The sequence below is a fragment of the Furfurilactobacillus sp. WILCCON 0119 genome (assembly GCF_053471565.1).
Map to the genome: position 1 here is coordinate 346,030 of NZ_JBPCCV010000002.1, position 56,603 is coordinate 402,632.

At 47.8% G+C, this 56,603-nt stretch carries 59 protein-coding genes (2 of these 59 only partly in view); 21 read left to right on the plus strand and 38 right to left on the minus strand.

The genetic code is table 11. The features are described 5' to 3' along the window. From ACRYI5_RS05240 to ACRYI5_RS05270, 7 genes are all read right to left on the minus strand, one after another. Positions 1–591 carry the 5' portion of an amino acid ABC transporter permease gene (locus ACRYI5_RS05240; RefSeq protein ID WP_407878542.1) on the minus strand. It extends 48 nt beyond the left edge of the window, so 591 of the gene's 639 nt are visible here — the first part of the coding sequence; it begins with the start codon at positions 589–591; its stop codon lies beyond the left edge, outside the window. Continuing rightward, the gene (locus tag ACRYI5_RS05245; RefSeq protein WP_407878540.1) at positions 591–1,421 is read right to left on the minus strand and encodes a transporter substrate-binding domain-containing protein; all 831 of its coding nucleotides are present in this window, start codon (positions 1,419–1,421) and stop codon (positions 591–593) included. Before ACRYI5_RS05245 ends, ACRYI5_RS05240 begins: the two co-directional genes overlap by 1 nt. Positions 1,422–1,440: 19 nt before the next feature. Beyond that, positions 1,441–2,178, minus strand: coding sequence for an amino acid ABC transporter ATP-binding protein (locus ACRYI5_RS05250; RefSeq protein WP_448224513.1), 738 nt, complete (start codon positions 2,176–2,178; stop codon positions 1,441–1,443). Positions 2,179–2,351: 173 nt separating this feature from the next. Further along, positions 2,352–3,164, minus strand: coding sequence for a DUF6681 family protein (locus ACRYI5_RS05255; RefSeq protein ID WP_448224514.1), 813 nt, complete (start codon positions 3,162–3,164; stop codon positions 2,352–2,354). A 20-nt stretch (positions 3,165–3,184) separates the two neighbouring features. After that, positions 3,185–3,637, minus strand: coding sequence for a hypothetical protein (locus ACRYI5_RS05260; protein ID WP_448224515.1), 453 nt, complete (start codon positions 3,635–3,637; stop codon positions 3,185–3,187). 157 nt (positions 3,638–3,794) lie between these two features. Then, a complete protein-coding gene (locus ACRYI5_RS05265) occupies positions 3,795–4,229 on the minus strand; it encodes a Fur family transcriptional regulator (protein WP_407878535.1) in 435 nt (144 codons plus the stop codon). A gap of 161 nt (positions 4,230–4,390) precedes the next feature. Beyond that, positions 4,391–4,948: an AAA family ATPase gene (locus ACRYI5_RS05270; protein ID WP_407878533.1), complete on the minus strand. Its 558-nt coding sequence runs from the start codon at positions 4,946–4,948 to the stop codon at positions 4,391–4,393. A gap of 510 nt (positions 4,949–5,458) precedes the next feature. On the opposite strand from ACRYI5_RS05270, the gene ACRYI5_RS05275 reads away from it, so the two are divergent. Continuing rightward, positions 5,459–6,865, plus strand: coding sequence for an APC family permease (locus ACRYI5_RS05275; protein WP_407878531.1), 1,407 nt, complete (start codon positions 5,459–5,461; stop codon positions 6,863–6,865). Positions 6,866–6,957: 92 nt separating this feature from the next. Here ACRYI5_RS05275 and ACRYI5_RS05280 read toward each other — a convergent pair whose 3' ends face one another. Beyond that, positions 6,958–7,749 carry an ABC transporter permease gene (locus ACRYI5_RS05280; RefSeq protein ID WP_448224516.1) on the minus strand — a complete coding sequence of 264 codons (792 nt, stop codon included), beginning with the start codon at positions 7,747–7,749 and terminating at the stop codon, positions 6,958–6,960. Then, positions 7,742–8,398, minus strand: coding sequence for an ABC transporter ATP-binding protein (locus tag ACRYI5_RS05285; RefSeq protein WP_448224517.1), 657 nt, complete (start codon positions 8,396–8,398; stop codon positions 7,742–7,744). The genes ACRYI5_RS05280 and ACRYI5_RS05285 overlap by 8 nt, the downstream gene beginning before the upstream one ends. Positions 8,399–8,550: 152 nt before the next feature. Between ACRYI5_RS05285 and rlmD the strand changes: the two genes are divergently transcribed. Further along, entirely contained in the window at positions 8,551–10,002 is a 1,452-nt protein-coding gene (gene rlmD / locus ACRYI5_RS05290) for a 23S rRNA (uracil(1939)-C(5))-methyltransferase RlmD (protein ID WP_448224518.1), read from the plus strand. A 143-nt stretch (positions 10,003–10,145) separates the two neighbouring features. Here rlmD and ACRYI5_RS05295 read toward each other — a convergent pair whose 3' ends face one another. Both ACRYI5_RS05295 and ACRYI5_RS05300 read right to left on the minus strand, forming a co-directional pair. Further along, entirely contained in the window at positions 10,146–10,385 is a 240-nt protein-coding gene (locus ACRYI5_RS05295) for a hypothetical protein (protein ID WP_407878524.1), read from the minus strand. Positions 10,386–10,416: 31 nt separating this feature from the next. Next, positions 10,417–11,061, minus strand: a complete 645-nt coding sequence (locus ACRYI5_RS05300) for a DedA family protein (protein WP_407878522.1) — start codon at positions 11,059–11,061, stop codon at positions 10,417–10,419. A gap of 190 nt (positions 11,062–11,251) precedes the next feature. On the opposite strand from ACRYI5_RS05300, the gene ACRYI5_RS05305 reads away from it, so the two are divergent. Continuing rightward, complete coding sequence (locus ACRYI5_RS05305; RefSeq protein WP_407878520.1) at positions 11,252–11,977, plus strand: hypothetical protein; 726 nt, start codon at positions 11,252–11,254, stop codon at positions 11,975–11,977. Between the two features lie 58 nt (positions 11,978–12,035). On the opposite strand, the gene ACRYI5_RS05310 is transcribed toward ACRYI5_RS05305, so the two are convergent. Beyond that, positions 12,036–12,407: a DUF1304 domain-containing protein gene (locus tag ACRYI5_RS05310; protein WP_407878519.1), complete on the minus strand. Its 372-nt coding sequence runs from the start codon at positions 12,405–12,407 to the stop codon at positions 12,036–12,038. A gap of 158 nt (positions 12,408–12,565) precedes the next feature. Between ACRYI5_RS05310 and ACRYI5_RS05315 the strand changes: the two genes are divergently transcribed. The 3 genes from ACRYI5_RS05315 (at position 12,566) to ACRYI5_RS05325 (ending at position 15,182) form a co-directional block, all read left to right on the plus strand. Beyond that, on the plus strand, positions 12,566–13,045 hold the full coding sequence (locus tag ACRYI5_RS05315; RefSeq protein ID WP_448224519.1) for an ASCH domain-containing protein: 480 nt from the start codon (positions 12,566–12,568) through the stop codon (positions 13,043–13,045). A gap of 219 nt (positions 13,046–13,264) precedes the next feature. Continuing rightward, positions 13,265–14,458 carry a CynX/NimT family MFS transporter gene (locus ACRYI5_RS05320; protein ID WP_407878515.1) on the plus strand — a complete coding sequence of 398 codons (1,194 nt, stop codon included), beginning with the start codon at positions 13,265–13,267 and terminating at the stop codon, positions 14,456–14,458. Positions 14,459–14,609: 151 nt separating this feature from the next. Beyond that, positions 14,610–15,182 (plus strand): GNAT family N-acetyltransferase, encoded by a 573-nt coding sequence (locus ACRYI5_RS05325; protein ID WP_448224520.1) that lies wholly within the window; start codon positions 14,610–14,612, stop codon positions 15,180–15,182. A 94-nt stretch (positions 15,183–15,276) separates the two neighbouring features. Here ACRYI5_RS05325 and ACRYI5_RS05330 read toward each other — a convergent pair whose 3' ends face one another. After that, positions 15,277–15,624: a hypothetical protein gene (locus ACRYI5_RS05330; protein ID WP_448224521.1), complete on the minus strand. Its 348-nt coding sequence runs from the start codon at positions 15,622–15,624 to the stop codon at positions 15,277–15,279. A gap of 58 nt (positions 15,625–15,682) precedes the next feature. Continuing rightward, positions 15,683–15,976: an HU family DNA-binding protein gene (locus ACRYI5_RS05335; protein WP_448224522.1), complete on the minus strand. Its 294-nt coding sequence runs from the start codon at positions 15,974–15,976 to the stop codon at positions 15,683–15,685. 148 nt (positions 15,977–16,124) lie between these two features. Between ACRYI5_RS05335 and ACRYI5_RS05340 the strand changes: the two genes are divergently transcribed. Further along, entirely contained in the window at positions 16,125–17,750 is a 1,626-nt protein-coding gene (locus ACRYI5_RS05340; protein WP_448224523.1) for an Nramp family divalent metal transporter, read from the plus strand. 36 nt (positions 17,751–17,786) lie between these two features. Beyond that, the gene (locus tag ACRYI5_RS05345) at positions 17,787–18,230 is read left to right on the plus strand and encodes a universal stress protein (RefSeq protein WP_407878506.1); all 444 of its coding nucleotides are present in this window, start codon (positions 17,787–17,789) and stop codon (positions 18,228–18,230) included. A 74-nt stretch (positions 18,231–18,304) separates the two neighbouring features. On the opposite strand, the gene ACRYI5_RS05350 is transcribed toward ACRYI5_RS05345, so the two are convergent. Together ACRYI5_RS05350 and ACRYI5_RS05355 are read right to left on the minus strand one after the other, a co-directional pair. Continuing rightward, positions 18,305–19,117 (minus strand): CPBP family intramembrane glutamic endopeptidase, encoded by an 813-nt coding sequence (locus ACRYI5_RS05350; protein ID WP_448224524.1) that lies wholly within the window; start codon positions 19,115–19,117, stop codon positions 18,305–18,307. 11 nt (positions 19,118–19,128) lie between these two features. Continuing rightward, on the minus strand, positions 19,129–19,764 hold the full coding sequence (locus tag ACRYI5_RS05355) for a GyrI-like domain-containing protein (protein WP_448224525.1): 636 nt from the start codon (positions 19,762–19,764) through the stop codon (positions 19,129–19,131). Between the two features lie 88 nt (positions 19,765–19,852). On the opposite strand from ACRYI5_RS05355, the gene ACRYI5_RS05360 reads away from it, so the two are divergent. Both ACRYI5_RS05360 and ACRYI5_RS05365 read left to right on the plus strand, forming a co-directional pair. After that, entirely contained in the window at positions 19,853–20,482 is a 630-nt protein-coding gene (locus ACRYI5_RS05360; protein ID WP_448224526.1) for an NAD(P)-dependent oxidoreductase, read from the plus strand. Between the two features lie 65 nt (positions 20,483–20,547). After that, positions 20,548–21,249, plus strand: a complete 702-nt coding sequence (locus ACRYI5_RS05365; RefSeq protein ID WP_448224527.1) for a B3/B4 domain-containing protein — start codon at positions 20,548–20,550, stop codon at positions 21,247–21,249. A 174-nt stretch (positions 21,250–21,423) separates the two neighbouring features. Here the strand turns inward: ACRYI5_RS05365 and ACRYI5_RS05370 are convergent, their stop codons facing one another. After that, a complete protein-coding gene (locus ACRYI5_RS05370) occupies positions 21,424–22,200 on the minus strand; it encodes a tyrosine-protein phosphatase (RefSeq protein ID WP_448224558.1) in 777 nt (258 codons plus the stop codon). Positions 22,201–22,473: 273 nt separating this feature from the next. Here ACRYI5_RS05370 and rihC point away from each other — a divergent pair, with 273 nt between their 5' ends. The 4 genes from rihC (at position 22,474) to ACRYI5_RS05390 (ending at position 26,308) form a co-directional block, all read left to right on the plus strand. After that, positions 22,474–23,391, plus strand: a complete 918-nt coding sequence (gene rihC / locus ACRYI5_RS05375) for a ribonucleoside hydrolase RihC (RefSeq protein ID WP_407878494.1) — start codon at positions 22,474–22,476, stop codon at positions 23,389–23,391. 137 nt (positions 23,392–23,528) lie between these two features. Beyond that, positions 23,529–25,394 carry an FAD/NAD(P)-binding protein gene (locus ACRYI5_RS05380; RefSeq protein ID WP_448224528.1) on the plus strand — a complete coding sequence of 622 codons (1,866 nt, stop codon included), beginning with the start codon at positions 23,529–23,531 and terminating at the stop codon, positions 25,392–25,394. A 2-nt stretch (positions 25,395–25,396) separates the two neighbouring features. Further along, positions 25,397–26,041, plus strand: coding sequence for an NAD(P)H-hydrate epimerase (locus tag ACRYI5_RS05385; protein ID WP_448224529.1), 645 nt, complete (start codon positions 25,397–25,399; stop codon positions 26,039–26,041). 15 nt (positions 26,042–26,056) lie between these two features. After that, positions 26,057–26,308 carry a YdeI/OmpD-associated family protein gene (locus ACRYI5_RS05390; protein WP_448224530.1) on the plus strand — a complete coding sequence of 84 codons (252 nt, stop codon included), beginning with the start codon at positions 26,057–26,059 and terminating at the stop codon, positions 26,306–26,308. Positions 26,309–26,365: 57 nt separating this feature from the next. Here the strand turns inward: ACRYI5_RS05390 and ACRYI5_RS05395 are convergent, their stop codons facing one another. The 8 genes from ACRYI5_RS05395 to ACRYI5_RS05430 all read right to left on the minus strand — a co-directional run bounded on the left by ACRYI5_RS05395 (position 26,366) and on the right by ACRYI5_RS05430 (position 35,596). Continuing rightward, positions 26,366–26,728: a rhodanese-like domain-containing protein gene (locus tag ACRYI5_RS05395; protein WP_407881151.1), complete on the minus strand. Its 363-nt coding sequence runs from the start codon at positions 26,726–26,728 to the stop codon at positions 26,366–26,368. After that, the gene (locus tag ACRYI5_RS05400; protein WP_448224531.1) at positions 26,721–27,257 is read right to left on the minus strand and encodes a MarR family winged helix-turn-helix transcriptional regulator; all 537 of its coding nucleotides are present in this window, start codon (positions 27,255–27,257) and stop codon (positions 26,721–26,723) included. The genes ACRYI5_RS05395 and ACRYI5_RS05400 overlap by 8 nt, the downstream gene beginning before the upstream one ends. Before the next feature lie 172 nt (positions 27,258–27,429). Beyond that, on the minus strand, positions 27,430–28,821 hold the full coding sequence (asnS, locus tag ACRYI5_RS05405) for an asparagine--tRNA ligase (protein WP_448224532.1): 1,392 nt from the start codon (positions 28,819–28,821) through the stop codon (positions 27,430–27,432). A gap of 450 nt (positions 28,822–29,271) precedes the next feature. Then, positions 29,272–29,631: a MarR family winged helix-turn-helix transcriptional regulator gene (locus ACRYI5_RS05410; protein WP_448224533.1), complete on the minus strand. Its 360-nt coding sequence runs from the start codon at positions 29,629–29,631 to the stop codon at positions 29,272–29,274. Between the two features lie 337 nt (positions 29,632–29,968). After that, positions 29,969–31,864: a mucin-binding protein gene (locus ACRYI5_RS05415; protein ID WP_448224534.1), complete on the minus strand. Its 1,896-nt coding sequence runs from the start codon at positions 31,862–31,864 to the stop codon at positions 29,969–29,971. Then, positions 31,864–33,312 carry a hypothetical protein gene (locus tag ACRYI5_RS05420; protein WP_407881159.1) on the minus strand — a complete coding sequence of 483 codons (1,449 nt, stop codon included), beginning with the start codon at positions 33,310–33,312 and terminating at the stop codon, positions 31,864–31,866. Before ACRYI5_RS05420 ends, ACRYI5_RS05415 begins: the two co-directional genes overlap by 1 nt. 234 nt (positions 33,313–33,546) lie before the next feature. Beyond that, complete coding sequence (locus ACRYI5_RS05425) at positions 33,547–33,882, minus strand: hypothetical protein (protein ID WP_448224535.1); 336 nt, start codon at positions 33,880–33,882, stop codon at positions 33,547–33,549. Positions 33,883–34,168: 286 nt separating this feature from the next. Continuing rightward, complete coding sequence (locus ACRYI5_RS05430) at positions 34,169–35,596, minus strand: C69 family dipeptidase (RefSeq protein WP_448224536.1); 1,428 nt, start codon at positions 35,594–35,596, stop codon at positions 34,169–34,171. A gap of 154 nt (positions 35,597–35,750) precedes the next feature. Here ACRYI5_RS05430 and ACRYI5_RS05435 point away from each other — a divergent pair, with 154 nt between their 5' ends. Then, the gene (locus ACRYI5_RS05435; RefSeq protein ID WP_448224537.1) at positions 35,751–36,383 is read left to right on the plus strand and encodes an HAD family hydrolase; all 633 of its coding nucleotides are present in this window, start codon (positions 35,751–35,753) and stop codon (positions 36,381–36,383) included. A gap of 43 nt (positions 36,384–36,426) precedes the next feature. Further along, positions 36,427–37,275, plus strand: coding sequence for an alpha/beta fold hydrolase (locus ACRYI5_RS05440; protein WP_448224538.1), 849 nt, complete (start codon positions 36,427–36,429; stop codon positions 37,273–37,275). A gap of 74 nt (positions 37,276–37,349) precedes the next feature. Here ACRYI5_RS05440 and lrgB read toward each other — a convergent pair whose 3' ends face one another. The 4 genes from lrgB to ACRYI5_RS05460 all read right to left on the minus strand — a co-directional run bounded on the left by lrgB (position 37,350) and on the right by ACRYI5_RS05460 (position 41,569). Beyond that, positions 37,350–38,129, minus strand: a complete 780-nt coding sequence (lrgB, locus tag ACRYI5_RS05445) for an antiholin-like protein LrgB (protein WP_448224539.1) — start codon at positions 38,127–38,129, stop codon at positions 37,350–37,352. 15 nt (positions 38,130–38,144) lie between these two features. Further along, on the minus strand, positions 38,145–38,600 hold the full coding sequence (locus ACRYI5_RS05450; protein ID WP_407881168.1) for a CidA/LrgA family protein: 456 nt from the start codon (positions 38,598–38,600) through the stop codon (positions 38,145–38,147). A 499-nt stretch (positions 38,601–39,099) separates the two neighbouring features. After that, a complete protein-coding gene (locus ACRYI5_RS05455) occupies positions 39,100–39,831 on the minus strand; it encodes a LytTR family transcriptional regulator DNA-binding domain-containing protein (protein ID WP_448224540.1) in 732 nt (243 codons plus the stop codon). Next, positions 39,812–41,569: a LytS/YhcK type 5TM receptor domain-containing protein gene (locus tag ACRYI5_RS05460; RefSeq protein ID WP_448224559.1), complete on the minus strand. Its 1,758-nt coding sequence runs from the start codon at positions 41,567–41,569 to the stop codon at positions 39,812–39,814. The genes ACRYI5_RS05455 and ACRYI5_RS05460 overlap by 20 nt, the downstream gene beginning before the upstream one ends. A gap of 162 nt (positions 41,570–41,731) precedes the next feature. On the opposite strand from ACRYI5_RS05460, the gene ACRYI5_RS05465 reads away from it, so the two are divergent. Beyond that, the gene (locus tag ACRYI5_RS05465; RefSeq protein WP_407881170.1) at positions 41,732–42,100 is read left to right on the plus strand and encodes a hypothetical protein; all 369 of its coding nucleotides are present in this window, start codon (positions 41,732–41,734) and stop codon (positions 42,098–42,100) included. 61 nt (positions 42,101–42,161) lie between these two features. Here the strand turns inward: ACRYI5_RS05465 and ACRYI5_RS05470 are convergent, their stop codons facing one another. The 4 genes from ACRYI5_RS05470 to ACRYI5_RS05485 form a co-directional block, all read right to left on the minus strand. Then, positions 42,162–43,061, minus strand: coding sequence for an alpha/beta hydrolase (locus ACRYI5_RS05470; RefSeq protein WP_448224541.1), 900 nt, complete (start codon positions 43,059–43,061; stop codon positions 42,162–42,164). A 96-nt stretch (positions 43,062–43,157) separates the two neighbouring features. Continuing rightward, complete coding sequence (locus ACRYI5_RS05475; RefSeq protein ID WP_448224542.1) at positions 43,158–43,973, minus strand: ribonuclease H family protein; 816 nt, start codon at positions 43,971–43,973, stop codon at positions 43,158–43,160. A 12-nt stretch (positions 43,974–43,985) separates the two neighbouring features. Beyond that, the gene (gene mutY, locus ACRYI5_RS05480) at positions 43,986–45,113 is read right to left on the minus strand and encodes an A/G-specific adenine glycosylase (protein WP_448224543.1); all 1,128 of its coding nucleotides are present in this window, start codon (positions 45,111–45,113) and stop codon (positions 43,986–43,988) included. Between the two features lie 140 nt (positions 45,114–45,253). Further along, on the minus strand, positions 45,254–45,691 hold the full coding sequence (locus ACRYI5_RS05485) for a hypothetical protein (protein WP_448224544.1): 438 nt from the start codon (positions 45,689–45,691) through the stop codon (positions 45,254–45,256). 121 nt (positions 45,692–45,812) lie between these two features. Here ACRYI5_RS05485 and ACRYI5_RS05490 point away from each other — a divergent pair, with 121 nt between their 5' ends. Then, positions 45,813–46,376: a MarR family winged helix-turn-helix transcriptional regulator gene (locus tag ACRYI5_RS05490; protein ID WP_407881177.1), complete on the plus strand. Its 564-nt coding sequence runs from the start codon at positions 45,813–45,815 to the stop codon at positions 46,374–46,376. A gap of 94 nt (positions 46,377–46,470) precedes the next feature. On the opposite strand, the gene cysK is transcribed toward ACRYI5_RS05490, so the two are convergent. Both cysK and cysE read right to left on the minus strand, forming a co-directional pair. Further along, entirely contained in the window at positions 46,471–47,394 is a 924-nt protein-coding gene (gene cysK / locus ACRYI5_RS05495) for a cysteine synthase A (protein ID WP_407881179.1), read from the minus strand. Beyond that, a complete protein-coding gene (gene cysE, locus ACRYI5_RS05500) occupies positions 47,387–47,965 on the minus strand; it encodes a serine O-acetyltransferase (RefSeq protein ID WP_448224545.1) in 579 nt (192 codons plus the stop codon). Before cysE ends, cysK begins: the two co-directional genes overlap by 8 nt. Positions 47,966–48,369: 404 nt before the next feature. Between cysE and ACRYI5_RS05505 the strand changes: the two genes are divergently transcribed. Beyond that, positions 48,370–50,562 (plus strand): cation:proton antiporter, encoded by a 2,193-nt coding sequence (locus ACRYI5_RS05505; RefSeq protein WP_448224546.1) that lies wholly within the window; start codon positions 48,370–48,372, stop codon positions 50,560–50,562. A gap of 64 nt (positions 50,563–50,626) precedes the next feature. Here the strand turns inward: ACRYI5_RS05505 and ACRYI5_RS05510 are convergent, their stop codons facing one another. After that, positions 50,627–50,944, minus strand: a complete 318-nt coding sequence (locus tag ACRYI5_RS05510) for a DUF7671 family protein (RefSeq protein ID WP_448224547.1) — start codon at positions 50,942–50,944, stop codon at positions 50,627–50,629. A gap of 2,093 nt (positions 50,945–53,037) precedes the next feature. Here ACRYI5_RS05510 and ACRYI5_RS05515 point away from each other — a divergent pair. Further along, positions 53,038–53,184: a hypothetical protein gene (locus ACRYI5_RS05515; RefSeq protein WP_448224548.1), complete on the plus strand. Its 147-nt coding sequence runs from the start codon at positions 53,038–53,040 to the stop codon at positions 53,182–53,184. Positions 53,185–53,445: 261 nt separating this feature from the next. On the opposite strand, the gene ACRYI5_RS05520 is transcribed toward ACRYI5_RS05515, so the two are convergent. Further along, the gene (locus ACRYI5_RS05520) at positions 53,446–54,138 is read right to left on the minus strand and encodes a 2,3-diphosphoglycerate-dependent phosphoglycerate mutase (RefSeq protein WP_407881189.1); all 693 of its coding nucleotides are present in this window, start codon (positions 54,136–54,138) and stop codon (positions 53,446–53,448) included. Positions 54,139–54,212: 74 nt separating this feature from the next. Then, positions 54,213–55,295: an AI-2E family transporter gene (locus tag ACRYI5_RS05525; RefSeq protein ID WP_448224549.1), complete on the minus strand. Its 1,083-nt coding sequence runs from the start codon at positions 55,293–55,295 to the stop codon at positions 54,213–54,215. 240 nt (positions 55,296–55,535) lie between these two features. On the opposite strand from ACRYI5_RS05525, the gene ACRYI5_RS05530 reads away from it, so the two are divergent. Further along, a protein-coding gene (locus ACRYI5_RS05530) for a class I SAM-dependent methyltransferase (protein ID WP_407881193.1) crosses the window boundary here: on the plus strand, positions 55,536–56,603 show its 5' portion. 108 nt of this gene lie beyond the right edge of the window; the window shows 1,068 of its 1,176 coding nt (coding positions 1–1,068); the start codon lies at positions 55,536–55,538; its stop codon lies beyond the right edge, outside the window.

A 56,603-nucleotide genomic window follows, 5' to 3' on the forward strand; every position in this document is an offset into this window, starting at 1 on the left:
TGTGATGATCAGGTATAAAACCCCGACCACCATGTAACTGTTAATGGTATCAAACGTCGTGGACGCAATGTTGTTGGCCTGGTACATCAAATCAAAACCGGCCACAAAGGCAAGAACGGACGAATTTTTGACCAGGTTAACAAATTGGTTCCCTAATGGTGGAATCACGAGCCGAAATGCTTGTGGTAACACCACGTACTGCATGGCCTGCCAGAACGTCAGCCCGTTTGCACGGGCCCCTTCCATCTGACCACTATCCACGGATTGAATCCCGGCCCGAACCGTTTCAGCAATGAAGGCTGAGGTATAGATTGTTAGTCCGATCGTCCCGGCAGTAAACCCGTTAATTTTAACAATGTAAATTGGAATCACGAGGTAAAAGAAACTCGTGATGACCAACAACGGAATATTCCGGAAAATTTCAATGTAGATCCGGGCAATCGTCCGGGCCACCTTATTTTCCGTCACTTCCATAATGGCAAATAATGATCCGATTACCAGACTAAAGAACAAGGCCAAGACACTGGACAGTAACGTCCATCCCAAGCCGGTCAGCAGATCTTGCCAATGATTAGTTATGATGTTAATCATTATCGCTCCAGCTCCTTGTAATTAAATCCAGGGACGTTACCAAACCACTTATGGATCAAAGCGTTGTATTCGCCATCCGCTTCCATTTCCTTAATGGCCTTGTTTACCTCACGGGTAAACGGCTTTTGTCCTTTGTTAACAGCGATCCCATAGGGTTCCCGCGTAAACGTGCCCCCCACGACCTTGAAGTCTGGGTTTTGAACGGCCATCCCGTACAGGATCCCGTTATCAGTTGTCAACGCAACCCCTTGACCAGCCTTTAATGACGTCAGCGCCTGTGCGTAGTCCTGCAATTCCAACACCCGGGCCTTTGGGGCCACCTTTTTGATGTTTTGAACGGAATTGGCACCGACCACACCCAGCACCGTCGTCCCCGGTTTGTTCAGATCCTTGACGCTCTTGATGTTACTGTTCTTTGGCACTAGTAGTGATTGCCCGGCATCAAAGTATGAATTAGAAAAATCGACAACCTGTTCACGCTGCGGTGTAATCGTCATCGTCGCAATAATGGCATCGATATTCCCGTTTTTTAATAACGGAATCCGCGACTGTGATGTTACCTGAATGAACTTTGCCTGCCCTTTGTCACCTAAAATGTGCTTCGTGATGTGTTTCGCCATGTCCACATCGAACCCTTTGATCTGGTTGTCGTTCACATCCATTAACCCAAAGAGTTTTGTGTCCGCCTTAACGCCCCACGTAATTGTGTTTGCCTTACGATCGTTCTGTAAGATGTCTTGTTGAGCCACCGACTTACCACAGCCGCTTAAGCTGATTGTTAAGAGGCCCACCGCCGCCAACAGGGTCGCAAGTTTAAACCGTTTCTTCATGAAACTGCCTCCCCTAATGTTAGTGGTTGATGATCTTGCTCAGGAATTGACGCGCCCGTTCTTCCTTCGGGTGGTCAAAGAATTCTTGCGTATTATCGTCTTCCAAAATTTGACCGTCCGCCATGAAGATAACCCGGTTAGCCACTTCACGAGCAAAGCCCATTTCGTGCGTCACCACCATCATGGTCATGCTTGAATCATTGGCAATGGTCTTCATAACACCCAGCACATCATCAATCATTTCTGGGTCCAATGCGGACGTTGGTTCATCAAAAATCAGTGCCTTTGGTTGCATCGCTAACGAGCGGGCAATCGCAACACGCTGTGCTTGACCACCAGAAATTGCGGATGGCATGTTGTTAGCCTTACTTGCCAAGCCAACTTCATCCAGTAACTCCATGGCCATCTTTTTATTTGCAGCTTCATCCCGGTGTAACACGATCCGGGGGGCTAACATAATGTTTTCCAAAACCGTTTTGTTCTCGTACAAATTAAAGTGTTGGAACACCATCCCCACGTTTTTCCGAATTCGGTTCATATCCGTCTTCGGATCGGCCAAGTCTTGACCATTAACGATCAATTGACCGCTTTGAATCCGTTCTAATCCATTAATCGTCCGGGATAGCGTACTTTTACCTGACCCTGATGGTCCGATGAGCACAACCGTTTCCCCTGCTTCCACCGTTAAATTAATGTCTTTTAACGCATGGAAGTCGCCATAGTACTTCTGGACGTCGTGAAATTCAATCATTGACATACTCGGTTCCTCACCCTCAAATAATCTCGACCCACTCCGTTTTAAAAACGAGTTAATTCTTAAGGTCGTTTATTAAGTTTAGTCCAAACGAAGTGGGCGTGTCAAAGCTGACCAGCTCTGACACGCCCACGATTTTACTCAAATTGCTTTAATTTTGTGTCCTGACGATCATTTTAATGACGTTCATTAAAAGCGACGTCCACCTTGATGGTGTAAGGATACCGCTCCTCAATGACACTCGATCGACCAGCCGTTTTTGCTGGGCCACCCTGCAACACAGCGGTCGCAATAAATAACTGAAAACGTTGGTTGGCTTCCTTCACATCGGATAACCCTACCCGGGCGATTCGCCCAATTGGAAGGGCCGTCATCTGGTTCATGCCGGCATAAACGACGAAGTGGCTGTCGACTTGCCGGAGATCAAAGTAGGGTAACGGCACCCCGGCACCTACAGCAAAAACCGGTTCATGCGTTTCCCGAGCCTTTGCCAAAATTTCTTGGTCATCTTGCCCAGCATAATCTTGTGGTAACAAGTTAACCTCTTGTAATTGTGCGGCAATGGTCGCGAGATTTTTATGGCCCGTCCCGTTAATTTCAACCTTCGCGGGAACCACCTGTTTATGATCATACAGGCCGCTTGACGGGACAAACTGCCCCATGCGCTCGTTATCTGTCAGCTGATGTTCTTGTTCCTTCAACCGTTCATCACCCAACACCTTGGCAATTTTCTCCGATGGATCGAGGGCAAACCGCCGTTTTAGGAAGTAATAAAACACGTTGACCACAGAACAGTAAAGTAAGAATAAAAAGACTGCAATTAGCAGGATGCCCCGGAGGTAGCCGCCATTTTGAATAAACCGAATCCCGATGTACAGCAAATACCAATCGCCAACTAGGCCTAAAACAGTGTAAATGCGTCCCTTTAGCTTTGTATTGACGTTAAAGTAACCAAGAAAATGATTGGCCATGTCGAGTAGTGTTAGCATCTGTTCGCCTCCTAACGCGATTAATTTTGTGTGTTCGTTGTTGTGCCAGTGGTCGTATTATCAGTCGTTGTGCCCGTGGTGTTTGTGCCACCCGTTGTTGTCTTCGTGTTGCCCGTCACGTTCCCCGTCGATCCGGTACTTTCACTCGTTGAATTAGCAGTGCTGTCCGTTGATTCACTGGTCTTTGTTGCACTACTTTCCTTATTAGCCGTTGTACCCGTTGACTCACTGTCGGCACTCGCACTGCTAACCTTAGTTGAGTCATCACTCGATTTTGACGTGTCCTCGCTTTTACTTTGTGAGGACTTTGCCGTTGAATCCGTGGCCACGCTACTGCTGCTGACCTTTCGACTCACTGCGGAGCCCTCAGAGGTATTGGTCACTTTGTTGACCACGATGTTTGTTGCCGATAACGCTAGAATGATGGACACCACGGCAACCGGGGTGACAAACGGCGGAATTCGATGATCCATAAATTAACTCCCTTTTTCATTGACAATTATTAATGGCTTAACTACCTGGTGGTCGGTTTCGGTCACGACCCGTTCTCAAGCTCTCAGTATAAACAAATCCCGCCAACATAACTCGTTGACGGGACTAATTTTAGATGGAATTTAATAACTTTTCTTGCTACGCTTCGGCAGCAACGCAGTCCGCACATAGTCCGTACATTTCGAACCGGTGGCCCTCGATCTTAGCGCCGGGCAGCTGTTCTTCAAAGAAACTTTCTGGGCACATTTTCACTTCCGTCACCTTACCGCAGTTGCGGCAAATGAAGTGGTGGTGGTGCAGGTTACTAAAGTCACACTGAAACTTGACCCGTGCCTGATCGCCATCCATCTGCTGTTCAACTAGCCCAATGTCCGCAAATTCTTTGATGTTGCGGTAAATGGTCGCGTGACTCATCCCAGGATAATAATCCCGCATGTACGCGTCTAGTCGGGTAACATCTGTGTAGTGGTCCGGCTGTTTACATAAACATGACAATAAGGTCCGGCGTTGTTTCGTCACCTTTAGATGGTTCTGTTGTAACACCGCGACAGCCCGTTGCTCGTCAGTATCCATGAGCGGCCTCCTTTATCGTTTAAAAGCGTAATCATTACTATTAAGCAGTTTACCAGATGTTCTCATAAAACAACAGCGCAAACGCCCTTTCTGATCACAAAAAAAGATGGCCACCATCCCTCGGTTAGGTCAGCAGCCATCATTTTTAACGCTTATTTAGTTTAGCCAATAATGGTGCTTACCAGAGCATCGATCTTTTGCTTCGTTGATTCTAAATCATCATTCACGATCACGTGGGCAACATCGGCTAGTGCCGCTGGCAGTGTGAGGTCACGCCGGTACTCTGGACTGTCCAGTCGTTCCTGCAACATCACCGTATCGTCACCGCGCCGGGTCATTCGGTCAATCAGTTCTTCATCCTGACTGACCGTCAAAAAGATGATCACCACCTCGTCGCCCAGTTCTTCGGCATACGTGACCGCACCCTTCGTATCAAGCACAATGGTCAGGTAGGGGTTCTTTTCAAAGCCTGCCTCCAGGCCTTCTTCTGAAGAGCCATACCGGTAACCCGCGTATTCAACTTGTTCCAAGTAATGATTTTTATCAAACGATGCATTATCTTCAAAATAGTAATCAACGCCGTTAATCTCACCCTTTCGTGGTGGGCGCGTTGTATGGGTAATTACCTTCGGCATGTGATAATAATCCCGTAAGTAATCACTGACAGTGGTTTTGCCAGTGCCGGTCGCGCCGGTAATGACAAAGACACGTTTTTTCATGAGGATCCTCCGTTTCATTTCTCGCAGGCCTTAAGTTTACACCATCTTTGCCACGTTTAAAAATGGTAGACTGGTGAAACAATTTTCATTTTCCCAATAAGAACAATTTAGAAACGTTGCTTCACTTATAAAAACCACTTTTTAAAACTCCTGCTTGACGCCCCTGCCAAAACTCGTTATAGTAAATGGCAATGAAATGAGAAAAATTCTCATCTTTTAAGGAGAGTCGTCATGCAAACACATCAACATTCATTAACAACAAACGTTGCGTTTAGTCTGTTTGGTTAGTGTTTGCACCGCTAGTGGGGTGCAAGCACGGTAAACTTCCGGTTTGCATCCATTCGGCTGACGGCGTTTTCAACTGTCAATTTTTAGGCCCGTTTGGATGATTGTTAACCCTCGTCCAAACGGCCTTTTTGATGCGTTCACTACGTCATGAAATGAGCTGGCATTTTTGGCACAGGGTCAAAAATGCCTTTTTCTATGCCAACATTTCAGGAGTGACCAATTATGTCAATACTATCAAAAATGCGCCAACAAGAATCGCTCGACGATTATGTCGATGCTGACCAACGCCTTGTTAAATCCATGTCTGCAAAGGATCTTATCGCACTCGGCATCGGGGCCGTCATCGGAACCGGGATCTTTATTCTCCCCGGGACCGTTGCTGCCACTAAGTCAGGGCCGGCCATCATTTTATCGTTTATCATTGCAGCCATCGTGTGTGGCCTCGCCGCCATGTGTTATGCCGAATTTTCATCGGCACTGCCCATTGCTGGGTCCGCCTATTCCTACGGTAACGTCATCTATGGTCAGTTTATCGGCTGGTTACTTGGCTGGGCGCTGGTCTTAGAGTACATGCTTTCCGTGGCGGCCGTTTCTACCGGCTGGGCTGGCTACTTTAACGCCCTCCTTGCAGGATTCAACATCCACATGCCAAAGGCCCTTTCCGGTGCGTTTGATCCTGCCCACGGGACTTACATCAACCTTGTTGCCGTTCTCATCGTCCTGGCAGTTGCCTGGTTACTTAGTGGCGGTATGAAAACGTCCACCAAGGTGCAAAACATCATGGTGGTCGTCAAAATCGCCATCATCCTCATCTTCGTTGTGGTCGGTTTATTCTACGTTAAACCCGCTAACTGGCACCCATTCTTCCCCTACAAGGGTGGTGTTCTTGCTGGTGCCTCGGCCGTTTTCTTCGCCTTTCTCGGGTTTGACGTGGTGGCCGCTTCAGCCGCCGAGGTTAAAAATCCCAAACGGAACATGCCCATCGGAATCATCGGGACCCTTATCATTGCTTCCATTCTCTACGTCGCGGTTTCCGTTGTCCTCACAGGAATCGTTTCTTACAAGGAATTAAACGTTGCGGATCCAGTCGCATTCGCCCTACAACGGGTGGGGCAAAACTGGGGGGCTGCCTTAGTCTCACTGGGTGCTTTGGCCGGGATGTTTACCATGATGCTTGCCATGATCTATTCCTCCTCACGCCTGGTCTACTCCATTGGCCGTGACGGTCTTTTGCCCAAAAAACTTGGCACCGTTGATAAGGCCACCGGCACGCCACGGGCCAGCTTAACGGTCGTTACGATCATCATTGCCGTCATGGGTGGGTTAATCCCGCTGGACCAACTCACCAGTCTGGTTAACATCGGCACGCTGATTGCGTTCACCTTCGTTTCCTTCGGGGTCCTTCCCCTTCGCAAACGCCAGGACATTGACCATGATCTTGGCTTTAAGGTGCCGTGGTACCCCGTCCTTCCGATCTTATCCGGTGTGGCCTGCATGGTCCTCTTGTTCCGACTTCCTGGTGAAACATGGGTTGCCTCAGCCATCTGGTTTAGCTTCGGGATCTTGATTTACTTCACGTATGGCATTCGCCACAGCAAATTACTGAAGAAAACGGGCCACCGTGCCTAATAAACGCAATAACCTTTTCGTCTTTCTGCAAAAAACGGCTAACCTCCCAATGAACGGGAAGTTAGCCGTTTTTGCCGTCGTAATTTTTCGACTTATGCCTTATCAGCTTTGACAACCACGCTGGCCACCAGCTGTTGTTGATCATTGAAGAACCGCCGGTATGCCAGGTAGCACGCACTGACCGACCCAAGGCTCGTCGCAGATAACAGCATAAAGACCACCATGATTTGATACTTGATCGCATAAACGGGGTCGACACCGGCAAAAATCAGGCCGGACATCATCCCGGGCAAGCTCACGATCCCATACGTCTTTGACGCGTCAATTGTGGGCTGCATCCCCGTTTTGATACATTCACGGACAATTCCAATGGCCGAGTCATGCACACTCGCACCAAGCGCAAGCCGCTCCAACACCTGTTGTCGTTGATCCCGAAACAGACTCTCCATGTTCCGGTAGCATAAGCCGATGGCCACCATTGAATTACTGGCGATCATGCCAGAAATGGGAATCATCTGCGACGGAATAAACTTAATCGCACCAGATAGCACCAGCCCGCCTAACGTAATGGCTGTGCTTAACAGAATTGACCAAAATGACGACCAAAATATGTGCGGAATTCCCACACCACGTTTCATGGCGTTATAAGCAGCGTTAAAAATGATGATGAGAATCATCGCTAACGTCAACACCGCGTTGTTGACGGAAAAGATGTACTTCAGTAAGAACCCAACGATGGTCAACTGCACGATGGCTCGAACGACCCCGATCAACATGTCACGGTCGACCCCAAGCTTTTGCCGCCACCCAATGATCAGCGCAATTAGCACCAACGCGGCCGCAAATGCCAAACTGACGTTATTCACATTCACACTATTATTCATGAGCAGCCTCCGTTACGTGATGCCCTGCTTCGATCCGATAAAGTTCATCGGCCTGCGCAATCTCTGTTTCATCGTGGGTGATCCACGCCACGGTCCCACCGCGGCCACGATAATGCTCAATCAGTTGGTGGACGATGGCTTTGTTTTCAGCATCCAAGCCCGTCGTCACCTCGTCTAACAGTAAGACGTCCGGCACATAAACTAAGTTACGAATCAACGCGACCCGTTGCCGCTCCCCACCAGACAACTCCGTAATGTCATGAGTTAAATAGTCGAGCGGTAAATTGACCTGGTTTAAAAGTTCCTGCTGTCGGGCGACGTCCACGGATTCATTGCGAATTGTAAACGGAAAATCTAAGTTATCCGCCACCGTTTCCCCGAACAACGTTGGTTGTTGAAAACAGTAAGACACCCGGCGCCGGTATGCCATCGGGTCGTAGGACATCGCGTCGGCACCATCAAACATCATCGTACCGCTTGTTGGACTAATCATCCGCGCCAGTAGCTGCAAGATCGTACTCTTCCCCGACCCAGAGGGCCCCACAATCGTCATGTTTTGCCCCTTTTTAAGCGCTAGGTCGATCCCACTTACAATTTGGCGGCCATGAGCCTCATAGCCAACGTCGGTCATGCTCAATAAAGCTGTCATTATTCTCCCCCGTTTCATTTTCTTAATCATAAAGCAACCACGATAATTTGTCCCGTTTGCCTCATTGAATCTCCCCGGGAACAAGCTTCACCATGAAAAACATGCTATGATAGGCATTAATTATCCAGTTTAAGTCCATGAATGGAGTACTAATGAAACCAAGAAATAATGATTACTCTCGGCGACCAGGTCGTTTCGACCGGTCACGAAATGACAACCAACGTCGGCAAGCGGCGCCCGCCGTTGAAGTGACGGTTGGCCAGCGGTTTCCGTTGACCATCAAACGCCTCGGCATTAACGGTGAAGGGATCGGCTACTACAAACGCAAGATTACATTTGTCCCCGGTGCGCTTCCAGAAGAAGTTGTCGTCGTCGAAGTTACCCATGTCGCCAACCACTTCTTAAACGCTAAGTTACGTCAGGTGCGGACAGCCAGTCCCCACCGGGTTGCCCCCCTTGATGAACAGGCTGGCGTTGTTGGTGGGTTTGAGCTTGAACACCTTGCCTACCCTGAACAGCTTGCCTTTAAGCAGGACGTCATCGCCCAGTCACTAGAAAAGTTTCAACCCCGTGGCTGGGAAAACTACGACATCCGGCCAACCATTGGGATGGATACCCCTTATCACTACCGGAATAAAGCCCAGTTTCAGGTCCGGATGCGAGATGGCCACGTTATTGCCGGCCTGTACAAAGAGGGGTCTCACGATTTAGTGGATCTTCCTGCCGCAAGCACCCAAAACGAAGCCACGCTGACGGTTGTCCGTGCCCTCGCAAAGTTACTGGAAGACTTACAGATTCCCATCTATGATGAAGACCATAATTCCGGCATCGTCAAAACCCTTGTCGTGCGTTCTTCTGAGGCAACGGGTGAAGTTCAGGTCACGTTGGTTACCAACACACCAAAACTGCCCCACAAGCACCAATTGTTAATGGCCATTGAAGAACAGCTCCCCCAGGTCGTTTCCGTCATGCAAAACATTAACCCCGGGAAAACGTCCCTTGTGTGGGGTGACGAAACCATCAAACTTGCTGGTCAAGACTACATTACAGAAGAACTCCTCGGGAAAAAGTTTGAACTGTCCCCCCGTGCGTTCTTGCAACTCAATCCCAAGCAAACGGTCCGGCTGTATCAAGAAGCCATCAGCGCATTGGCCCTTGATCATGCCGATCGCCTGGTTGACGCTTATTCTGGCGTCGGGACCATCGGGATTGCCCTGGCAGACCGTGCCGGAGAAGTTCGCGGGATGGATAACATCGCCGAAGCCATTGATGACGCCAACCGTAACGTGGCCCTTAACAACGTGACAAACGCTGAATACTTTGTCGGAACGGCCGAAGGGTTGCTTCCACAATGGGTCAGTCAGGGCTGGCGACCGGATGCGTTGGTCGTTGACCCGCCACGTGCTGGACTGGCAGAAACAATGATCGACACCATTCTCCAGGTTCGCCCTGAACGGTTCGTTTACGTTTCATGTAACCCGTCAACACTGGCGCAAAACCTCGTTGATCTAAGCGACGCATACCGGGTTGATTACATTCAATCCATTGACATGTTCCCACAAACGGCGCGCGTTGAAGCCGTTGTAAAGCTCTCACTGCGGTAGCACCAAGAACCTTACGGCCGTGATCTTCTCATTCTCATTACCTAAATAAGCGTCATTAAAAACCGCCATCCCGGATTTGGGCTGGCGGTTTTTTGTTTAATCAATCTTTTTTTGCCTGCGCTAGCGCTACAAACCATGACGGACTAAATCACATCAATGTCGATTTGCATTGCAGTATTGGCGTCAGGGTTCAGTGTTTCCGTGTACGAGAGTTCAGCCCGATCCAATTCGTGAACAATTTCTTGTTCCACAAGACTTAAGGGCCGTTTGTCGTTCTTGAGCTGGTTCACCATGAGCGTAATTTTGCCATCTTCTGGCGCCGAAATCGTGTACGACACATCCTCTGTGTTTAAGATCTCGGTAATTAATTTCCGTTCTTCCATCAAACACACCTCCAGCACTTTAATGGGTTAATCATAGTTCTTCTTCATCTAATTGTGAACTAGAAGCTGGTTTGATCCGTTTAATGTAGTACCAGACCATCCCGGCAATAACGAGCACAGCTAAGCCGACCCCAACGACCGTGGAGAACGTGTCGACCACGGATGAGACCTGAGTCCACGCGTGACCAGCGGCACGGCCAAGTAAAATCAAAACAACGTTCCAGATCAGGGTTCCCAGTGCCGTTAACAGTAAAAAGGGTTGCCACCGCATCTTGGTCATTCCCGCTGGAATTGAGATCAAACTGCGGACCACCGGAATAAACCGGCCCAAAAAGACGGTCTTCTTACCGTGACGTTCAAATAAACGGGCGGCCTTATCAAGATCACTGCGTTTTAGCCGTAATACGTGCCCCAAGCGGCTCTTAACAAGCCGTTGGAGCCGGTCTTCATTTAGCCACCGGCCAATGCCATACAGAACTAAGCCACCAAGGACTGCGCCCGCCGTAGCCGCGAGTACGCTGCCCCAGATGCTCAGATCTGCCGCTAACGTCATGAAGCCAGCAAACGTTAAAATCACCTCTGAGGGAATCGGCGGGAAGACGTTTTCCAATGCGATCAAAAGCATGATGCCTACGTACCCATACTGGTTCATAAAATCAATCAACTGTTGTTCCATAAAGTGTCACCTTTCGTGATGGCAGAGTTGTGGAGCGAAAAAACGGCTCATTTTCGATGATCAGTGTAGTGTCATTATTCCTGATGCGGCTCAAATCGTCCATTATTTTACATTGTCCTGATAAATTCTTAAACAATCGCGGCAAGTCGCTTATACTAAGACTATTAACTTTGTGAAAGGCGGCCTCTCCGTGCACATCAAGGATGGAAAACAACGGTTCATTTGGCTCATCATTTCAATTCTCTTAAACTCTGCGTTCAACGCACTCACGGTCGCAACAAACATGGGGAGCGCCGTCTGGACGGCCTCCGCCGTCAACCTCGCCCACTGGGTCATGCACACCACGAACCCGGCTGTTGCCAGCCAGGCCTTGGGACTCGTCTTGACCATCTACGGCATTGTCGTCGCCTTTTTGGACCTGTTACTCATCGGCCGGTTTGACGGGCTCCGCCTCATTCGCAACATTTTGTTTGTGGTGCCATTTAGCTACCTCATTCAGTTTATTGTTCCCTTTTGGTCAAACGTGGTCGGCATCAAATATCTCCATGGTGATTTTGCACATCCATGGCAGCTGGCACTCCTCATGGTAATCAACATTATTGGCCTCTTCGGCGTTGGCGCCGCTGTCTCCTTATACCAGCGGGCCAACCTCATCATGCACCCCAACGATGACCTCTCCTACATCATTCGGTTTCGGTACCTGAAGGGGCTCGCCACCGCCTCACAAATGCTCAGTTACATTCCGCCCATTACGATTATGCTCATCTGTTTCTTCGTGAACGGGCATCAACTCTGGGCGGTCAACTTTGGAACCGTCTGGGCCTTTCTCACCCAGGGCTGGGTGCAGGGCTGGTCTGATCGTCACTTCATCCCCAGCCTCAAACATCACTTTGCAGTTAAACGTTCTGTTAAGTAATGACGCTTAAATAAAACCGGCTGCCACCCAACATGATTGGATGGCAGCCGGTTTATTTTTACAAGAATAGCAATAAGCACAGAACCGCAAAAACAGCAGGCAGTCCCTGAACGATGAAAATCCGCCGACTAACAGTGACCGCACCAACAATTGCTGCGACAACCACAAAGCCCGTGAATAACAATAAGACAGCCCGCATTTCCAGTGTGGGCAGTGCAATCAAGGACCACAAAATGCCGACCCCAATGAACCCGTTATAGATCCCCATGTTCTTAAAGATCGCCTTAACCCGTGGTTGAGCCAAAAAGGCCTCATCCCCGCCAAACGTTTGTTGCGCCATCCGGCTCGTTGAACCAAACATCTCCAAACACATGATGAATAAATGCTCTAAACCAACGACACCCGCTAGTGCCAACGTAAATACCAACATCCTCAATCGCTCCCTTTAATAAATTGTCTATAAGTGGGAGCGTACACGTTTTCACCATTGCTGTCCACTATCACGGTGATTGTTAGTCACTAAAGAAAGCGTTTTCGTCAATAAACCCGTATACTGAAACTATACTTGCTTAGCTTAGGAGGTTTGTCATGGCTTACACTGCAGAACAACTCTGGGATGAATTCATCGCAACACACCCAACGGCAGCCGAAATGCCGCACCAAGCATGGTCATTTGGTGGTGGATCGGAAGCTGCTGACATCGAGGCCATGCGCGTCACGGCCGGTCTCAAACAGGCCACAACCAATTTACTCGCCATGTACGATCATCAACACGCACCGGTCCCACATAACCAGGCGTACGAGATTTTGTATGATGGTTCCGTTCACGCCGTTGCAATTTTACAGTTTGTCGCTGTTCAGGTGCTCCCATTTAACACGATTACAACTGAACATGCCTACTTTGAGGGCGTGGGTGACCGCCAATTGGCCACGTGGCAAGCTGATAAAACGGCCTTGTTCACCGCGCAAGCAACGGCAATTGGGACAACGTTTACAGCAACGAGTCCCGTGGTTAGTTTAACGTTTCGGGTCGTTTACACCCCCACTCTGGGGATTAATCGGCATTAAATATTTTAAATTTTATTTAACTTCGTAAACTAATAAGGTTGCTGAACCAACAAATCGCGAGTAAACTAGGATAGTTATTTTTGTTTGCCGTAGTCACCGGACATAAAACAATTAATTTCTAGCCGCCAGTAAGTCACCCGCACCTGGGGCGCGTTAGACCGGAGCTTAAGCCAGCAAGTCAACAAATCAATTGTTTTATATATGGAGGTTTTTTGTTTTATGTCTGACAATGTCAAACAAGCCGTTAAACACAGCAGCTGGCTGCTGTTAGGCGTTATTTTACTAGGTTCAAGTTTACGAATGGTCATCACGGTCATTCCACCAATCTTGGCACCCATTCAGCACACACTGCATTTATCAAGTAGTTTAGCCGGAAGTCTCACAACCATTCCCCTGCTCTGTTTTGCGGCGCTTTCACCAATTGCGCCCAGAATCTCAGCCAAAGTCGGAACGGAAGTCGCCCTGCTCATTGCCCTCATCATTTTGGTCTTAGGAAACTGGCTGCGGGTATATTCTGCACTTGCCATGATTATCGGAACCCTGCTTGTTGGGGTTGGGGTCGCCTTTTTAAACGTTTTGCTTCCCGCATTAGTTGCCGAAAACTACCCAACAAAAATTGGTGAAATGACCAGTTTGTACTCATTTTCCATGACCTTTTTCTCCGCCATTTCTGCTGGGGTGTCTGCACCATTGGCTGGTAAAATCGGGTGGCAGTTTACGGTTCAAATCTTTTCACTGGTTGCCCTAGTCAACGTCATCACGTGGTTACCGAACCTTCGTTACAACCACAAGGCTCAACCGGTGGCCGAAACTTCTGCCGCAACGCCACACCAATCCGTTTGGAAACAACCAACAGCGTGGATGATGACCCTGTTCATGGGGCTTCAGTCCTTGGTGTTCTATACGTTGATCACGTGGTTACCAACCCTGATGGTTGACCGTGGTGTTTCTGCCAATACGGCCAGCTTGCTCCTGGGACTATATCAAATCGCTTCTCTGCCAGCGGCTTACGCAGTGCCCATTATTTCGGCACGGTCAAAGAACCAGTCCGCATTATTGTTGACCATCGGTGGATTCTTCATCGTTGGGATCGGTGGCCTTTTGCTTCCGTTCCACATGGTTTGGTACTTTGCCATTCTTTGTGTCATCTTAGGGACTGCCACGACCTCATTGTTTGCCCTTGCGATGACGTTATTAAACCTAAAGGCTCGCACACCACAAGAAACGGCCGATCTTTCCGGGATGGCACAATCATTAGGTTACTTGATTGCTGCCGTCGGGCCAATCGCTTACGGGACCCTTCACGTAATGCTCCATGGCTGGAACATCTTGATGGCTATCTTACTCGTTCTTGCACTGCTGACCGTGGCCACGGCCATGTACGTCAACAATCGTGAGGATGTTTTCCACTAAACCATCATTCAATTTAATCGTTCGCTGATGAGCGCCAGAAAATGTGAGTCTGCATTTTTCTGGCGCTTATTTACTGGTCAAACACCACGCTTCGTGGTTAAATGTTGGTAGCTAATAACTCCCCACTTGAGGACAACCATAAAAGGACATTATGAAAACTGAAACGCACCACTACTTCTCGTTACCTCCCGCGGACAAGCAGGCCATCGCAGATCTCAGTGCGATTTACTGGCCGAACATTACTGATGACCCCCACGCTGAGGAGAACTATCACGCTTATTACGAGCAACTGATGGTGACCACCATGCATGACGACGATGGCCAACTGGTTGGTTCATTAAAAATTCCGTCAACGGCAGTGATCATCAACGACCACCGCTATCAAATCAGCGGACTCTCTGAAGTGATGATTGCACCTAAATACCGCCGAAAGGGCTTTGGTGTCGCCCTCATCATGACGGCCTACGCCCTCATTCAGCATGATGATGCCGATTTTAGCATCTTTACCTGTGCGCCCGACCTCGTGCCGTTTTATGAACTTGGTGGTTGGCATCCCTCGCCAAAGACTGTGTTGATCGGCGGTTCGCCTGCCGAGACCATCAAGAGTGACGCCATTGGAACCATTGCCATGATGGACTACTTCACACCAACTGCGCTTGATCACCAAGAAGAAATTGCCCAGGCCACCATCAACCTTGGTGTTGGGCCAAAGATCATGTGGTAATCAACGGTTGAACCGCTGACATTCTATCTAAACTAAAATGACGTGGTGCCCAATGTTGGGTGCCACGTCGTTTTAGTTTATGTGTATTCTAGCCTCACTGGCGACGGCGGTGCCGCGCAATTCGCCCTTCCTCACGGTCCCGATTCCGTTGGTCAAGCTCTGTTTGATCCAACTGTCGTCGTTCGTCAGCAGCTAATTGTGTTAACGCTTGCTGAATGGCCGTTACCTGTTGTGTAGCTGCGTCTGGAACCGTTTGATCGCAGACCCAGGTCACTAATTCGTTGACCGCTGCCACCCGGGGGCTAATTTTTTCGTGGATCACGGCATCATAGTCCCGCTGTGACCGGACATGCTTTTTTAACCGGTTGGTTTCCGCCATGAGTGCCGTAACCGTCAGCCACAATCCGTTAACGAATTCTGTCAGTGCAGGTTCCGATAGCATTATTCACGTCCTCCATCATTGCTTTGTGGGTTCATTATGACAGGTGCCGCCGCAAAGCTCAACGGGTGCCTTTATTCAATGTCGCGCGTAATCCTGCGCCGCAACGATACTTTGCCAACCGGTGCGCGGGAATATGGACGGGCTGCCCACTAATATCACTAATGATCCGCGCCTTATTTGTGTGAACTGAAAACGTCCCGAAGTTTCGCAGCTCAACCTCATGCCCCACCGCTAATTCTTCACCAATTGCATCAAACAGTGCATTCATCACTAACAACGTTTCCCGTTGTGAACACGCGGTCTGTGCCGCAACGGCCTTCACCAAGTCCCTTTTCGTCACCTTATCTGTCATCGTTTCCCCCAAAAGCAGTTCACGTTTACCATCCTGAATAATTACGGCCATTCAAATAATGATTTTTATGATTATTTCAACAGTTTTTTAGCCGTCCCTTAAAAATAATATAGCGATTTTTAAAACAGTTGTCTACAAATCACAAAAAATGTTGTATGCTATTTGCGTACCAAAACTAAATGAGGGGGTCTTTGCTTTGGACACATCAAGCAAAAAACCAAAAAAAGAACGGCTGATTCATTACGCGAATGGTCGGTCGCTCGAAGAAATCAACGGCACCGTGAAAGTCCCAACGGGAAAGGGCTTTTGGCGGACACTTCTTGCGTATTCCGGACCCGGCGCACTGGTTGCAGTCGGCTACATGGACCCTGGTAACTGGTCCACATCCATCACCGGCGGACAAAATTTCCAGTATTTATTAATGTCCATCATCTTGATATCGAGTTTAATTGCGATGTTGTTACAAGCCATGGCGGCTAAACTGGGTATTGTGAGTCAAATGGATCTTGCCCAAATGATTCGGGCACGAACCAGTAAAGCACTGGGGATCGTGTTGTGGTTAATGACCGAACTTGCCATCATGGCCACGGACATTGCCGAAGTTATTGGAGCGGCAATTGCGCTTTACCTTCTGTTTCACATTCCACTCGTCATTTCAGTCTTCATCACCGTTTTTGATGTCCTGCTATTATTGCTGTTAACAAAAATCGGTTTTCGTAAAATTGAAGCCATTGTTGTCGCTTTAATTGTCGTTATTTTTGTTGTCTTTGCCTACCAAGTTGCATTGTCAGACCCCAACTGGGGCGCTGCCATTGTTGGCTTGATTCCTAGTGCAAAGACGATTGCCAAGGGACCCGTCATTGGTGGCATTTCACCACTGACCGGTTCCCTCGGGATCATCGGGGCCACCGTTATGCCCCACAATTTGTACCTTCACTCCGCAATTTCCCAGACGCGGCAAGTGGATCACAACGACGAACAACAAATCGCAGATACAGTGCGGTTCACCATGTGGGACTCCAACATTCAGTTAACGGTTGCCTTCTTCGTTAACGCACTGTTGTTGATTATGGGAGTCGCCGTTTTCAAGAGTGGCGCCGTTAAGGATCCATCGTTCTTCGGGTTGTACCAAGCGTTAAGTGATACGTCAACCATGAGTAACGGGGTACTTGCCAGCGTGGCACGCACCGGGGTGTTATCAACCCTGTTTGCGGTTGCACTTCTTGCCTCTGGTCAAAACTCAACGATTACCGGAACGTTAACCGGGCAGGTCATCATGGAGGGCTTCGTTCACATGAAGATGCCGCTATGGTTACGGCGTCTGGTAACGCGGCTGATCTCAGTTGTTCCAGTTTTGATCTGTGTTGGTCTGACAAGTCGTCAATCACCCGTTCAGCAACACGAAGCGTTAAATGATCTCATGAACAATTCTCAAGTCTTTCTGGCGTTCGCCCTTCCATTTTCAATGTTGCCACTATTGATGTTCACTAACAGTAAGATTGAAATGGGGAAACGGTTCACGAACCACTGGTACACCCAGATTGCCGGTTGGGTTGCCGTTCTGCTCCTGATTGGTTTAAACATCTACAACCTACCAGCGCAAATTCAGGCCTTCTTCCCCGCTAAGTCACAAGCAACGCTTTCTAACACCGTTTCCGACCTGTTGATTGTTGCCATCATCGCACTTTTGATTTGGATGGTCGCTGATCTATACCGTGGGAACAAACGGTATGCCGCTCAATTGGCTGAACAAGAACACGCAGAAGCAAAGTAGGAACTGTTTCAAATCTAACCCAGAGGAGAAAAGCACATGTCAGAAGATGTTGATCAAGTTTTCAAACGAATTTTAGTCGGGGTCGACGATTCGGCCGACGCTCAACTAGCCTTTAAGTACGCGGTTCGTCGGGCTGCTAAGGATGGCGCAACGTTAATCATTACGTCAATTCTTGAAAGCGACGACATGAACGTTTACCAAGCCCTCACCAAGGATTACGTTCATGGTGAGCGTGACGAACTCATCGGTCACTTAAAGGAATACGAAGCCATCGCAGCCGCGGGTGGTGTTCATAACATTGAAATGATCGTTGACGAGGGCGATCCTGGTGAAACGATCGTTGAGCGGGTCATTCCCGCAACCGCGGCCGATTTATTGATCATCGGTTCCCTGTCCAAAAAGGGCGTTCGGAAGTACTTTGGTTCCCAAGCGGCTTACATGGCAAAGTATTCACCAATTTCAGTAATGATCATTCGGTAATTTTAAAATCACCGTTAACTACAAAAAACGATTTACGAAAAATTTTCGTAAATCGTTTTTTTGATTGGTAAATTTTAGTTTGATTGCCACATCGGTGTTGCCTCATCAATTGCGGCCTGTTGTCGCCGCCGAATCAACCATAATCCCAACAGTAAGATTGGAACAAATTCAGTGGCTGCATCAGCCAGTTGTGTCCAAAAGCTCCCACCTGCCGCAGAACCACGCAGTGACATGTGTCCGCTAAACTCAACTAACATTGCTGGCATATCAAACGCTGCATGAATAATCATCGTCCATAATAATGAACCCGTTCGCAGAGTCACAGCACAAAAGTAAACTCCGATGCAAAATGCATAGACAATTTGTAACCACGTACTCGTGGTACTCTGACCAACATGATCAAAGAAGTGGCCTGCGTGTGAGAGGCCAAATAGCGCACTACTCGTTAACACGGCGGCCATGATGCGACGTTTTCCCGTAAAGGTTCGCAAAAGCATTCCCAAAATTACACCACGGAAAAGAATCTCTTCGTAGATTCCCACCATCACACACATCAAGACTGTTTCAACGACCGTTGATACTGCATAATGTTGCGTTATCGCCATCAGTGGGATCATGGGAATATATGAAACAATCACGATTATTCCAAGCCACCCGGCGCGCCAAAGCTGGCCGTTCGTTTTGGGCCGGAGTGGTAACGGCTCATGAAGACCATAATGATTCACCAGCCACAACACAAGTAGCGCAATCACTTCAGCGCCCATCATCCATAAATTCCGTGGGAGTACCCGCCCTAATACCTGACGACTACTCCATAGTGTCACCATCATCAACAGTGTTAGCCCTAGCGTCACCCCAACTGTTTGTGTTCCTGTCTGTCGCTTCATTTATTCAGCCCTCATGATTCTCGTTTAGCAATTTTAACCCGCAACAAGGTTTTTCGTTTCGCTTCTTCAACCCGGCGGAAGTCTGACAGATAGATTTCTTTATGGGCATATTCCGTGCGCACGTATCCTTCGTTTTTTAAGAAGTAATCCAAACGGTCAAAGTCTTCGGCTTCCGTATCAAACGAGCCAACGTGCAAAATCATCCCGACCAATCCCTCTGTGGTGGTCGTTAACTGTAATTGTTCCAGCAATGTTGCAGGAACCTTATCTTTCACCAGCTGACGGGCCTGTTCAAACACCGCAGACGTCACAAACGCTGGCTGCTTGATCATGATCGTGTAAACAAGTTGCTCTTTATCGATCGGCCCACCGGTAAAGTCATCCGGCATGGTCCAGTAGCCTTCTAATGGGTAAACGGTGTAGTCAATGGCATCAGGAAAATCGATGCCCTTTTTGGGCGCCATTTTAATTGCATAACTGATTGCAAACAGCGCGCCCACCCGTTCAGCAAATTCTGGACTGTTCGGGTTGCCCTGGCCACTGATCGTAATCATCGTTTGTGCCGGAACCGTGGTGATCGACGGGTGTTTCATCGTTGGATATAACGTCCGTTCATCTTTGCGCCACTCGTGCTTTTTGTTTGCCATTGATCTGCCTCCTGCGGTAATCTAACGGTGATTTACTTATTACGATTACTTACACGTTTAATCATACTACCTAAAGGAGTTTCCTCATATGAAAATTGGAATTATTGGTGCCACTGGCAAGCAAGGTAACTTACTCTTGCATGAAGCCGTTAACCGCCACATTGACGTCGTGGCCATCGTTCGTGACCACAGCAAGCTCACGCTTGATGTCCCTTACTTAGAACGGGACCTGATGGATCTTTCTACCGATGACATTGGCGACCTGGATGTGTTGGTCAGTGCCTTTGGCGCACCGGTTGGCAAAGCGGATGAGTATCCACTCGTCATGCAACACTTAATCGACATCACCACACACACCAGCATTCGTCTGATGGTTGTTGGTGGCGCCGGTAGCCTCTTCACTGATTCAAACAAAACAACGAGACGCTATGACGCAGCAGACTTCCCGGTCGTTGTTCGGCCCATCTCCGTTAGCATGGGGAGTGCCCTCACCCTCCTGCAAAAGAGCGATGATCTGCACTGGACCTACATTTCACCAGCCGACAACTTCAAGTTTGAAGGTAAAAAGACTGGGCGCTACAAACTAGGCGGTGATGTCATGGTCTTTGACACAAATGGCAAGAGTGAAATCAGTTACGCTGATTATGCTGCGGCCTTCATGGATGAACTGCAACAACCGCAGCACCTTAACGAACATATTTCTGTCGTAAGTGCGTGATTGTCGACAACATTGTCGTGAAAGTGGTGCATAATGAAAGCACTCAAACCCTTGGAGGCCTCATTATGACAAAATCATTCACCATCCGCGACGATTTTTGGACGCTGTTCCCTGACACCCTCATCGGTGTCGCTGTTTTACACGATGTCGATAATCATCAAACCGTGCCGGAACAGGTGTTAGCAGATGCCAATCTGGCCGCCACGGCATTTGTTCCAGAAACGCCAATTTCAGCCAACTCGGTCGTTTCCGATTGGCGGCATGCGTACCAACAGTTCAAGACGAAAAAAGGTGCCCGCTCATCCATCGAAAACCTGCTCAAACGTGCGCAGCAAGGTAAACCCGTGACCAGCATCAACGGTCTGGTTGACCTGTACAACGTCGTTTCACTACGGCACGCTTTGCCATGTGGTGGTGAAAACATTGATGCCATGGTTGGTGACCTTCGTTTGACCGTCGCTAACGGAGGCGAACCGTTCCTCCCACTTGGTGAGGATGACCCAGATCCAGCGTTACCCGGTGAAGTTGTTTACGAAGACGACGCTGGCATCGTTTGTCGCTGTTGGAACTGGCGTGATGGCCAACGCACCATGTTGACTGAAGAAACCACCAACGCTTTTCTGTGTCTGGAATGTGTCAATCCCGATCGCAAGGATGAATTGACCGCGGCACTGGCTGACATTGAAGAGCTGGTTCAAACATACCTTCACACAACGGCAACCACCACGTTGCTTGACCGTGATCACCCAACGGTAACGTTAAACTAAAGAGATAAAACAAGCGCCTAGCTTCTCATTTCGAGAGGCTGGGCGCTTGTTTTTACCTTTAAAACATTTTTTCCAAAAATTGATTTCTTACTTTATCTTTTGTGCATGTAAAGCAAAATTCCTCTTTTCAAGGATTTTGCTTTATTTATGAATTGAACTGAATGTCACTTTTCGCTACTTCAAATACAGTTCCTTCAGCGTTGCAATTTTTGCCGGCGTGAGGCCGATTTTGTCACTCAAGTAGGTCTGCATATCGCCAGCCTGTGTTTTAACTTCATCCATGGCGGCGGCAAAGTAATCCTCATTAACGACCCACAATGCGGTGACGTTATCCTTCACAGCCTGTGAGGCCCCGTCACCATCTAATTCCGTCATTTTGGCGTCAAAGATTGGTTTGGAGGTTTGGTTTGTCAGCATGTAATCTTGTAAAATGGTTTCCTCAGGAACGCCCAATGCGGACAACAGCATGATGGCGCCAAGGCCCGTCCGGTCTTTACCAGCGGTACAGTGGAACAGCACCACGCCCTGCTGATTAGCCAGCAAGTAATCAAAGAACATCCGGTACGCATTTTGTGAGTAATCATCCGCGATCATTTCGTGATACGTCTGGATCATCTGGCGATAACCGTAGCCCGGTTCACTTAGATCATCACGTAATTCTTTTCGTGTTGCTGAGCTTCTGGTATCATCCACCGCCAAAATTGGTGTGTGATAATCCTTTGCCCCTGCCGGAACCTGATCAGGTGCGCGCAACAATTCTTTGTTTGTCCGAAAATCGAGAATTGTGTGAACACCATAGTTCGTCAGCAATGCCCGGTCCGCACGGTCAAGCTGGTTTAATGATGCTGACCGAACCACCCGTTGCCAAACCGTTGTGTGACCGTCAATTGTTTGATAACCCCCAAGGTCCCGGAAGTTATGCCCGTGTTTAATATCTAAAACTCGTTCGATTGTTGTCGCCCCCCCTGAATTGTCTCGGTTTCAATCACTCTATTATACCGTTTTCGGACACCTGGCGAAAGTTTGAGCTCAGTAAGTTCGCAATCATTAATATTTGAAACTTAATCGACAGATTGAGGGTGAGTAGATGGCAATCATGAGAAAATGTTCATAATTGCAGAAAGCGTTTTCTTTTCTCGTGAATTTTTAGTATGATAGAAAGGAACCGTCGGTAGCGACTGTGAGCGTTACGCCACGGAAGAATTTACTGGAGGATAAACAATTATGACTTACAAAGTAATTATGGACACTGACCCAGGAATTGATGACGCGGCTGCTTTATCAATGGCCCTTAACGACCCACAAATCGACTTACAGTTGATTACTGCTGTGGCCGGAAACGTTACCGTGGACAAGACGACTAAAAACGCCCTGACCATCGATAACTTCTACGGCAAGCACGTGCCTGTTGCCGGTGGTGCAAAAGCACCACTGATCAAGGAATTTGAAGATGCTGCCCGGATTCACGGGGCTTCAGGGATGGCCGGTTACGACTTCCCAGAACCAACGGACAAGGCGTTAGACAAGTCTGCCGTTGAAGCATTGCACGATGCCATTATGGCAAGTGACGAAAAGGTCGTTTTGGTGCCAACTGGCTCATACACCAACATCGCCTTGCTGTTTGTTCAATACCCTGAAGTTAAGGAACGGATCGAACGCATCATTGCCATGGGTGGTTCACTTGGTCACGGTAACATGACTAGTGCCGCTGAATTCAACGTTTTCACCGACCCCCACGCTGCCAAGATCATGTACGAATCAGGTGTGCCGATCGTGATGGTCGGCCTTGACGTTACCATGAAGGCCTTGATTACCGACGAAACGTTGGCAACCATCGACACATTCGGCCGCGCCGGACACATGCTACACGAAATCATCAGTCATGATTTCGACCACAGCGACCAGGGGACTGCTGTTCACGATGCAAACACCATCTTCTACCTGCTACACCCAGAAGCATACGTTACCAAGGATTACTGGGTTGACGTAATTACAGATGGCCCAGCCAATGGTGAAACTGTGGCTGACATTCGTGGCGCTTACCATGACGGTAAGATTAACGCCAGCGTCTGTGTGGATGTTGACGCCGCTGCCTTTAACCAGTGGTTCATCGACGAAGTGAAGTCATTTAAGCAAGACTAACTACAAAGTTAACTAAAAGGTCATTGATGAACGCATCTTTTCATCGGTGGCCTTTTTGCTGATCTCAAATGCGAAACACATGCACAATTTTTCATGAAGAAATATACTGAACGTAATTAATCTTTTTGGAGGTCGTCATGGACATTACTGTAATCGGCGCCGGACCCCGGGGCCTTATCACCGCTGAACGACTCATCGAGTGGCAGCGCAAGACAAGTCAGAACCAGCTTTTAACCATCACCATGGTCGATCCATTCGGGATTGGTGGGCGCGTCTGGCCCGTTGACCAACCGCACGAACTTTTAATGAACACCAACCCTGATTTCATCACCCTCTTTACGGATGAAACCGTTAAAATGGCGGGTCCCGTTGCTCCTGGTCCGAACCTCTTTGAATGGGCTCATCACGAAGCCCCCGCATTTTTGTTTAGCCACCCGGTCGCTAATCGTGCTGCATTGTTAGCCGAAGCAGCGGCTCTGGTTCATAACGGATACGCGTCCCGGAGTTTGTTCGGTGCTTACCAACAATGGTTCTTTTTGACCCTCCAGGATCATTTACCAGACAATGTCACCCTGACCCTCCGCACGGAAACGGTCAATTCACTCCGCCATTTGGAACAAACGGATCGTTATCTGATCAAGACAACCACCAGTCACTTTCAGGCTGATGCTGTTATCATGGCTCTCGGTCACTCAGAAAATGACCTCACGCCAGAGCAAACTGGGCTTCTCAATTTTGCCGATGAGCATAACCTTCAGTACACCCCGCCAACCCAACCGCAAGAATATCGTTTTGACGACCTTGCCGCCGGTGAAACCATTATTTTACGTGGCCTTGGCCTGAACTTCTTTGATGCAACCACCATGCTTACGCAGGGCCGGGGTGGCTACTTCACATCTGAAGACGATCATCTAGTCTACCATCCGTCTGGGATCGAGCCCCACATTATCGCCGGCTCCCGGCGTGGTTACCCACTACGCGCCAAGGGGCATAACCAAAAGGCGGCCCGCGAACTAGATTCACCACACTTTTTCACCCCCACTTGGTTTGCCCAGTATCAAGCCGTTGGTTCACTAACCGGCACCAAGTTCATGGAACAGTTTCACCACGAAGCCGAGTACGTGTACTACAAGCGTCTCTTGGCGTTGAAGTATCCCCAGGTTGATGCCGGTGAATTTCTCCACGCGTTTGAAACGAGTCCCCAGCCTGAAGGCGTTGTTTATCGTTCACCCATTATTGAAAGTGATTATCTGAATTGGACCCAGCTACTAAATCCAACGGCTACCCCAGCATCAACGACGCCACAACCGCTACTTGATTATTTGCAAGCGGATGTCAAAGCGGCGCTTGCAGGCACCAAAACAGGGCCCTTGACGTCAGCACTGGAGCTATTTCGTGATCTCCGCGATGTTGTTCGCCGGATCGTGGACGGCCAACTGTTACGCACAGAAGACTTCCGTAACGTGTTCCTTGGTCAGTTTAATAACGAAAATTCATACCTTTCCGTTGGTCCGCCTGAACAACGCATCGCCGAACTCCGGGCCTTAATGGTGGCCGGGATCGTGACTGTTGTCGGTCCCAACATGCGGGTCGATTCGGACACAACCACCAACCAGTTTGTCACCTGGTCACCCCTGGCACCAACAGAACGTTACTTTGCCGACCACCTTGTTGAAGCGCGCCTTCCCGCCGTTTCTGCCAGTCATAGCTGCGATCCGCTTACACAATCATTATTACGGAGTGGTCTGGCACGGCCCCAACAACTTGCCATGGAAGACGGCTCGACCTTTCAAACTGGCGCCGTCGACGTTGATATGGTCACCAATCAGCTTGTTACAACGACCGGCCAATCAGCAACCGGCCTCTACTTTTTAGGTGTGCCCACCGAAGGACGCCACTGGTTTACCACCGCTAGTCCCCGCCCTGGCGTCAACGACAGCGTTTTACGAACGGTCGATGCCACCGTGGCTCACCTCTTCACGCACACACCGGAGGCTGACTAACCATGCCAACGACAATTATTTCGGCTGAACAAGCACACGCTTTTGATGCGTACACCATTGACCAGTTAGGTGTGCCCTCAATGGTTCTCATGGAACGGGCGGCCCTTGCCATCACTGACCGCTTGCTCACCGGTACAAACTTCGACTTAAACCGCGTACTGGTCGTCGCTGCTACCGGAAATAACGGCGGCGATGGGGTGGCCGTAGCCCGCTTGCTCCACTTGAAGCACGTTCCCGTCACCATTTGGCTCCTTGGCAACCGCGACCGCGCCTCAGAACAAACTGCCCAACAACTTGCCATTGCAGAACGTTACGGGGTCACTGTCACCGATCAGCAACCTGACCTCGACCACTTCACAACCATTGTGGACGCCATTTTTGGTGTCGGTTTAGCGCGTGACGTCACCGGAACCTTTGCAACCGCCGTTAATCAAATGAATGCCAGTCCTGCCAACATCATGGCCGTTGATATGCCAACTGGTTTGGGCACGGACGATGGTCAGGTGATGGGAACCGCAATTGAAGCCACGGAAACGGTCACGATGGGTTACAATAAGTTAGGTCTCTGCACAACGGCCGCTCAGCAATATGCTGGCGTCGTCACCGTTGCTGACATTGGGATCTATGATCCAACAACACTACACTAGACGAGGATTTTTTTCATGGCAGAACCTAAAAAGACACTGGCTGACTACGAAGTTAACATTCCGGACGTGACGGCACTTCTCACCGACGACCCAGCCATGCAAAGCTTTTTTACCGCACTAACACCTGGTTACCAGCGCGAATGGGCCCGCTTTATCTTCGGGGCCAAAGCGCAGGCCACTAAAGACAATCACATCGTAAAGATGAAGGAAGTTTTTGCGGCTGGATTCAAGTCAAAACGGGCCTACGATTCACGGCCTGATAAATAACGAAAAAAGTGTAACCGCAAAAATTTGCGATTACACTTTTTATTTGCTGAAACTATTTTAGAGCGTTTCAATTGGGAGGTTCATTCCCTTCCAGCCTTCAAGCGCGCCGGCCAGTTCAAACGCATCAAATCCTGCTGACAACAGAATGAGCAGTGCTGTTTTCCCGAGCGTCGTGCCACCCGTCCAGTCGTACACCACGTACGTCTTGTCGTGATCCAGCTCGTCCAGGTGGTTGGCAAGGTCCTTAGCAGGCATTGCGACAGCGCCTTTGATTTGGTCTTTCTTAACCTGTGCTGGTGCGTTACGCACATCTAACACAACGTACTTTGAATCAGTCTCATCCAGACTGTTAAGGACCGTAAAATGGTCGATATACAGGCTCAAATACGTTTGTAACAGCTCAATTTTCTTATCATTCATTTTCTAATCCTCGTTTGTCGTTTAGTTGTGTCGTTCCTTGCTTCACTTTATTCAGTAACCGGGTCAGTTGCGCCCGTTCCTCAGCTGAAAAGTTGCTAAAGATCGTGGCAACTGCTCGAAAGTTTTCGGGTAAAAAAGCGGTCAACACAGTACGCCCCGCGTCCGTTAACCGAATCAAGACCGCCCGTTTATCAGCCAGCACATGATCCTTTGTAATCCACCCACTCCGTTCCATTCCGACAAGTAGTTTACTGACCGTCGCCCGTGATGCCCCTAATTTTGTTGCCAATTCGGATGGTAACAACGCATGGCTTGGCTCATTGTCTAAGAACATCAGTAGAATAAACTTTGATTCAGATAACTCATAACGTGCTAAGACGGTCTCGTAGGCCGCCTGCATTTCTCGAAACGTCCACTGAAAATCCAAAAATAGACTTGCTGCTTCTGGATCCGTCATGGTCGTATACGCCGCCAACGTTAGTTTTAACCGGTCGTCATCCGGACGGTCTGCAAACGTAAACTCTGTCATTATGAACCCCCTTTATGAATGTAATTAGCCGGCTAATTACATTCAGTATACCTGTCTTTTTCTTTTCGTCAACATTTTTTACTTCATCCGCATGGCGTTTAGATCAACGACGCAAACAAAAGCACCGCCCCGCGGATTAATCGCAGGAACGGTGCTTCATTATTTCATCAATTTAGAATTCAGCATTCCCCGGTGTCCGTGGGTAAGGGATCACGTCACGAATGTTTTCCATCCCGGTCACGTACATCAGTAACCGTTCAAAACCGATCCCGAAGCCGGAGTGGACGGTTTCACCATACTTCCGCAGGTCAAGGTACCATTGGTATTCTTCCACTGGCATGTCGAGGTCAGCAATCTTCTTGGCTAACTGAGCTTGCCGTTCTTCACGTTGACTCCCACCGACTAATTCCCCGATTTCAGGAACCAGCAGGTCAACAGCAGCCACCGTCTTACCATCATCGTTATCACGCATGTAGAATGCCTTGATGGCCTTTGGATAGTCCGTCAGGAAGACCGGTTTTTGGTAAATTTGTTCACACAGGTAACGTTCATGTTCAGCCTGTAAATCAATGCCCCATTCAACGGGCATTTCGAAGTCAACTGGCGCCGCCTTCAATTCTTCGATGGCCTTGGTGTAGGTCAACCGAACAAAGGCTTCATCACGGGTCTTCGTTAACCGATCAATCAACGTGTTATCAACCGCGTCGTTTAAAAAGGCCAGTTCGTCCTGCGCATTCTTCAACAGGTAATCAATCACGTACTTCAGCAAGGCTTCAATCGTATCAACCGTGTCCGTCAAATCAGCAAACGCCATTTCGGGTTCAATCATCCAGAATTCTGAAGCGTGGCGCGTCGTGTGTGAATCTTCGGCGCGGAAGGCTGGGCCAAACGTGTAGACGTTACGTAGTGCCAGTGCAAAGGCTTCCGCCTGCAATTGACCACTAACAGTTAGGTTTGTCTCCTGCTTAAAGAAGTCCTGACTGTAATCCACGTTGCCCTCATCTGTTGTTGGGACGTTCTTCATGTCGAGGGTCGTCACTTCAAACATTTCGCCGGCCCCTTCTGTATCACTACTAGTGATAATTGGGGTGTTCACGTACGTAAAGCCGTGTTCCTGAAGGTATTGATGAACGGCAAACGCAGCCAGCGAACGAATGTGGAACACTGAATAAAACGTGTTGGTCCGGGGACGCAGGTGCGCCATGGTCCGCAGATATTCAAACGTGTGCTGTTTCTTTTGAAGTGGATAGTCATTGCTGGAGTTCCCCACCAACGTAACCGACTTTGCTTGAACTTCAAATGGTTGCTTTGCGTCTGGTGTGTACGTGACCGTCCCAACCACCGCAACGGTCGCACTGATTGGTAACTTACCGATTTCAGCAAAGTCTTCCAAATCACTCTTAAACACGATTTGCGCGTGCTTTAAGGATGATCCGTCGTTTAATTCAATAAAGCCAACTTTTTTACTACTCCGGATCGTCTTTACCCAGCCACGTAACGTAATTTCTTCATCCGGTGCAACCTGTTGATCACTGTAAAGCTGTTTAACTAGCATTTCTGTCATAATATTATCCTTTCACCACGTACCACTCTGCTTCAAATCGACTAAAAAAAGACCCTCCATCCCCATAATAGGGACGAAAGGTCTTTCCGCGATACCACCCACATTGCCTGCCGAATGACATCGACAAACCAACTTTAATAACGTACTAACATACGCTCCGTGTGATAACGTACCGGCAACGGCTAATCTTACTCGATCAATTCAGAATAGCAACAGAAAAAGTGTTCTTCCATCCGGCCTCGCCACTAAGCTTTCACTATCCTTAGCTCGCTATCGTTAAGTCTCCGCGTGGACACGTCTTTTTCTTTGGTTTTTTAGTTTAATTAAGTTGTCAAAATCATAGCACTAATTTTTGCTGGAAACAAGCAACGCCTGAACAACTATTCATAATAGTTGTTCAGGCGTTTCCCCCATTGTTTAGCATGAAAACTCTAACCCCAAAAATCAGCGTTAAATTCTGATATCCATTCGGGTTAAGTCACGATTATGTTTGATTTGCGTTAACATCTCGCGCCCTTTTTCTGTTAGACAGAGCTTTTTGACCCGCCGATCGGTTTGTGAAAAGGCCATGACCACCAAGCCGTGGTCCACCATTCGAACCACTTTACTCGAGACAGCTGACAAAGAAACACCAATGTTATCCGCTAACTCTGTCGAAGAAATGTCAGGGACTTGATCAATGATCTTTAAATACGTCAATTCCAATAAGGTCAGTCCGTATTCACGCACAAAATGCTGATTCAACTGGTTGACCCGTCGTTGCTGTTTAATTAAGTCACGCCAGGCACTCGTTTCACTCGTTGTTTGCATCGTCATCACCACTTCACTTTCACCAATATTTCTTGTGGCGGATTACCCCTAACAAGTACCGCTACTGGTAAATCTAATCTTGTTAAAAAATAACTTCGATTTACTTTTTCTTACTATGCTAGTTATTTTAACTTTTGCACGACCGGATTTACTGCAACTTGTTAACTAAAATTATCGTTTTTTTGGTTAATTTTCGAAAAAAAGAGACTAGTTAACTATTTAATTTAGAAATAGCTAAGCTCGTTATGCTTTAGGGCTGGATTATTCAAAAGAAACCACCATCTGAACGGTCAGTTAAATCCGTTCAAACAGTGGTTTCTTCAAGGAGCCGCTTCACTTAATCCATCATTTTTTGTCCAAACCGTGCTCTGCCAGATAATCGCCGGGCAATCATTCCCAACCACGTTCCGTTTGTCTGGGGATCACGCTGACCGCCACGCTTCAAAATTTGGTTGTCAAACCGTTTAAAGATGGCATCATTTTCGCGCTGAATTCGTTGCTTTGAAGAAACATTGGACCAAATCACCCGGGTAGACCGCCGTTTAAACGTCACGATTGGCGCTGCCACCAACATCATCACTTGTTTACCCCAACTAACCGGATAAACGCCCGGTTGTCGGTCGGCGGTTACTGGCGTATTCGTGGCCGCTAGCGGTTCCAGTGGCTGCTCAACTCGCGCTCGTGGCTGTTTCGGCAATTGCCACCGCATGGGTTGGTCAACTGTTTCACTCACCGGCACTGGCTGTTCTGTAAATTGATGGCCCACTTGAATAACGAGCTGTGTTACCAGAACTACTGGTTGGTCTTGAGGCACACTCACCGACTCAACCATAGCTGGTGGTGTTGGTTGGTCAACTGGTTTTGAGTTCGTTAGTTTTGTTGGCGGCGTTACTGGTGGCGCTAGTCGTTTTAGGTGCACGGCGTAGGTTTGTTGACCAGAATCACTAGTAAATGTTCCCGTCCCGCCATCACTAAACCCATCACTCACCAGCTGATACCCTTGTGCCTCGTACCCTTTGATGCGCGCCGTTGTCTCATACTCGATGGGGTCCTCTTCAATTCCTGTCACCAGATCCGTTGCTAGTGGCTGGCCGGTCGTGTCATCAACGTACGTTATCGTAGCCGTTTTGTTACTTTTATAATAAAAGATGACTGCTTGTTTATCGGTTGTTAGCGTCGCTGCACCGTACACACCATCGGTGCCAGCTGTTACCACCGTGTCATTGTTCTTGTAATAGTTCCAGTTCGTTGCTGTATAGCCAGTAATCGGCTTTGCGACAATGATACCAAGATTGGCATCAATACTTGCACTGGTGCCATACACGTCCTGCGAGGCAATCGTTGCCCCCGTAACGGCATCTTTGTAATACGTCTTAACCAATTCACCAGAAATTCTGGGTGTGCTCAGCGTGACTAACCGTAAGGACGAATCCCCATGAAACGTAATTTCAAACTGCATGTTAAACGTTGTCGCTGGTGTCGTTTGTTGCGTCACGAATCCCGGAACTTGTGGAAAATACCAATAAATTGCTTCTGTCCCAGAGATGGGTGAAAGTTGCTGAATCACCGCGGTCTTGGGAATGACGTACACCATGCCAGTTGCCATGTTCGTCACGGTAATTGCAGACCAATCCGTAATGTCCGCATGATAATAAAGAACTCTGTATCGCTGAATCCAAACGGTTGTTGCCGTATCACCTTGTGGGCTAACGTACGCGTTCATGTTTGTGATGTTCACTTGCTTGGTATAACCATCGGTACTTGGCTGTTCTGACCACGTCCCGGTGTTAAGCGCATTGCCGCCGTCCTTTTGCCAGTTGTTCCAATCAATGCCCGTCGGCGCAGATGACGTTGGTGCCGCCGCGGCCAGCTGTTGCTGCGCAACCCGTGCGGTCGGCTTCACTGCGTTAGATGTCGGAGTAGGTGCTGTTTTCGCTACTGTTGATGCGGCCGCCGAAGTCGCTTCGTGGCCATCCGAGCCAGCCGCCACAGATGAAGTCCCAGCTTGTGACATATTTGAAGCTTTCTGTGATTGATTACTCCCGTCCATTGATGACGAAGAATTAGCCGCTGCCGTGCTCTGTGAACTTGCTAAATCAGAAGCTGAAACACGCTGTTCTGTCGTCGCTGCCTGTGCGTTAGCGGTGACGAGGCCCGTTCCTACACTCAACGAACTCAGGGTCACCCCCATCACTAACCATCGTTGATTTATTTTTTTCTTCTTTGCCTGCATTACTTATCAGCCTCATCCTTCACTGGCCGTTGTTTCAACTCAATAATTACATCAGCCAGATGCTCCCAATCCACCGGTAACGGTGGATTTTCCCAGGTCACCTGGGGGACAACACTTTCCGGAAAATAAATATCAGAGAGATATAAATCCGTCTTTGCGGTCACAACAGAATCTACCTGAATTTCGCCAGGGGCCAAACTCAGCACGTTACGTTTAATGTACTCGGAATAAATGTCTCCCTGTGAGAAATCGACCGTCACATTGATTGGAACCGCAAAGTACGCGATTGGCACAACGTTTAACAATGTGAACATCAACGAGTAATAAATTTGCGTCAACATTGCTTCGTCGATCTGACCAACCATCTGTTTCTGACAGGCCATAATCAGTCGTTCAACAGTTGCATGAACACGTGGATAAGTTTCCTGAAAAAACGAAATCTCTGTGGGCGATGCAAACGTGGCTAAACTATAAAACGGATACTGACACTTTAAATTAATTAATCGAAGCGATTTTGTTAGGTCTGCCATCATCTTAGCGGGTAATGTTGCACTTACTGCATTTGAAATAATGTTAAGTTGCTCTTGTGTCACCCGGGTGACATTTTCCTGCAATTCAGGCGACAATGTGGCCCCCGTTATGGTTAGGGCATCGATGATAACTAAGAATTCATTGATTGCATTAATTTCAAGTGTTGCCATATCATCGTCAAGGCTAAACTGTTGCTTTACATATTCCGTCAACAGCGGAACGGTTGACTGTACCTCGACATCTGTTGCTTCAACCCACTTTTTCATCCGCAATCTTGTAATCTGAATGGCACATAGATACTGTAGCTGAATCCGCTGTGTAATTGTCAATCGGACCTGCTCTAACTGGCGAATTCGCTCCACTTCTTGTTTAGCAGCAGCCGTGATTCCAGCACTAAACGGAAATGTTGCTCCATTGAAAAAGTAATAATATACGCCAAACAATGAACGCCGTAAGGCTGCTTCGCTTCGCTCATCCCATCCGGGTAAGGATGAAACTGTTAGCGCAATGGTTGTCTTTTGTCGGTAGTACACTGCCCGACTAATTCCTAAGCGACTTAGAAAATCACCAAAATTATCTTGATCATCATATAAATACGTACGGGTAAAAATTTTAAACCGAATCGAATTTGACGCTAATCTTTGTAATAGCGCTTTCATTGTTTGCGACGTTACGCCGCTTGTTTGAATTCCTTGATCAAATAAAATAATCGTTGGACAATTATCCTGATCAAACAGACTTTCCATTTGATGATTAATCATTTCGATAATTCGCTTTAACTTATATGCGCTGATTCCAAGATCAGCAAAAACATTATTCAACAAAATGACATCACGATTTTTATCAAGAATATACTGCAATAAACGGATCGATGTTTGTTGATCTCGATCTAATAGCGCTAAATACCGGTCATCCATCAAGACTCTCCATGTTCCAGAACATTTAATAAATTTAAATATCTTTATGCTTCAGTAATTAAGCAATTAAATTTACTATATATTTATTGCACTAAACTAAAATGTTTTCAATCTTTATTTCTTTATTAAAATTATTATTATTATATTTCCTGCAACTTTCTACAGACAAAAGGGTCGCTACGGTTTTATCCGTGGCGACCCTTTACCAAGTTGTTAATAATAACGTTTCATCATCTACCGATGTGAAATAAGCCTGTTCGCTTCACTTTCTAACCGAAAGAGCGTACCCTCCGGACTCTGCCGGAAGTCGTTTGCAAATGTCTCACTCATTGGGTCAACACGCCCAACTTCATCACCAACAATGTCTTCAACAACTAATTGGTTTCCAGCCCACGACACTTCGTCATAGTGACCATCCAATAAGTAATCGACCCAGTACTGTAACGTATCATGAACGGCGTTTGCCATGACCTGTTCTTCCGTTACTTGATGATCATCATCGCGCCGCGCGTTTTCTTCCTGAACCTTTAAGAGGACCTCGTGCATGTTTTCTGGAATTTCTTGACTCATTTTCTCACCTCGTTAATAAAACTCTTGATTTTATTATACCGTTTGTCACCTACCTTGGTGTACATTCGCTAACATTTTCTGCTGTTTAAACCCACTTCATCCGGCGGGGGTCACAATGTGTCGGTTAAAATACCCATCCCCGCATGGCATTCTTGCTCTGGCTCTCGAAAACGCGGGTACAGGCGCAGGTCGCTTCTCATCTAACACAAACGGGATTCATGGACCAAGAACGTCCATAAATCCCGTTTGTGTTACCTGAGTGGGCCTAAACGCGCCTGTTCCCGCTCTATAAATTAATATCCATGTTGAACGTTAGCTTGGACATTTTCAAACCTTCCGTTACCAAATGACCAATCAATGCCATTGTCTTTTCACGCATTGCTGCCACAATCTTGTGGTTTGCGTCCGTTAAGTGTGCCGTCAGCTCATCACCCGTGAGGTGCTTATCTGCGGCTTCCTGTTCGATGGTTGCCATCATGCGGCGCATCTCTTCACGACAGTCCTTCAAATAATCAATGTCTTCTTGAATGAAGTGGCTGTAATGACTTTCTGTCAGCATCGCAATCGTCCGGTACATCCAGTACGCATCCTTTACGTTATACGTCATGGATGTGTTGCTGAAGCTATCGTCCGTATCCGTTGCGTTCGCATAGAATGGCAAGAATGGCGTGAACGTTGGCACCCCAATTGAGAGCCACATCACAGCAGACATTGCTTCAGGAACATCCGTCCGGATCTGCAAGATGTGACTTTGTTGCGTCCGGTTCAATGAAATTGGCCGGTAACGCGTCTTGTCTTCTTCAGAGCCATGGCCCATTGGGTCAAACGGTGTTTCGTTGTAGTGAGACCCCTCGATGTATTCAATGTCTTCCAAACTAATCAACCGGCTTGAATGACAAATGAACGGTAAGTTACTTGATTCTGGATCTTGTTTAATTTCAGGGTTCAGGCACCGTTGAGCAAACCAAACACGTGGTGTGTTGTAGTGGCGGTCCTTTTCTGTATCAGTCCCAAAAATATGACGGAAGTTCCAGCCCGTCTTGTCAGGGTTTAAGTGGTGTTCATCAACAAATTCACGGATCCCGTCAGACCACATAAAGTTGTCTGGATCGTCAAAGTCAATTTGTTCTTGGCCCACTTGGTTTGCAGTGATGACGTAGGCGTCATCTGGAATCCGTGAAGCCACCCAGTGATGGCCCGTAACGATTTCCATATACCAAATGTCCTTATCGTCAGCAAAAATCACCCCATTACCTTCAGGTGACCCGTACTTAGCAATCAGGCCACCTAAGTAAGTGACCCCTTCTTTAGCAGAATTGATGAAGGGCAAAACCATCGTTTGCATCGTGTCTTCAGCCATTCCGTCAACAACCAGCGGATCGTAAGCCAAAACCTTTTCGTTCGCGTACACACTTTCTGTGGCGGACATGGCGATGTTCTTTTCGTTGAACCCACTTTCGTCGTAGATCCCTTCGCTAGGAACATCAACGTTTGGCGTTCCTTGGTACCGGTAGCCACTTTCTGGCAATGGTGCCTTGAAGCCATTTTGTGTGGACACTAGGTTTTCATGGCGACCACTAACTGCAGGGTACATCACAACCTTTTGTGGTGTGATTGGTAAGAACGTGTCATCATTTCTGGCAATCATGACGGAGCCATCAACGGACGCCTTCTTACCAACTAAAACTGTGGTACATGCTTTATCCCATTTCATCGTTATTCTACCCTTCTCAACAAATTTTTCGTTTCTGTTAATTTACTTATTTTAACTCACTTCAGGTTGGAGTACCACTCGCGAACCCGACCACAACATTCGGCACCACCATCTTTGGTATAATAACTTTAATTACAATTAAAGGAGTATTTCCATGCAAAATTTTCTTTTTGATGTTGATGGTACCCTGATTGACTCCGAAAAAATGTACATGCTGTCCATGCAACGGGCCCTCGCTGACTTTGGCCATGACTTTGCCTACGACCAACTGTCACCAACGTTTGGCACCACTGCCATGATTGCCCTGCACGATGTAGGCATCACCGATGATGAAGCGCCTGCCGTTCTGAAAAAGTGGCAAGTGTACGAAGATGATTATTACGACACCATGCACGTCTATGCCGGTGTTGAGGCCGTTTTAAAGCAGCTTCATGAAAATCACCGACTTAAAACGGCCATCGTCACGTCCAAACTGATGCCCGAATATCAACGTGATCTGATCGACAACTTTAATTTGGATCAGTACATGGATGCCCGGGTAACCGCTGATGAAGTGGCACACGGCAAACCATCACCCGAATCACTAAACGCCGCCATTCATAAACTCACCCTTGATCCCCAAATCACCGTTTACGTTGGGGACACCATTTACGATCAACAGGCTGCTCATGCCGCTGGTCTCAGTTTTGCACTTGTTACATGGGGTGGGCCAAAGGATCAGGCCTTAATTCGTGACAGCGATTTTGTTATCGACAAACCACATGACTTATTAAACCTGATTGATTAACTCTCATCGTCAGCACCACTTTTGATGCAGAAAGGCGCTCATTATGATCACTTATCATACGGTTAACGTTGCTGGATTAGACATCTTTTATCGAGAAGCAGGGGCCAGTGACAAACCCACACTGCTGCTTTTGCACGGCTTCCCCACCGCGAGTCACATGTTTCGTGATTTAATGCCCCAGTTAGCGGCGCACTTTCACTTAATTGCGCCGGATTTTCCCGGTTTTGGCCAGTCCAGTGCGCCGGACCACACAACGTTTAGCTACACCTTTGACCACCTCGCCGAGGTGACAACGGCCTTTTTAGAACAGCTACAACTGGACCACTTTTACATGTACGTTTTTGATTACGGTGCGCCCATCGGTTTTCGGATTGCCACGGCCCATCCAGAGTGGCTTCTCGGGATCATTAGCCAAAATGGGAACGTTTATCAGGAAGGTCTGGGCGAGAAATGGGCCACCCGGCAGGACTTCTGGGATCACCCAACGCCTGCTAAACGTGACCAGTATCGAACCGCCTTTGCACCAGAAACCATCAAGCAACAATATACGTTTGGAACGCCCGCAAACAGTGTGTCACCAGATGGTTATACACTGGACATTGCCTACACCCAGACACCTGATTATGCAGAACGCCAGTTAGATTTGATTTTCGACTATCAGACTAACATCAAAATGTATCCCGCGTTCCAAACATACTTACGGACGGCGCAACCAAAACTTTTGGCCATCTGGGGGAAAAATGATTCCTCGTTCATTTACCCCGGTGCAGCCGCCTTTAAAAAAGACGATCCGAACACGAAGGTCATCCTTGTTGATAGCGGTCACTTTGCCCTTGAATCACACGCAGATGTCATCGCAACGGCCATCAGGGATTACTTTGTCGACGCATAACCACGTGATCTAATCTAGCTAACGCAAAAACGCCCACATGGACAAGAAGTCCATGTGGGCGTTTTATAAACACTTTAGTGAATTCCAACAATCGTTGCGAAAATTGGAACCACAATATCAATAACAATACTGATGATAACCACGGCAATGGCAGCCATTGAACCTTGGGCAGAACCCAACTTCAACGCAAAGGCTGAACCAACCGTGTGACCTGATGTTCCCAAGCCAAGACCAGTCCCGATTGGGTCTGAGTTCAACCGGAAGACCTTAACAAGCCAACCACCCAGTGCGTAAATGATCACGGCGTTTAAGATACATGCCATGGCCGTTACGGCTGGGTTCCCACCAATCGCAGTGGCAATTGGTAAGGCAATCGCTGTTGTTGCAGCCTGTGGCAACATGGAAGCAATCCCAACGGTGCTCAAGCCAAAGGCCTTTGAAATTCCGTAAATCACAAACAGTGAGACGAAGGCCCCAATGATCAAAGACAAGAGAATTTCTAACCAGAACTTCTTCACGATGTCGTTACGTTTGTACAACGGAACCGCAAACGCAATCGTTGCTGGGTTAAGGAACCAGAAGATGATGTCCCCACCTGGCTTATAGGCCATCGTGTAGAACTTAGCGGTGTCCATTCCCAACATCTTAGCGAGAATAACTAAAATAATAATTCCAAGAACCATCCCAACGAATAACGGTTGGAATAAGAAGAAGCCGTTGGTCTTTTCGAATAACCATTGACCCAATAAATAAACGGCGATGGATAAGAAGATCCCAAAGAACGGTGTGACAAAGTATGCCAGAGGTCCCTTGATGACCGGAGCGGCGGCAGCCGCTAAAATTGATACGGACATGGTGTAACCCTCCCTTTACTTTTCGTCCTTTGAATTAACCGTTGCGTCACCATGGAACCAGTTGACCCGAATCCAGATGAACAAGCGCGTTGTGTAGGCCACAACAACCAGTAAGACTGCCGTGGACAAAATGATGACACAGACGAGCTTCCAACCTTCGTTTTGCAAAATGCCTAACGTGCCGGCAAGTTGAATCCCCGATGGAACAAACAGAAAACCAATCAAGCTGATCATGATGGCTCCAAATGAGTCAACCCATTCAACCTTCACGATTTTAAACGTCAGTGCTAAGTACAGCAGAACCAGCCCAATAACGGGGGTTGGCAATGGGAACTTAGGGAACGTCTTGCTGACATATTCAGAAATCAGCCATGAAATGAACAAAATCGTGGCGTAAATTCCGATTTGGATCAGAATCGGTGCATCCTTTTTCGGTGCAGCGTCGTTGCTGGGCTTATTATTAGCAGCCATAACAACATCCTCCTTAGTGTTTGTGAATAATTGCTTAAATGAACCAAGACCACTCACTTCGGGTAATCCTGTTTACGTTTAAATTTTAGTAGATTCATCACCAAAAAGCACGTATTTACAGCCAAAGGGCCGAATTCTCTTCTGAAATACCCTCGTCACAATCTGGGTTACTTTTCACCTTGTGCAAAGGTTAGCGAAATTAACTAATAAAGCGGATACTAACGGGGATTTCAGGTGTAAAAGTTGGCCGGATTCTTCATTAGATAACGCCGCACCTACACAGTCGAAACGCGAAAAAGGGCGCAGGCCCACTTAAATAAGGCCCTGGTGCTCATGGATAAAGGACATCCACCCTTCGCTCCGCACCTACACAGTCGAAACGCGAAAAAGGGCGCAGGCCCCGATTAAATAACGCCGCACACTCCTGGATAAAAAACATCCATCAGTGTGCGGCGTTATTTAAGTGGGCCTAAGCGCGCCCTTTTTCGCTCTGTTTTTCTTACATGTTTAATCGTTGTTTCATTTGCTTCACAAACGAACGGCTCACTGGCACCTTATCGCCATTGATCAACGTGATTTGGTACGTGTGATTAAACCACGGTTCCACCTCCGAAATGGCCCGCAAATTGACCACAATACTCCGGTGGATCTGCATAAATTGATCTGCTGGGAGCCGGTCGATCAACCAGCTCAACGTTTGGTGTGCGTGAAACTGACCGGTCACAGTGGTTAATTTCAACTCGCCGTTTTCCACAAAGCACGTTAACAAGTCGTCCTGGCGCAGCACCCGCGTTTTATCATCCTCAGTGATGGAAATCATTCCGCTGACTCCTGCCTGGGTTGTTTGCAATTTATCACCAGCCTCATGCGCGTCGCGAATCGCGGCAGCTTTTGTCAGTGCCTGATCGATTCGCTCCTGTTCAAACGGCTTTAGAACATAATCCACCGCGTCCACGTTAAACGCCTGAACCGCGTAGTTATCGTATGCCGTTGCAAAAATCACCAAGGGTGGCGTCGCTAACTGTTTCAGTTTATCCGCCAGATCGAAGCCACTTTCATTATTTAACGCAATGTCCAAAAAGACTAAATCCATCGGTGTTGTGAGTAATAAACCGATCGCTTCGTTAATTGTTTCCGCCTGAACGACCTGACGGACCAGCGGATTGTGTGTCAATAAATACGTTAGTTCATCACGGGCTAACGGTTCGTCGTCAACGACCAAGACCTTCATTTAATGCGACCTCCTTTCGGGGAATCCGGACCGTTACCGTTGTTCCCTGTTGACCTGTTTCAAACTTCAAATGGCTAGCGGAACCATATAGTCCCGTCAGCCGTGCATTTAAGTTTTCCAATGCCGTGCCGCTACCATTAGCTGACGCGACAACCTGGTGGCCCAACTGCGGCAGCACCGTTGCGTCAATCCCGTGACCATTATCCATGACCGCCACAACCAGTGACGTCGCGGTCTCCGTCACACTAATTTTTACCACGTTGCCAGACCGGCGATCGCCAAACGCATGCCGAATTGCGTTCTCCACCAAAACCTGAATTGTAAACGGTGGTAGCAGCACATTAGCTGCCGTTTGAATGTCAAACTGAACGTCATACTTATCTGGAAAACGCGTTTGTTCCAAGGATAAGTACGCATCCACATGCTCCCGTTCCTGCCGCAACGGGATTTCCGTTTCCCGAACCCCTTGTAAATTGGTCCGAAAGTACGTTGATAATTGTAACAGTAGCGTTCGCGCCTTATCTGCGTCCGTCCGCATTAGCGCCGAAATCGTATTGATCGCATTGAAAAAGAAGTGGGGATTAACCTGCGCTTGCAGTGACTTGATTTCCGCATCCTTCACCAACTTTGACTGTTCCTCCGCCATCCCTAGCGCTAACTGGCTGGAAAAAATGGATGCCAATCCGGTGGCTAATTGCTCCTCAACCGGCGTTAAATCCTTGGCGTTCGTGAAGTACACCTTGAGCGTTCCCACCACATGCTGCTGAACAACTAGCGGGATCACAACGGCTGCTTCCAGTGGGCAATCGTGGTGCGGACAGCCAATTTCTGCTCGTGAATGGGCAATCCCCATGGTTCCTGTCGCCAACACCTTTTTCGACAGTTCCGTCATCACTTCTTTTTCCGGGATGTGGTGGTCGCTTCCGGGGCCGACATGCGCCAACACAGCGGTTGTATCCGTAATACCAATAGCGTCAAAATTCGTATAGTCTCGGATAATTGTGGCCGCTTGTGTCGCGTTGATTTCGTTTAATCCGGAACTAAAAAACGGCACCGTTCGGTCAGCCAACTCTAACACATCATGCGTCTGAACCGCCCGTAATTGCTCTTCCTGGCGAATATACGCTGAGATGATCGAAATAAAGATAGCCGTTCCCACACTGTTTAAAATCATCATTGGAAAAAAGATCAACCGAACGAGTTGAAACCCAGCGTCACTGAAAACAAAAATAAAAATCATCTGTACCGATTCCATCGTCAAGCCGGTCAAAGCCGAGGCCATCATGGTTGGATACTTGTCTCTATTAATGTAACGTTGCCCAATTCCACCGGACAACACCCCAACAATCACTGAGCTGGCAATGTAAAAAAGGTCAGACCCATTTCCTTGAATGACCCGGTGAATCCCGGCAATGAGCCCAACGATCCCACCAACCACCGGCCCACCGACTAATCCTGATACGGTGATGGCAAGCGTTCTGGTATTAGCAATGGAATCAGTCGCCGGTAATCCCGTTAGCCATGTCGTGGATACCAGTGTGTTGTGGGGCGTAATTTCAACCCCGGTTAAGTTTGAAATAATCGCAAACGCTGCGAAAATTAAAATCAGGATGCCTTTGGACGTCCACGAATTTCGTTCCTTTAATAACCGGCGGAAATAACTAACATTGACCAGCAAAAACGCCAGCAAAATGATCAGTCCCACCCGTTGCATCATCAGTAAAAACAGTGTCAACATGGCTTTATCCTTTAATTCCTTGTCCTCGATAATTAGTATGGTCAATTATACGCCATTCCGTTAACTCCCCATAATCGAACACACTTTGTAATGATCTGCGTTTTACATCACCGGATGACTCAGTTAAACTAGGTTTAATCTCTAAAACAGGAGCCGGTTACCGTGTCAGAAGATCGTTATTATCAACCTAAAAACAGTAAAGACGCCATGCGTTACATTGAACGCTTATTTAATCGCTACAAAGACGCACCGATTACGCAAGAACTCGTCGACTACAATCATAATCTGACGGGTGCGCTTCGTGGCGATATCGCAACGGCCGCAGCCAATGAAAATGCGCCGCACCGCCAGGACGCCGCCATTGCCATGGCCGCTGAAATGGACCGGTGGGCCCGTGTTCGGGCGGCCGGCCAACCATACCGTGGTGAGCTAAAGCACTTCAAATTTGTTGGCCAAGCGGCAACACCGCGGTTTAAAGCAAACCCAATCAAAAACAATCAACGGGGGGCCATGCGCGCCTCACGCCACTAATTTGCACAAAAAACAGGGTATCCATGAACTGATTTCATCGTTCATGGATACCCTGTTTGCGTTATTTGATCTGTTGTTCGTTTGCCACAGAATTCGCCTGTGGATCACCAAACAAGAGTTGCGTCACCAGTTTAAAACTCCGCACCGTTGTATGGAGTTGATGATGGTTAGCGTTGTTCAATAAAATTTCGTGATAGTTCGGCACGATTCCTCGCACTAGGTAACGTAATGACTGTGCTTGCACGATTGGCACCGCGTTATCAGTTGCTTCACCATTCGTCGACCCGTACACATTAAAAATCGTTGCCGTTCGGTTAGCCGTCAAGTTTTGGCGATCAGCCAAGAGGTGTCGATAAATGTGCGTCGGACGTTTAGGTTCGCCCGATTCACGAATGTCTTTGGCCCGATCAACACCTTCATCCACCGGTGTCCCCAATAAAACCATCTTATTTAACCGCGGCAACCGTGGATCATTACCATAACGAATCAATTGACTCACTAGTGCACTGCCACCCCAAGAATGGCCGACCGCATTGTACTGGGTCACCCCATATTTTTGTTTCAATAGCAGCAAAATTTTGTTTAACCACTTTACCTGCGGCTGATACGTATTCGCCAGGTTCCGTGAGAACGTCACCTGAATCAACGGGTTCACGTCATCGGGCCGTAGGTGACCACGAACATGAATGTGACCAAAGACATCAACGTTGATTCGCATGACCTTCCCAGCCGTATGGTGATCCTGCATGTAACCAATCATTCGGTTAAACGAATTGGCCGATGTTGCCCATCCTGGCATGAAGATCGTTGGGGTCGTCGTGGTATGAACCGTTGGGCTGACCGTCGCCGTTGTAAGAGGCTCTGGGGCCACCCCAATGCTGATCACTTTTTCAAATAAACCAAATCCGGCGCACAGTGTTAAAAACACGGCTCCTGTAATTGCCCATCCACGTCTGTGCATTTTCTGCCACTTCCCCGTTCATTTATGTCACTCTACCGCTTTTAACGGCTGACCACCAGCGTAAGGCCGGTGTTGCTTGACCAATCTACCACACATTTAAAATAAATTCAGTTGTTCATCATTTGCTAACGTCGGTTTAACCGACTGGTCAGCGTGTTGGCCGCCGAGTGGTTGGACCTCATCTCGCGCCCCCGTGGGGTTAGCCACTGACATTGCATCCATCGTCTGATTCAGTAACTCATCGACAAACACGTTTCCGCGGTTGTCTGCGTGACCCTTCGTCCATTCAAACCGCAAATGCGAAAAGTGTGGGAGCTCTTCACTGACCGCCTGCCATAGTTCTTGGTTTGCGACTGCGCCACCACTGCTTTTTTGCCAGCCGCGCCGTTGCCACCCAGCTAACCAGTGTTTTGTGATCGCGTCCAGGACATACTTTGAATCGAGAACCGCTAAAATTGGTTGATCCGCCAACTGTGCCAGTCGTAACCCACGCAAGGCCATCAGGAGTCCCGTAATTTCCATCTTATTATTAGTGGCGCCAAACTCACCCAATGAATCAAAGAACTGGGTATCATCAACGTTAACCAAGTACGCCCACGCCGCTTTATCTCCGCTTCGAACGTGGCCACCCGCCACATTACCGGTATTCCGTGAGCCGCCGTCTGAATATAACACAATGCGCTCGTTTTGCTGGCTGGCTGACGTTTCAGCTACTGGTATTGCTGCGGCTGTTTTGGCTTGCTGTTGATATTGTCCGCCAGCCGCTAACCACTGCTTTGCCGCCGTTTCCGTGGGGAAACTCTTATACCGGGCACCAGCGACACCATCAACCTGCTGTTTTGCAGCCGGCCAGGTGGTGTAGATTCCGGGCTTCTTTCCCTTCGCAACTGCGTAAAATTTCTTTCCTGCCATCGTTACTCTCCGTTATTTAGTCTGTGCGTTTGTCCACGCCCGCCACATTTTCTGTTGGACAACAGGCATTGGGTACTCCTCAAAACGATCAACGGTGACCGCTTCACCCGCAAACAAACTCAAGTCTGGGGTTTCATGAAGGTCCACCGCTAACAGCCGAATTTGCCACTTTCGGTGCGTAAACGTATGGGTCACGCGCCGCCCTGCTACCGGCGTAAATGGCAATGACAGCGTCGTTTCCTGAGCAAAGTTTTCTTTGGCACGCTTCGCCAGCACTTCATCCGTTAGTACCGTTGTCTCGTCCTCATCTTCCGTTAACAACGCTGATTCTTCAATTAACGGAAAGGTCCATAAGTTTGCGAGAAGCCCGGTTGACGGGCGCTTCGTTAATAAATAGCCTGCTGGCGTCTTAATCACCAGTGCAACATAGTTCACTGGCACCGGTCGTGGTTTCGGCGTCTTCACCGGGTACTTTTGTTCGTCGCCATCAAGGTAGGACTGATTAAACGCCTTCACGGGTGAATGGGTGCTATCCGGATTTTTTGCCGCCATGTAACTACTTCCGAGATCCATAATGGCTTGGTTAAAATCACCAGGCCGCTTAGGGTCAATGATTGAATTAATGACTGTTTCAAAAACAGCGCGCGTCTCTGGCTTTGCAATGTCATTATCGATCTTTAGTAGTCGGCTAAAGACACGAAACGCGTTACCGTCGACGGCGGCCACGGGTTCACCAAACGCAATGCTGGCAATCGCACCGGCCGTGTATGGCCCAATCCCCGTCAACTCTTGAAGTCCGGCGGCCGTTGTCGGCCACTCACCATGCCGATCGTTGACGATTTCTTGCGCGGCCCGTTGTAGATTCCGTGCCCGTGAGTAGTAGCCTAATCCTTCCCATGCCTTCAGCAGCTGGTCTTCCGGCGCAGCCGCAAGTGCCGTCACCGTGGGAAAGGTCTTCATAAACCGCTCGTAGTACGGAATCACCGTGTTGACCTGTGTTTGTTGGAGCATGATTTCAGAAACCCACACGTGGTAGGGTTCTTGGTCACGCCGCCACGGAAGCTCCCGTCCCTCGGTGTCGTACCATGCCAAGAGTATTCGCCGAAAGTCGGCAATTTTTGTTGGTTCCCAGTGTTCCATAAACAGCCTCATTTTCTTTTATTAATGTAGCGTTATCGTAGCACATTGCCACTAACCGTGCATAAACAAAGGCCAATCTGTAAACAAAAAAGATGCTCCGCACATAACTGCCGCGAACCATCTCCATTTCATTATTTAATTTATAGCACCACGGCTGCGCACTCGAGGTCATCCATCACAAAGTTTACTGCGCGCTGAATCTGCTGACGATCGTGGCGATCCTCACCAATAACCAACAAATCGTATGAAAAGTCGGTACAGTACACTTCTTCTGTCAGTCTAGCTAAATTACTCCCCTGCTTAACCGTCACGCTAACCTTTGAGACGCCCATGGCTTTCGCAACGTCGCACAGATCTGCCGCAAACTTTTGCGCATCCGTCGTCATCTTTTTCATGTACCGGGGCGTTAGTGCGTTAAACACACTCAGTTGATCGTCATCGATCCAAACAATTATGCCAAGTTCTGCATGGTTCGTTAGTGCCGTTTGCAATGCGTAATCAAATGCATCAATGTTTTGTGTGTTGGCATTGGCGACGACAGACACCATGTCAAACCGGGTTGCTTCAGGTATTTTCATAAGCTCACTCCCGTTCAAAATAACTGTTTCCACTAGAAACTTTAATGAGTATAGCACCTATTGTTTCCAAAAGAAACATTTCGCGGTAAAATAGAATCAAATCATTTGAATGGAGCTTTTTATGGATCAAACGAAAATTCACCAGATGGGCGACCTTTATGCACGTCTATTAGCTTACGAAACCATGCACCACCCGTTTGACCAGCGTTTCCGCCAGGCTTTAATGCACGGTGGCCGGCGCGGACCGTTCGGCAATCATGGCGAGGAAAATCGCCACGTTATGCACGACATGCAGCACTGGTCAGAACACGTTAACCATCACTTTAATGGCCCCATGCGTGATGTTTTGGAGACCATTCAGGCACACCCTAACATCAACGCGCGGACCATCAGTGAAACACTCGACATTCTCCCTGGGACGTTATCAAAATACCTCAAACGTTTAATCAGTCGGCACTTGGTGGCGGAACAAACGAATCCTGAAAACCGACGAGAAAAATTTTACTCGTTAACAGACGCTGGCACCTGGCTTTTAACGGTTGCCCACGGGGTTCAAGAAGACGATCAGCAAAACCAAGATGACGTTTTTGAACAATTTAATGATGCCGAACAGGACGTCATTATCCGGTTTCTTACGGCCATGCAGGAACGTGACCAACATCCTGACCAAAACAGCGACTCATAGTACATTTTGGGCCAATTAAAAATGCAGCGGTGAGGCGCATTAATTGCCCTCATCGCTGCATTTTATTTAGCCCGCGTTTACCGTAACAACCAAGTTAGTCTTGGTATAGTGCGGTTGATAAGTACCGTTCACCATTATCAGCGGCTAATGTTAACACGCTGTGGCCGGCACCCAACTTTTTAGCTTCTTCAATGGCAGCCCAGACAGCAGCACCACCAGAAAAGCCAAGCAAAATTCCTTCTTGGCGAGCAACCAGGCGAGCTGTTGCAACCGCATCTGGCCCCGTAACATCCGCAACCCGGTCATAGACCTTGGTGTCCAATGTGTCTGGAACAAACCCTGTTCCAATGCCTTGCAACGGGTGCTTACCAGGTTGACCGCCGTTTAAGACCGCTGAATCAGCCGGTTCAACCCCAACAATCTGAACGTCAGCATTATTTTCGCGCAAGAACCGACCCGTTCCAGATAACGTCCCACCAGTGCCGATCCCAGCAACAAAGACATCCGGTGTGCCGTGGAAGAAGTCCACAATTTCTGGACCAGTCGTTTCGTAGTGGGCCTGTGGATTCAACTGGTTTTCAAACTGGCTTAACATCAAGTAACCGCCCTTAGCCACGTACTCTTTGGCAACCTTGATTGATCCCTTAATCCCTTCCGCACCTGGTGTTTCAATTAATGTTGCCCCGTAGGCACGCATTAATTGTTTCCGTTCTTCACTGGCGGTATCTGGCATAACTAAAATGGCCTTGTAGCCCTTGGCAGCAGCCACGGCGGCAATCCCAATCCCCGTGTTCCCAGACGTTGGTTCAATCAATGTCACTTCTGGCGTCAAGTCGCCACTTTCTTCGGCCGCTTCAATTAACTTTAAGGCGATTCGATCCTTTACAGAACCGCCTTCGTTAAAGGCCTCCAACTTCATGTACACATCCGCTGCGCCTGCTGGGACGATCCGTTGAAGTTTCACGATTGGTGTGTGGCCGATGTAGTTTAAAATGCTGTCAGTTGGTGTATTAGTCATGTTCATTACCGTCCTTTACATTTTCCTGGTTTGTGAGTTGTTTGTCATTATCTTTTAACGACCGTTTCGCCCAGCTATTAACAAGCTTAGCTGGGTTTCCGGCCACGGTCTCGCCGTTACCAACATCGTGTAACACGATGGCCCCGGCGCCGACCTTTGCATAATCATGAATGGTGATTGGTCCTAAGAGCTGGGCGTTCGCTCCCAACAACACGTGGTTCCTAATCGTGGGATGGCGGCGCCCCGCCTCATCGTGCCGCGAGCCGAGCGTCACCCCGTGAAGGATCGTGACATCATCGCCGACGACCGCCGTTTCACCGATCACGACCCCCATGCCGTGGTCAATGAAGAGTCGCCGACCAAGGGTTGCAGCGGGATGGATTTCCACCCCTGTGTGGTGCCGAATCCAATGGCTAAGGACTTCTGCCAAGAGTAAATGATCGTGGCGCCATAGCCAATTTGTCATCCGGTGGCCGACTACAGCTTGATAACCTGCATAGGTCAAAATTACCTGCCAACGACTGTGTGCAGCCGGATCTCGTTGGATGATGCTGTCCACTGTTTCAAACATCAAAAGCTCCCTTCAACAAAAAACACCCACTCCCCCAATTCAGCTTCACTTAGCCAAATTCCGGGAATGGGTGTTCAATCATTTATTCTGCACACTGGTGAACTCGCAACGGGCGTTACTTAAATAACCCACATGCCAGTCGCCGTCGGGGTGCTTAAACAATGACGTCGATTCCGTGAACTTAGCAACATCTCTGATTGAAAACAACACAGCGTCTTCATCATTTCAAGCACTCCTCTCTCTGTTTATTAATTGACCGTAGTATAACTACTTATTTTTTATCAGTCAACCATTTTATTAATAATTGAGTCCGGTTGATTGTTGACCACTAACGCTTATTTTCCACGAAAAGCCCACAATCCGTTATACTAAACATAAAATCATTTAAAAGGACCACACAGCTTATGAGTATTGCTTTTGCCATCGGCTTACTGCTAATTGCAGTCATTGCTGCCGAAATTGTTTATAACCAATTTTCAGCGATTCCACTCGCATTCTATCAAATTCTAGCTGGTGGAATTTTATCTTTATTTGCACTCTATCATCACTATCAGTTTGACCCTGAAATTTTCTTATTCGGGATCATCGCACCGATTATGTTTAACGACGCACAGGAAACGTCACGACCGGCCCTCACACGAAACATCATGGAGACCCTCTCACTGGCCGTGATGCTGGTCGTTGCGACCGTGGTGGTTGTCGGATTTGGCGTTCACTGGGTTTATCCCGCGCTGGCGCTCTCACTCGCCTTCATGCTGATTGCTATCGTCAGTCCCACCGATGCCACCGCCGTCAGTTCCATCACGAAAAATCTTCAGCTTCCGTCAGGATTAATGGCCACGTTAAAGAACGAATCCCTTTTTAATGACGCGTCGGGAATCGTTGCCTTCAATTTGGCATTGACCGCCTTTGTTTCCGGAAATTTTTCCGCCACGCATGGCCTGGTCGTCTTTCTAGAAACGTTCTTTGGTGGCCTTCTCGTCGGCTTCATCCTTGGGTGGATGGTCATTGCGCTCCGGTTAGGTATCATCCGCTGGAACATCGACAATTCCTCCATTAGCGTTCCGATTCAATTGCTGACCCCCTTCATCATTTACTGGGTCGCCGAGGAATTAAACGTTTCAGGAATTTTAGCGGTCGTGGCCGCTGGGCTACTGCATAGATTGGAAAAGGATCAGTTACGCCTGACATCCACCAAGGTTCAAATCGTAACCAGCAGCATGTGGGGCGTTGTGACAAACCTGTTAAACGGTTTTGTCTTCGTCCTCTTGGGCATCAGTCTCCCAACGATCGTCGAAAATCTTTTGGCCAAACATCAGATTTCCATCCTGACTCTTGTTGGTCTCGGCGTCGGAATTTATTTGCTTATGATCATCCTCCGCTACCTGTGGATTCGCTGTTTTCTTAATTTACCGTTTCACAGTGACCCCCGCCAATCAGCAGCCTTGTTATCACTGAGTGGCGTTCACGGGACCGTGACCCTTGCCATGGCTTTTTCCATTCCGTTTACCATGGCTCACGGGGTCGCTTTCCCCATGAGAAACGAGTTGATTTTTATTTCGGCCGTTGTCATCTTGCTCAGTTTGGTCACGCCGTTATTTACCATTCCGTTCATTCTGCCTAAACAAAATGAGGGCGAGCAGGAAAACTTCACAGAGGCCCACCACCTCATGCTGGACTACGCCATTGCCTGGTTGAAAAATAACGTTCCTGATACTTCAGAACGCCACACCGTTGTCGAAACGTTGTACAGCGAAAAGGGCACCGTCAGTCGGCCAGATCGGAAAACGGTCCGGGCGTTATTCACCGGTGCCAGTCAGGTTGAAGCCGACGCCATCACTGCAAAAATCGACCAAGGTGATCTGTCCCCTGCCGATCAACAAATTTATCAAAAGTATCTATACATGATTACCAGTCGCCAATCAAATACATCACGACGGTCACAAATCAAACTTCGGTTAAAGGTCATTTTTTCCCGCGCCTTTCACCCGCTGCGCAACCGGAAGTGGAAACGACAGAAACGGGCGTTTTATGAAAAAGCTGTCGCTGAACAATCACAAGCGGCATTAACGTCACAGGTTGCTCGGATTAACATTCAGGCGAGTGAAGGCTCAGCCGCTAATGCCACGAGTGCCGCCGGTCAGCCAATGAGTGGCACCGTGATGGTCTCTCAAGCGGTCACCCAGGCACTCAGCGCATCTAATCAATCAACACCTGCGTCCACAACAGCACTCGTTCCGACGACCGTCCAGGATCGATTTGCGGCCATGAACCACACCCGTCAATTGCTGGTTGCCATTGAAAAGCTGGGAAATGACGCCATCATGCAGTGGCTGTATAACCAAGATATTTCGCGTGATCCCGCTGCAATCAACGTCGTCCGTGATTCATACATCAAACGGTCACAACATTTCCGCCATGACCAGGATGCTGGTAACGAAAAGTCCAATGCCTTGTTCATCTCCGCCTTTCAGGCTGAATATCAATACATTCAGGACGCCCTTAGTCGTGAAGATATTTCGCAGTCCATGGCAAAGAGCCTGCGCCAACAGGTGTCCTATGACGAAATGATCTACATGCAAAACGATTCGATGTAGCCTTTATCGGCTCAACCCCAAACAAAACGGCCTTGACGAAAATTCTCGTCAAGGCCGTTTTAGGCTATTTTTGTCCATCCATAATGTCGTTTTGTTCTCTCAGTGTTGCCACCAATGTCTCTGGAATCGCTTCACTAGTAAATCGTTGAAGTGGCGTCCACTCATGACGATCTTTAAACGCCACCGGGTACACCGCAACAACGGCCACCATGAGGTTGTTTTCCGTCAAGAAGAGCTGCCCCAGACCCGTAAACTTTCCCCGCGTATGTTTGCCTGTTCGCCAATTATGCGGCTGGGCGTCCCCGCTTGGTACGTATTGCCCTGTTGCATTCGTCGTCACCGGAACCCCCAGGTACCGATGAACTTCATACTTTCCCTTCATGCGCACACTCCATTTGTTATGATTACCTTCGATGGTACCACAACTTCTCTGAACTGATGGCGCCCTTTTTTAACGTCATTATTTGGGGGACTAAAAATTGTCATTTGATTATCAAACCAGTTACACTTACCTTGTAATCAAATTCAATGATCGTGAGGTGAATCAATATGGCAGAATCATTTCCACGGGGTCAAGAACCAAACGAAGAACGGCGGACACTGACCGTTGATGGTGTTGAAATCACCCTGTTCGTTCGTGAAGATCACATCGTTAACAAGTAACGCAACCATTACCAGTCTTTACGGGCACATCATTTCCCGTAAAGACTGGTTTTTCGTTATTCATTGTTTACCGAAAAATGACGAAAACCATTGGCCTCATTGCTTTGTTAAGACGCCTATACCAATCGGTTGAATTTATTTTTAAAAAGTTGAGACCTGATTGTTGTAAGCGATTACGCATCGTGTTACTATACTGGTGAGGAAAGGAATTACCCTCCTCAATCGACGCCTTCTCATCTGCAACTGCACCGCGCTGGTTTTCAGAACCCCGGTCACATGTTGCCGCTACCCCAGCAGCAGTTAGCTGGTATTCCGCAGGTCACGTAACGCTTTAGATGTTGAAAAACATTGTTCCTCGCGCATTGATGACAGTTACGTCATCCGCGCCACCCATTAGTGACACAGTAGGTTACGGTAGCAGTCAGAACTTAACGTTTCATCGTACCAACGTCCCATTAAGAAGCACTGTACCAATTGTACTGAGTTGAGTAAATTGTTCTTACGAAGATTTATTTAAAGCAGGCGATACCAATGACCAATTGTGTTTAACAACGCAGATTGTTTCATGAGTTTCTTGAACCAAATCACAAGCTTCACTTGGGAGGTGTATGACTGATAAGTAGTCATATGTGTTCCACGCGTGATGTCTATACCGCCGTTAGCCTGTCATCCGAATGGTGATGAGCGACCAGTGATCATCCTAATGATTACTTCGCCCACATTAGCAGACAGTAACAAATGGGCAGGTAGGCCAGGACAAGAGATTACGTAAATTGAATATTGAGGTGTTTGCTCATTCCGAATTGTAAAACGAATTCATCGTCGATTGAGAATCTTTCCTTGATTCACTAAGTTCCGAGTAGAGAAGGCTCGGGACTTTTTTTGTGTCGTTAGTTAGTCTGGGTTGCCCTGACCTTCATTACGACCGTCGTTTAGTTGCATTTTTTTAATAACATGTTACCCTATGTGTACAGGAACTGAAGTATGCGGAAAACCGCCAAAACCCCCATTGCGTCTACGGCAATGGGGGTTTTGTTTTACACTTAAATTTCAAGCGGGCGTGGTTAGTGATCGGTACCTTAATGTTTGTGCTTACCGTGACCTAACCAATGGTCAATTCCTCGTAGACAAAGTCCAACAAGGATTCCCGCAAGCACGGTAGTGAGGAACTGGCGCATTTGGAAAGCCTCCCCTCATCAGATTTACGATGAGTCAGGCACCGACTAGGTCACATTATATCGACAACTACTAGGGCTCGCCACTACTTTGATTGCACCAAAATTGCTTTACAATTTTTTTAATCCAAAGTAAATAAGACTTTTTATGTACATATGAAATGATGAGACTATAGTTAAATTTAAGCCATTGGCAATGGTAATCCTTCGGAGACGAGAATATGCACATTTCATTCTCATCTAAACAGTGGCTAATTATCATCGAATCATATTTGACGGCACTGTTCCCTCTAATATTTTATTTATTATTGGGAAGCATGCGCAATGCCGGATTAATGACATATTGGCGCTGGGGAACTTTTAACACAATTTTGATCTTAGAATATTTATTAATCCTACCTACTGTAAAATTAATCTATTTTTATTACACCTTACAGTCATCTTCCACGCATTCAGAAGTTCAAACGAACCGAAGTACACAATATTTAGAACATGTTTCAAATTTTGTTCCGTTCTTTTCGATGCCAACTAATTTTGAAAATAATTTTATTTTTCTGTTTTTTACAAATGGATTATTACTCCCTACTTCTTATCATATTGCTTTGGATTGAAACCAAACGTTTCAGGGAAAAGAGAAATGAAAGAAAATAAGGTTTTAGCAACGTTGATTATTGCGATGTCATTTATTATCACTGCCCCAATTACGACGGCTAATGCGGCCACAATTATGCTCGACGAAGGTGCAGGTGATGGTGGGTATTCTGACGACGGCAACACAAAATAGCTTATCCATGTTAAAAGGCGTCCCCACATCCGGGACGTTTTTTCGTTAGCACGACAATTATTAGTTCGATTCCCAAAACCAGCGCCACAATCCTGGCTCAAGTGCATTAATGTTAGGCCGCTAACAAGCACTGCTTTACTGTTCCAATTCATGGAAAGGATACTCTTAGACCTAAGTTCTAAACAAATGTTAGCGCCTGTTCATTTAACAACACAAAAAGAGCCACCTCACATTTGAGGTGGCTCAACGTTAAACTTGTAATTACTTGCCCAACTTCGTTTTGTTCGTCATGTTCAACTTTTCGTCGAAGTCGTAAACAACTGGTTCACCAGTTGCCATTTCAAGGTTAACAATGTCGTCATCGGAGATGCCTTCGATGTACTTACTCAAGGCGCGGAGTGAGTTACCGTGGGCTGCGATGATGACGTTCTTGCCATCCAGCAACTTAGGTGCGATTTCGTCTTCCCATAAAGGCATAACCCGTTCCAGGGTAACCTTCAAGTTTTCACCACCGGGAACGATCTTTGGATCAAGGTTGGCGTAACGACGGTCCTTAGAAGCTGAACCTTCGTCGTCAGCACTCAACAATGGTGGTAAAACGTCGTATGACCGACGCCAAGTATGAACTTGGTCATCGCCCCACTTTTCAGCAGCTTCTGCCTTATTTTGGCCTTGCAAAGCGCCGTAGTGACGTTCGTTCAAACGCCATGTCTTGGTTTCAGGAATCCATAATTGGTCTGAACCTTCCAAAACATAGTGTAAGGTCTTGATTGCACGCGTCAAAACTGACGTGTAAGCGTAGTCGAATTCCAAGCCAGCTTCCTTAACCTTTTGGCCGGCAGCCTGTGCTTCTTGAACACCCTTGTCGCTTAAATCAACGTCAACCCAACCAGTGAACTGGTTTGATAAGTTCCATTGGGATTGACCGTGACGGATCAATACTAATTTAGCCATCGTAATCTACCTCTTTCTAAAATTTCTTACGGGTTGATTATACCCGATTTGTGCCCTAATTTACATAGTCATACTCATTTTTCATCAGTCGGTTGATCCCGCGCTTTAGCCGCTCGCCGTTGACGTAACTGCTTGATGCTCGGTCGGCTTCGGCCAATCGACTTAACGCCCAACAAATCAAGGAAAAAGGTGAACAGTGGCACCCCGAAAATCAGGCCCCAGACACCGAACAACCGCTCACCCACCAGAAGAATCACGAACGTATAGAAAATCGGCAGTTCCGTTCGGCTGGCGTAAAACTGAGGGTTTAATACGTAGGCCTCCAGCATGTGAACAACCGCGATCAGTACCAAGATGTAAATCACGGTGTCCAACCCACCCACAGAATACCCAATCAAACCAAGTGGAATAATGGAAACAATCACCCCGGCCACCGGAATCAAACTGAGAATGAAAATCATTAGTGCAAGTGTTGGTAACTGTGGCATCTTCAAAAAGGCTAACGCCACCGTTGTAATCACCGTGTTACAGATGGCAATGAAGAACTGTGCCTCCACAACGACACCGAATGTATTCACGAACTTTTTAAACAGGTAAGCCATGTCTTGGAAAACCCACCCATACGTTGAGTCCAAAAACAGGCGGGAAAAATCCGTTACCCGTTTGCTCTCAACGGTAAAGAAGAAACTCAGAATCAGCGAGAAGAACAGTGTGAGCGCCATTTCGCCAATGTAACCGACGTAGTTCAAAATGACTGTTGCCCAGTTTTTCAGCTGGTTCATGATGTCCAGCCGTTTAGAATACTGGTTAATGAAATTCACCACATAGTTCGTATCGTGCGACGGATTTCGATAAAAGTCATACACCGTATTCGCCATCTTAATCGTTTCTGTCACCAATTTTGGTAAGTAACTCGTGATGCCTGAGTAGAGCCCAAACACCACTAAGAGGTAGATGAGGATCACCAGGACCACCGGCGGAATTTTAACAAACTGCCGAATGAGTTGGACCAAGCGTGTGACCAAAAAGGTAAAGACAAAGGTCAGCAAAACAATGCTGATCATGGAACGCATGAGCCACAGCAGCAAAACGATAAAACCCAGGACCGTCCAGCGCCGTAACGCAACGTTATTAATGAAACGTTGGTAATAGGTCACAATTGTTTCCCCCGTTTATTTTGATTACGTTAACTTTACCGCAAGTGGCGCTTCCACGACCACTTTTAAGTCATGTTTCTAAGAAATCCCTTAGTTTTCACTACCGGTCAAATCCCAGCCTTAACCATTTCCCTTGATAATCATTAGATTTTCTAATGACTTAAATGCCTAACCGTTGAGTGGAAAACGCATTCAGCGTTATACTGTGTTTTGTAACTTTTCGGATGAAAGGATCAAATCATGCTGGATAAAACATTTTATAAGACATTTCTAAGCCATTCGTTCAATATCCCCGTTCGTGTTAACTACTGGGATGGCTCGAGTGACGTTTACGGCGGCGAAGGTGATCCAGAAATCACCATTACTTTTCATGAGGTTATCCCCATCCGCTCATTAACACGGAACGCATCATTATCACTTGGTGAGGCCATCATGGATGGTCGTATTGAGATCGACGGAAGCATTCAACGGTTGTTGGAAGCTGCCTATGAAAGTGCTGACAGTTTCTTTAACGATAGTAAGTTTAAGAAATTCATGCCAAAACAGTCCCACAGTGAATCTCATTCTAAACAGGACATCCAAAGTCATTACGACGTCGGCAATAACTTTTACAAGCTGTGGCTCGACCCAACCATGACCTACTCGTGTGCCTACTTCGAACATGACGATGACACACTGGAACAAGCCCAATTGAATAAGGTTCACCACATCATCAAAAAGCTGGACCCCCAACCTGGCAAACGTTTATTAGACATTGGTTGTGGCTGGGGAACCCTGATGCTAACGGCCGCTAAAGAATACGGCCTGAAGGTTACCGGGATCACCCTTAGTCAGGAACAATTCGACCTCGTGCAACAACGCATCAAGGATGAGGGCTTAGAAGACGTTGCTGAAGTTCGTTTGCAAGACTACCGCGAGCTTGGCGACGAAACGTGGGACTACATCACCTCTGTTGGTATGTTCGAACACGTTGGTAAGGAAAATCTTGGCGCCTACTTTGAAGACGTTGCTAAATACCTGACCGATCACGGTGTTGCGTTAATTCACGGAATCACCCGGCAGCAAGGTGGGGCAACCAACGCGTGGCTCGATAAGTACATTTTCCCCGGTGGCTATGTCCCTGGGCTCTCTGAAAACATCGATCACATGATTGCCGCAGGGCTCCAAGTTAATGACATGGAACCACTTCGTCGTCATTACCAACGAACAACCGAAATTTGGGATGCTAACTTCAACGAACACCGGGATGAAATCGTCGCCGAATTTGACGAACGGTTTGCCCGGATGTGGGATCTCTACCTGCAAGCC

Coding starts and splice junctions, on each gene's coding strand:
- ACRYI5_RS05245 (WP_407878540.1), bottom strand. CDS start 1,421: ATGAAGAAACGGTTTAAACTTGCGACCCTGTTGGCGGCGGTGGGCCTC.
- ACRYI5_RS05250 (WP_448224513.1), bottom strand. CDS start 2,178: ATGTCAATGATTGAATTTCACGACGTCCAGAAGTACTATGGCGACTTC.
- ACRYI5_RS05255 (WP_448224514.1), bottom strand. CDS start 3,164: ATGCTAACACTACTCGACATGGCCAATCATTTTCTTGGTTACTTTAAC.
- ACRYI5_RS05260 (WP_448224515.1), bottom strand. CDS start 3,637: ATGGATCATCGAATTCCGCCGTTTGTCACCCCGGTTGCCGTGGTGTCC.
- ACRYI5_RS05265 (WP_407878535.1), bottom strand. CDS start 4,229: ATGGATACTGACGAGCAACGGGCTGTCGCGGTGTTACAACAGAACCAT.
- ACRYI5_RS05270 (WP_407878533.1), bottom strand. CDS start 4,948: ATGAAAAAACGTGTCTTTGTCATTACCGGCGCGACCGGCACTGGCAAA.
- ACRYI5_RS05275 (WP_407878531.1), top strand. CDS start 5,459: ATGTCAATACTATCAAAAATGCGCCAACAAGAATCGCTCGACGATTAT.
- ACRYI5_RS05280 (WP_448224516.1), bottom strand. CDS start 7,749: ATGAATAATAGTGTGAATGTGAATAACGTCAGTTTGGCATTTGCGGCC.
- ACRYI5_RS05285 (WP_448224517.1), bottom strand. CDS start 8,398: ATGACAGCTTTATTGAGCATGACCGACGTTGGCTATGAGGCTCATGGC.
- rlmD (WP_448224518.1), top strand. CDS start 8,551: ATGAAACCAAGAAATAATGATTACTCTCGGCGACCAGGTCGTTTCGAC.
- ACRYI5_RS05295 (WP_407878524.1), bottom strand. CDS start 10,385: ATGGAAGAACGGAAATTAATTACCGAGATCTTAAACACAGAGGATGTG.
- ACRYI5_RS05300 (WP_407878522.1), bottom strand. CDS start 11,061: ATGGAACAACAGTTGATTGATTTTATGAACCAGTATGGGTACGTAGGC.
- ACRYI5_RS05310 (WP_407878519.1), bottom strand. CDS start 12,407: ATGTTGGTATTTACGTTGGCACTAGCGGGTGTCGTTGGTTTAGAGCAT.
- ACRYI5_RS05315 (WP_448224519.1), top strand. CDS start 12,566: ATGGCTTACACTGCAGAACAACTCTGGGATGAATTCATCGCAACACAC.
- ACRYI5_RS05320 (WP_407878515.1), top strand. CDS start 13,265: ATGTCTGACAATGTCAAACAAGCCGTTAAACACAGCAGCTGGCTGCTG.
- ACRYI5_RS05325 (WP_448224520.1), top strand. CDS start 14,610: ATGAAAACTGAAACGCACCACTACTTCTCGTTACCTCCCGCGGACAAG.
- ACRYI5_RS05330 (WP_448224521.1), bottom strand. CDS start 15,624: ATGCTATCGGAACCTGCACTGACAGAATTCGTTAACGGATTGTGGCTG.
- ACRYI5_RS05335 (WP_448224522.1), bottom strand. CDS start 15,976: ATGACAGATAAGGTGACGAAAAGGGACTTGGTGAAGGCCGTTGCGGCA.
- ACRYI5_RS05340 (WP_448224523.1), top strand. CDS start 16,125: ATGTTGTATGCTATTTGCGTACCAAAACTAAATGAGGGGGTCTTTGCT.
- ACRYI5_RS05345 (WP_407878506.1), top strand. CDS start 17,787: ATGTCAGAAGATGTTGATCAAGTTTTCAAACGAATTTTAGTCGGGGTC.
- ACRYI5_RS05350 (WP_448224524.1), bottom strand. CDS start 19,117: ATGAAGCGACAGACAGGAACACAAACAGTTGGGGTGACGCTAGGGCTA.
- ACRYI5_RS05355 (WP_448224525.1), bottom strand. CDS start 19,764: ATGGCAAACAAAAAGCACGAGTGGCGCAAAGATGAACGGACGTTATAT.
- ACRYI5_RS05360 (WP_448224526.1), top strand. CDS start 19,853: ATGAAAATTGGAATTATTGGTGCCACTGGCAAGCAAGGTAACTTACTC.
- ACRYI5_RS05365 (WP_448224527.1), top strand. CDS start 20,548: ATGACAAAATCATTCACCATCCGCGACGATTTTTGGACGCTGTTCCCT.
- rihC (WP_407878494.1), top strand. CDS start 22,474: ATGACTTACAAAGTAATTATGGACACTGACCCAGGAATTGATGACGCG.
- ACRYI5_RS05380 (WP_448224528.1), top strand. CDS start 23,529: ATGGACATTACTGTAATCGGCGCCGGACCCCGGGGCCTTATCACCGCT.
- ACRYI5_RS05385 (WP_448224529.1), top strand. CDS start 25,397: ATGCCAACGACAATTATTTCGGCTGAACAAGCACACGCTTTTGATGCG.
- ACRYI5_RS05390 (WP_448224530.1), top strand. CDS start 26,057: ATGGCAGAACCTAAAAAGACACTGGCTGACTACGAAGTTAACATTCCG.
- ACRYI5_RS05395 (WP_407881151.1), bottom strand. CDS start 26,728: ATGAATGATAAGAAAATTGAGCTGTTACAAACGTATTTGAGCCTGTAT.
- ACRYI5_RS05400 (WP_448224531.1), bottom strand. CDS start 27,257: ATGACAGAGTTTACGTTTGCAGACCGTCCGGATGACGACCGGTTAAAA.
- asnS (WP_448224532.1), bottom strand. CDS start 28,821: ATGACAGAAATGCTAGTTAAACAGCTTTACAGTGATCAACAGGTTGCA.
- ACRYI5_RS05410 (WP_448224533.1), bottom strand. CDS start 29,631: ATGCAAACAACGAGTGAAACGAGTGCCTGGCGTGACTTAATTAAACAG.
- ACRYI5_RS05415 (WP_448224534.1), bottom strand. CDS start 31,864: ATGCAGGCAAAGAAGAAAAAAATAAATCAACGATGGTTAGTGATGGGG.
- ACRYI5_RS05420 (WP_407881159.1), bottom strand. CDS start 33,312: ATGGATGACCGGTATTTAGCGCTATTAGATCGAGATCAACAAACATCG.
- ACRYI5_RS05425 (WP_448224535.1), bottom strand. CDS start 33,882: ATGAGTCAAGAAATTCCAGAAAACATGCACGAGGTCCTCTTAAAGGTT.
- ACRYI5_RS05430 (WP_448224536.1), bottom strand. CDS start 35,596: ATGAAATGGGATAAAGCATGTACCACAGTTTTAGTTGGTAAGAAGGCG.
- ACRYI5_RS05435 (WP_448224537.1), top strand. CDS start 35,751: ATGCAAAATTTTCTTTTTGATGTTGATGGTACCCTGATTGACTCCGAA.
- ACRYI5_RS05440 (WP_448224538.1), top strand. CDS start 36,427: ATGATCACTTATCATACGGTTAACGTTGCTGGATTAGACATCTTTTAT.
- lrgB (WP_448224539.1), bottom strand. CDS start 38,129: ATGTCCGTATCAATTTTAGCGGCTGCCGCCGCTCCGGTCATCAAGGGA.
- ACRYI5_RS05450 (WP_407881168.1), bottom strand. CDS start 38,600: ATGGCTGCTAATAATAAGCCCAGCAACGACGCTGCACCGAAAAAGGAT.
- ACRYI5_RS05455 (WP_448224540.1), bottom strand. CDS start 39,831: ATGAAGGTCTTGGTCGTTGACGACGAACCGTTAGCCCGTGATGAACTA.
- ACRYI5_RS05460 (WP_448224559.1), bottom strand. CDS start 41,569: ATGTTGACACTGTTTTTACTGATGATGCAACGGGTGGGACTGATCATT.
- ACRYI5_RS05470 (WP_448224541.1), bottom strand. CDS start 43,061: ATGCACAGACGTGGATGGGCAATTACAGGAGCCGTGTTTTTAACACTG.
- ACRYI5_RS05475 (WP_448224542.1), bottom strand. CDS start 43,973: ATGGCAGGAAAGAAATTTTACGCAGTTGCGAAGGGAAAGAAGCCCGGA.
- mutY (WP_448224543.1), bottom strand. CDS start 45,113: ATGGAACACTGGGAACCAACAAAAATTGCCGACTTTCGGCGAATACTC.
- ACRYI5_RS05485 (WP_448224544.1), bottom strand. CDS start 45,691: ATGAAAATACCTGAAGCAACCCGGTTTGACATGGTGTCTGTCGTCGCC.
- ACRYI5_RS05490 (WP_407881177.1), top strand. CDS start 45,813: ATGGATCAAACGAAAATTCACCAGATGGGCGACCTTTATGCACGTCTA.
- cysK (WP_407881179.1), bottom strand. CDS start 47,394: ATGACTAATACACCAACTGACAGCATTTTAAACTACATCGGCCACACA.
- cysE (WP_448224545.1), bottom strand. CDS start 47,965: ATGTTTGAAACAGTGGACAGCATCATCCAACGAGATCCGGCTGCACAC.
- ACRYI5_RS05505 (WP_448224546.1), top strand. CDS start 48,370: ATGAGTATTGCTTTTGCCATCGGCTTACTGCTAATTGCAGTCATTGCT.
- ACRYI5_RS05510 (WP_448224547.1), bottom strand. CDS start 50,944: ATGAAGGGAAAGTATGAAGTTCATCGGTACCTGGGGGTTCCGGTGACG.
- ACRYI5_RS05515 (WP_448224548.1), top strand. CDS start 53,038: ATGAAAGAAAATAAGGTTTTAGCAACGTTGATTATTGCGATGTCATTT.
- ACRYI5_RS05520 (WP_407881189.1), bottom strand. CDS start 54,138: ATGGCTAAATTAGTATTGATCCGTCACGGTCAATCCCAATGGAACTTA.